The organism is Aquabacter cavernae (assembly GCF_003993795.1).
Classification (GTDB): Bacteria; Pseudomonadota; Alphaproteobacteria; order Rhizobiales; family Xanthobacteraceae; genus Aquabacter; species Aquabacter cavernae.
Window position 1 is genome coordinate 1 of the sequence record NZ_RWKV01000008.1, and the last position, 56,985, is coordinate 56,985.

47 protein-coding genes, 1 rRNA gene and 1 riboswitch (1 of these 49 only partly in view) are annotated in these 56,985 nt (G+C 67.5%); of the genes, 31 read left to right on the top strand and 17 right to left on the bottom strand.

What is annotated here, in order from left to right; translation table 11 throughout:
• The 11 genes from rrf to EJJ38_RS04905 form a co-directional block, all read left to right on the top strand.
• Positions 1-94 (top strand): 5S ribosomal RNA (rrf, locus tag EJJ38_RS04855); the annotation flags it as partial.
• 361 nt (positions 95-455) lie between these two features.
• A complete protein-coding gene (locus tag EJJ38_RS04860; protein WP_245454198.1) occupies positions 456-2,003 on the top strand; it encodes a sigma 54-interacting transcriptional regulator in 1,548 nt (515 codons plus the stop codon).
• Between the two features lie 179 nt (positions 2,004-2,182).
• Positions 2,183-2,749 (top strand): OsmC family protein, encoded by a 567-nt coding sequence (locus EJJ38_RS04865; RefSeq protein WP_127089008.1) that lies wholly within the window; start codon positions 2,183-2,185, stop codon positions 2,747-2,749.
• Between the two features lie 285 nt (positions 2,750-3,034).
• The gene (locus EJJ38_RS04870) at positions 3,035-4,192 is read left to right on the top strand and encodes an acyl-CoA dehydrogenase family protein (protein WP_127089009.1); all 1,158 of its coding nucleotides are present in this window, start codon (positions 3,035-3,037) and stop codon (positions 4,190-4,192) included.
• Positions 4,189-5,541 (top strand): FAD-dependent oxidoreductase, encoded by a 1,353-nt coding sequence (locus EJJ38_RS04875; RefSeq protein WP_127089010.1) that lies wholly within the window; start codon positions 4,189-4,191, stop codon positions 5,539-5,541. The genes EJJ38_RS04870 and EJJ38_RS04875 overlap by 4 nt, the downstream gene beginning before the upstream one ends.
• A 42-nt stretch (positions 5,542-5,583) precedes the next feature.
• Complete coding sequence (locus EJJ38_RS04880; RefSeq protein ID WP_245454115.1) at positions 5,584-6,447, top strand: MBL fold metallo-hydrolase; 864 nt, start codon at positions 5,584-5,586, stop codon at positions 6,445-6,447.
• 343 nt (positions 6,448-6,790) lie between these two features.
• Complete coding sequence (locus EJJ38_RS04885; RefSeq protein WP_164738413.1) at positions 6,791-7,783, top strand: Bug family tripartite tricarboxylate transporter substrate binding protein; 993 nt, start codon at positions 6,791-6,793, stop codon at positions 7,781-7,783.
• 140 nt (positions 7,784-7,923) lie between these two features.
• Positions 7,924-8,640, top strand: coding sequence for an MgtC/SapB family protein (locus tag EJJ38_RS04890; RefSeq protein ID WP_127089013.1), 717 nt, complete (start codon positions 7,924-7,926; stop codon positions 8,638-8,640).
• Between the two features lie 6 nt (positions 8,641-8,646).
• Positions 8,647-9,933 (top strand): HdeD family acid-resistance protein, encoded by a 1,287-nt coding sequence (locus EJJ38_RS04895; protein WP_127089014.1) that lies wholly within the window; start codon positions 8,647-8,649, stop codon positions 9,931-9,933.
• Between the two features lie 172 nt (positions 9,934-10,105).
• Positions 10,106-10,999 (top strand): acetyl-CoA carboxylase, carboxyltransferase subunit beta, encoded by an 894-nt coding sequence (accD, locus tag EJJ38_RS04900; protein ID WP_127089015.1) that lies wholly within the window; start codon positions 10,106-10,108, stop codon positions 10,997-10,999.
• Positions 11,000-11,026: 27 nt separating this feature from the next.
• Positions 11,027-12,352: a bifunctional folylpolyglutamate synthase/dihydrofolate synthase gene (locus EJJ38_RS04905; protein ID WP_127089016.1), complete on the top strand. Its 1,326-nt coding sequence runs from the start codon at positions 11,027-11,029 to the stop codon at positions 12,350-12,352.
• A gap of 25 nt (positions 12,353-12,377) precedes the next feature.
• Here the strand turns inward: EJJ38_RS04905 and rpoN are convergent, their stop codons facing one another.
• The 5 genes from rpoN to EJJ38_RS04930 all read right to left on the bottom strand — a co-directional run bounded on the left by rpoN (position 12,378) and on the right by EJJ38_RS04930 (position 17,309).
• Positions 12,378-13,916 (bottom strand): RNA polymerase factor sigma-54, encoded by a 1,539-nt coding sequence (gene rpoN / locus EJJ38_RS04910; RefSeq protein ID WP_127089017.1) that lies wholly within the window; start codon positions 13,914-13,916, stop codon positions 12,378-12,380.
• Positions 13,917-13,953: 37 nt separating this feature from the next.
• Positions 13,954-14,838 (bottom strand): LPS export ABC transporter ATP-binding protein, encoded by an 885-nt coding sequence (gene lptB, locus EJJ38_RS04915; RefSeq protein WP_127089018.1) that lies wholly within the window; start codon positions 14,836-14,838, stop codon positions 13,954-13,956.
• Positions 14,839-15,203: 365 nt separating this feature from the next.
• Positions 15,204-15,785: an LptA/OstA family protein gene (locus EJJ38_RS04920; RefSeq protein ID WP_127089019.1), complete on the bottom strand. Its 582-nt coding sequence runs from the start codon at positions 15,783-15,785 to the stop codon at positions 15,204-15,206.
• Positions 15,782-16,552 (bottom strand): hypothetical protein, encoded by a 771-nt coding sequence (locus EJJ38_RS04925; RefSeq protein WP_127089020.1) that lies wholly within the window; start codon positions 16,550-16,552, stop codon positions 15,782-15,784. The genes EJJ38_RS04920 and EJJ38_RS04925 overlap by 4 nt, the downstream gene beginning before the upstream one ends.
• A 136-nt stretch (positions 16,553-16,688) precedes the next feature.
• Positions 16,689-17,309, bottom strand: a complete 621-nt coding sequence (locus tag EJJ38_RS04930; protein WP_127089021.1) for a ribonuclease D — start codon at positions 17,307-17,309, stop codon at positions 16,689-16,691.
• A gap of 201 nt (positions 17,310-17,510) precedes the next feature.
• Here EJJ38_RS04930 and EJJ38_RS04935 point away from each other — a divergent pair, with 201 nt between their 5' ends.
• Positions 17,511-17,981, top strand: coding sequence for a CVNH domain-containing protein (locus tag EJJ38_RS04935; RefSeq protein WP_164738414.1), 471 nt, complete (start codon positions 17,511-17,513; stop codon positions 17,979-17,981).
• Between the two features lie 78 nt (positions 17,982-18,059).
• Here EJJ38_RS04935 and ilvD read toward each other — a convergent pair whose 3' ends face one another.
• Positions 18,060-19,913 (bottom strand): dihydroxy-acid dehydratase, encoded by a 1,854-nt coding sequence (ilvD, locus tag EJJ38_RS04940; protein ID WP_127090268.1) that lies wholly within the window; start codon positions 19,911-19,913, stop codon positions 18,060-18,062.
• A gap of 223 nt (positions 19,914-20,136) precedes the next feature.
• Here ilvD and EJJ38_RS04945 point away from each other — a divergent pair, with 223 nt between their 5' ends.
• From EJJ38_RS04945 to EJJ38_RS04970, 6 genes are all read left to right on the top strand, one after another.
• Positions 20,137-20,592, top strand: coding sequence for a MarR family winged helix-turn-helix transcriptional regulator (locus EJJ38_RS04945; protein WP_127089023.1), 456 nt, complete (start codon positions 20,137-20,139; stop codon positions 20,590-20,592).
• A gap of 26 nt (positions 20,593-20,618) precedes the next feature.
• On the top strand, positions 20,619-21,029 hold the full coding sequence (locus EJJ38_RS04950) for a DUF1398 domain-containing protein (RefSeq protein ID WP_127089024.1): 411 nt from the start codon (positions 20,619-20,621) through the stop codon (positions 21,027-21,029).
• A 163-nt stretch (positions 21,030-21,192) separates the two neighbouring features.
• Positions 21,193-22,122 (top strand): ring-cleaving dioxygenase, encoded by a 930-nt coding sequence (locus EJJ38_RS04955; protein WP_127089025.1) that lies wholly within the window; start codon positions 21,193-21,195, stop codon positions 22,120-22,122.
• A 25-nt stretch (positions 22,123-22,147) separates the two neighbouring features.
• Positions 22,148-22,783 carry an alpha/beta hydrolase gene (locus EJJ38_RS04960; RefSeq protein ID WP_127089026.1) on the top strand — a complete coding sequence of 212 codons (636 nt, stop codon included), beginning with the start codon at positions 22,148-22,150 and terminating at the stop codon, positions 22,781-22,783.
• A 142-nt stretch (positions 22,784-22,925) separates the two neighbouring features.
• On the top strand, positions 22,926-23,348 hold the full coding sequence (locus EJJ38_RS04965; protein ID WP_127089027.1) for an OsmC family protein: 423 nt from the start codon (positions 22,926-22,928) through the stop codon (positions 23,346-23,348).
• A gap of 155 nt (positions 23,349-23,503) precedes the next feature.
• Positions 23,504-24,724 (top strand): multidrug effflux MFS transporter, encoded by a 1,221-nt coding sequence (locus tag EJJ38_RS04970; protein WP_127089028.1) that lies wholly within the window; start codon positions 23,504-23,506, stop codon positions 24,722-24,724.
• 2 nt (positions 24,725-24,726) lie between these two features.
• Here EJJ38_RS04970 and EJJ38_RS04975 read toward each other — a convergent pair whose 3' ends face one another.
• Positions 24,727-25,851, bottom strand: coding sequence for a zinc-binding metallopeptidase family protein (locus EJJ38_RS04975; protein WP_127089029.1), 1,125 nt, complete (start codon positions 25,849-25,851; stop codon positions 24,727-24,729).
• Positions 25,852-25,942: 91 nt separating this feature from the next.
• Positions 25,943-26,413 carry a redoxin domain-containing protein gene (locus EJJ38_RS04980; protein ID WP_127089030.1) on the bottom strand — a complete coding sequence of 157 codons (471 nt, stop codon included), beginning with the start codon at positions 26,411-26,413 and terminating at the stop codon, positions 25,943-25,945.
• 136 nt (positions 26,414-26,549) lie between these two features.
• Here EJJ38_RS04980 and EJJ38_RS04985 point away from each other — a divergent pair, with 136 nt between their 5' ends.
• On the top strand, positions 26,550-30,035 hold the full coding sequence (locus EJJ38_RS04985; protein WP_127089031.1) for a YhdP family protein: 3,486 nt from the start codon (positions 26,550-26,552) through the stop codon (positions 30,033-30,035).
• Between the two features lie 65 nt (positions 30,036-30,100).
• On the opposite strand, the gene tyrS is transcribed toward EJJ38_RS04985, so the two are convergent.
• Positions 30,101-31,405, bottom strand: a complete 1,305-nt coding sequence (tyrS, locus tag EJJ38_RS04990) for a tyrosine--tRNA ligase (protein ID WP_127089032.1) — start codon at positions 31,403-31,405, stop codon at positions 30,101-30,103.
• A gap of 34 nt (positions 31,406-31,439) precedes the next feature.
• On the opposite strand from tyrS, the gene EJJ38_RS04995 reads away from it, so the two are divergent.
• From EJJ38_RS04995 to EJJ38_RS05005, 3 genes are all read left to right on the top strand, one after another.
• Positions 31,440-32,390, top strand: a complete 951-nt coding sequence (locus tag EJJ38_RS04995) for a glycosyltransferase (protein WP_127089033.1) — start codon at positions 31,440-31,442, stop codon at positions 32,388-32,390.
• Positions 32,391-32,396: 6 nt separating this feature from the next.
• Positions 32,397-33,506 carry an anhydro-N-acetylmuramic acid kinase gene (locus tag EJJ38_RS05000; protein ID WP_127089034.1) on the top strand — a complete coding sequence of 370 codons (1,110 nt, stop codon included), beginning with the start codon at positions 32,397-32,399 and terminating at the stop codon, positions 33,504-33,506.
• Between the two features lie 87 nt (positions 33,507-33,593).
• Entirely contained in the window at positions 33,594-35,240 is a 1,647-nt protein-coding gene (locus EJJ38_RS05005) for an APC family permease (RefSeq protein WP_245454116.1), read from the top strand.
• A gap of 173 nt (positions 35,241-35,413) precedes the next feature.
• Here the strand turns inward: EJJ38_RS05005 and EJJ38_RS05010 are convergent, their stop codons facing one another.
• A complete protein-coding gene (locus EJJ38_RS05010; RefSeq protein WP_127089035.1) occupies positions 35,414-36,076 on the bottom strand; it encodes an alpha/beta hydrolase in 663 nt (220 codons plus the stop codon).
• A 315-nt stretch (positions 36,077-36,391) separates the two neighbouring features.
• Here EJJ38_RS05010 and EJJ38_RS05015 point away from each other — a divergent pair, with 315 nt between their 5' ends.
• The 6 genes from EJJ38_RS05015 (at position 36,392) to EJJ38_RS05040 (ending at position 43,126) form a co-directional block, all read left to right on the top strand.
• Positions 36,392-37,573 carry a cysteine desulfurase family protein gene (locus tag EJJ38_RS05015; protein ID WP_127089036.1) on the top strand — a complete coding sequence of 394 codons (1,182 nt, stop codon included), beginning with the start codon at positions 36,392-36,394 and terminating at the stop codon, positions 37,571-37,573.
• A 126-nt stretch (positions 37,574-37,699) separates the two neighbouring features.
• Complete coding sequence (gene sufB, locus EJJ38_RS05020) at positions 37,700-39,172, top strand: Fe-S cluster assembly protein SufB (protein ID WP_127089037.1); 1,473 nt, start codon at positions 37,700-37,702, stop codon at positions 39,170-39,172.
• A gap of 84 nt (positions 39,173-39,256) precedes the next feature.
• Positions 39,257-40,012, top strand: a complete 756-nt coding sequence (sufC, locus tag EJJ38_RS05025) for a Fe-S cluster assembly ATPase SufC (RefSeq protein WP_127089038.1) — start codon at positions 39,257-39,259, stop codon at positions 40,010-40,012.
• 10 nt (positions 40,013-40,022) lie between these two features.
• The gene (gene sufD / locus EJJ38_RS05030) at positions 40,023-41,357 is read left to right on the top strand and encodes a Fe-S cluster assembly protein SufD (RefSeq protein ID WP_127089039.1); all 1,335 of its coding nucleotides are present in this window, start codon (positions 40,023-40,025) and stop codon (positions 41,355-41,357) included.
• Positions 41,358-41,498: 141 nt separating this feature from the next.
• Positions 41,499-42,758, top strand: coding sequence for a cysteine desulfurase (locus EJJ38_RS05035; protein WP_245454117.1), 1,260 nt, complete (start codon positions 41,499-41,501; stop codon positions 42,756-42,758).
• On the top strand, positions 42,755-43,126 hold the full coding sequence (locus tag EJJ38_RS05040; protein WP_127089040.1) for an SUF system Fe-S cluster assembly protein: 372 nt from the start codon (positions 42,755-42,757) through the stop codon (positions 43,124-43,126). The genes EJJ38_RS05035 and EJJ38_RS05040 overlap by 4 nt, the downstream gene beginning before the upstream one ends.
• A gap of 99 nt (positions 43,127-43,225) precedes the next feature.
• On the opposite strand, the gene EJJ38_RS05045 is transcribed toward EJJ38_RS05040, so the two are convergent.
• Positions 43,226-43,891: a thiamine phosphate synthase gene (locus EJJ38_RS05045; protein WP_205666106.1), complete on the bottom strand. Its 666-nt coding sequence runs from the start codon at positions 43,889-43,891 to the stop codon at positions 43,226-43,228.
• A 222-nt stretch (positions 43,892-44,113) separates the two neighbouring features.
• Here EJJ38_RS05045 and EJJ38_RS05050 point away from each other — a divergent pair, with 222 nt between their 5' ends.
• Positions 44,114-45,286 carry a TDT family transporter gene (locus EJJ38_RS05050; RefSeq protein ID WP_245454118.1) on the top strand — a complete coding sequence of 391 codons (1,173 nt, stop codon included), beginning with the start codon at positions 44,114-44,116 and terminating at the stop codon, positions 45,284-45,286.
• A 39-nt stretch (positions 45,287-45,325) separates the two neighbouring features.
• Here EJJ38_RS05050 and thiG read toward each other — a convergent pair whose 3' ends face one another.
• The 3 genes from thiG to thiO form a co-directional block, all read right to left on the bottom strand.
• Complete coding sequence (gene thiG / locus EJJ38_RS05055) at positions 45,326-46,105, bottom strand: thiazole synthase (protein WP_127089043.1); 780 nt, start codon at positions 46,103-46,105, stop codon at positions 45,326-45,328.
• A gap of 31 nt (positions 46,106-46,136) precedes the next feature.
• The gene (gene thiS / locus EJJ38_RS05060) at positions 46,137-46,358 is read right to left on the bottom strand and encodes a sulfur carrier protein ThiS (RefSeq protein WP_127089044.1); all 222 of its coding nucleotides are present in this window, start codon (positions 46,356-46,358) and stop codon (positions 46,137-46,139) included.
• Positions 46,359-46,362: 4 nt separating this feature from the next.
• Positions 46,363-47,550 (bottom strand): glycine oxidase ThiO, encoded by a 1,188-nt coding sequence (gene thiO, locus EJJ38_RS05065; RefSeq protein ID WP_127089045.1) that lies wholly within the window; start codon positions 47,548-47,550, stop codon positions 46,363-46,365.
• Positions 47,541-47,638, bottom strand: a riboswitch (TPP riboswitch). (Overlaps the previous gene by 10 nt.)
• Before the next feature lie 91 nt (positions 47,639-47,729).
• Between thiO and EJJ38_RS05070 the strand changes: the two genes are divergently transcribed.
• Complete coding sequence (locus EJJ38_RS05070) at positions 47,730-48,173, top strand: NUDIX domain-containing protein (protein WP_127089046.1); 444 nt, start codon at positions 47,730-47,732, stop codon at positions 48,171-48,173.
• A 29-nt stretch (positions 48,174-48,202) separates the two neighbouring features.
• On the opposite strand, the gene EJJ38_RS05075 is transcribed toward EJJ38_RS05070, so the two are convergent.
• The 3 genes from EJJ38_RS05075 to EJJ38_RS05085 form a co-directional block, all read right to left on the bottom strand.
• Positions 48,203-50,320: a hypothetical protein gene (locus EJJ38_RS05075; RefSeq protein WP_127089047.1), complete on the bottom strand. Its 2,118-nt coding sequence runs from the start codon at positions 50,318-50,320 to the stop codon at positions 48,203-48,205.
• Between the two features lie 46 nt (positions 50,321-50,366).
• Positions 50,367-50,780 (bottom strand): hypothetical protein, encoded by a 414-nt coding sequence (locus EJJ38_RS05080; protein WP_127089048.1) that lies wholly within the window; start codon positions 50,778-50,780, stop codon positions 50,367-50,369.
• A gap of 205 nt (positions 50,781-50,985) precedes the next feature.
• Positions 50,986-51,864 carry a helix-turn-helix domain-containing protein gene (locus EJJ38_RS05085; protein WP_127089049.1) on the bottom strand — a complete coding sequence of 293 codons (879 nt, stop codon included), beginning with the start codon at positions 51,862-51,864 and terminating at the stop codon, positions 50,986-50,988.
• Between the two features lie 136 nt (positions 51,865-52,000).
• Between EJJ38_RS05085 and EJJ38_RS05090 the strand changes: the two genes are divergently transcribed.
• Positions 52,001-56,985: the 5' portion of an autotransporter outer membrane beta-barrel domain-containing protein gene (locus tag EJJ38_RS05090; RefSeq protein WP_245454119.1), read on the top strand. Its footprint extends 4,072 nt past the window's final position; only the first 4,985 of its 9,057 coding nucleotides appear in the window; it begins with the start codon at positions 52,001-52,003; its stop codon lies beyond the right edge, outside the window.

The following is a 56,985-nucleotide window of genomic DNA, read 5'->3' on the forward strand; positions in this document are numbered from 1 at the left end:
CCTGAACCCGATCCCATCCCGAACTCGGCCGTTAAACTCCACTGCGCCAATGGTACTTCGTCTCAAGACGCGGGAGAGTAGGTCGCTGCCAGGCCTGCAAAGGACATGACGTAAGGGATTGCCCTCATCACGAGACACACAACACAAAACCCCCATCGCAGAAATGCAGTGGGGGTTTTGTGCGTTCTGGAGGGTGGAAACGGGGGCGGGGCGGCCGGCACGCGAGCGAACAAACGCGACGGCCGGGCGGCCCATGCGGTATGACTGTTCCATCGGCGCGGAGGCGGTGGGACATGGGCGGGAGCGAAACCAGGGACGGCGCCGAAGCCCCCTCGGGAGGTTCGGGCCAAGCCGTTCCGGAGCAAGAGGTCTCGGCACAAGAGAGTTCGGGGCAGGGGGCTTTCGGTCCCGGCGAGCCGTTGCGCGCCACGAGCGGATTCTGGCGCACGCAGGAAATGTTCCTCATCCAGGAAGTCACCCGTCTCATCGGCAAGGGGCTGGAGATGGAAGGCGTGCTGCGCGAGATGCTGCATCTCCTGTCCGAACTGCTGGGCCTCAATCGCGGTCGCATCGTCCTGAAGGATCCCGATGGCGACGGATATCGCATCGCCTATGCCTATGGTCTCACCCGCGCGGAGATGGATCGCGGGCGGTATGCGCCGGGGGAGGGGATCACCGGGCGGGTGATCGAGGACGGGCACCTGGTCATCGTCCAGGATATCGACAAGGAGCCGCTCTTCCTCGGGCGGGCCGTGGAGCGTACGCGCCTGCCGCCGGGCGTGGTGGCTTTTCTGGTCCTGCCCATCCGTGTCGGCCACCGCACCGTGGGCGCGCTCGCCTGTCATCGCATCCGGCACCGCGAGCGGCCGCTGGCGGATGATCTTGCCATGCTGCGCATCATGGTCACCATGATCGGCCAGCTCCTGACGCTGAATGAGCGGGTGGGCGAGAAGACGCGGGCGTTGGAAGCGCGCAACGAAATGCTGGCGCGGGCCCTGAGCGCGGACCGGGTGCGCTATGGCATCATCGGCTCTTCGCCCGCACTGCTGAAGGCCATCGCCCAGATCGAGCAGGTGTCGGCAGCCCAGGCCAGCGTCCTGCTGCTGGGGGAATCGGGCAGCGGCAAGGAATTGTTCGCCCGCGCTTTGCATCTGGCCGGCCCGCGCCGGAACAAGCCCTTCATCAAGGTCAATTGCGCGGCCATCCCCGAAAGCCTGTTCGAGTCGGAGCTGTTCGGCCATGAGCGCGGTGCCTTTACCGGCGCGGTCGCGTCCCGGCCCGGCTGGTTCGAGCAAGCCCACCAGGGCACCATCTTCCTGGACGAGGTGGGGGAACTCCCCGCGCCGCTCCAGGCCAAGCTGTTGCGCGTGCTGCAGGAAAGCGTGGTGGTGCGGCTTGGCGGCACGCGCGAGATCAAGGTGGATACCCGCCTCGTCGCCGCCACCAACCGGGACCTGGGCGCCGACGTGGCGCGCGGTGTGTTCCGGGAGGACCTGTTCTACCGGCTGAACGTCATTCCCATCCACTTGCCCGCTTTGTCGGAGCGGCGCGAGGATATTCCCGACCTCGTCATGCATGTCCTGGCCCGGACCAACCAGGAGAATGCGCGCAACGTGAACCTGACGGACGCCGCCGTGCGCCATCTGGCGGGTCTGCCCTGGCCGGGCAATGTGCGCCAGCTTTCCAATTTCATCGAGCGCCTCGTCCTGCTGGCGCCGAAGCCCGTGCTGGGCGTGGCGGACGTGGCCGCGGCGCTGGCGGAGCTTGGAGGCAGGGAGCTTGGAGGCAGGGAGATCGCGCCAGCGTCCATGCCGCGCGCCGCCTCCGATCCCGCCTATCGGCCCTATCTGCGCGCCAATTCCCACCGGGCGCAGGATCTGGCGGAGGCTCTCGCACGGGCCGGCGGCAACAAGTCCCGCGCCGCGCAGATTCTCGGTCTCACCGAGCGGCAGTTCGCCTATCGCTGGCGCAAGATCGAGATGGATGAGACGGGCGAGATCTAGACCCTGAAAGCCATTATCGACAATGTCGACATTGTTGGCAAAGGCGCTGGGCGCCATCTTCTCCTTCCCATGAAAACCTAAGGATTCTCAGGGGTTCAGCGCGCCCGCGCGGTTTGGCACAGGGCTTGCGAAACGGGGTGTGAGGGCGCTCGCCGCCCAACTCACCGAGGAAAGCCCCGATGACCGCACCTGTCGAGACCGCACCTGTCGCAGAAACCACCGTGACCACCTATCTGCGCCCCATCGACCGGGACGGCCTGATGGCGTTCGCCGAGAAGGGCCGCAACAATCCCGGCTCCCGTGGCACCAACGTGGTGAAGACCGTCTGCGAAGGCCAGTATCGCACCCTCTCTTATGTGGGCGACCACACCCCGGTGGTGGTGGACGAGCCCCTGCATCTGTTCGGCGAGAACACCGCCCCCGCGCCGGGTGAGATCGTCCTGGCCGCGCTGGGCGGCTGCCTCGCCGTGGGCATCACGGCGGTCGCCACCTTCAAGCAGGTGCGCCTGTCTCGTCTTGAGCTGCGCCTTGAGGGCGATATCGGCAATCCCGCCGCCTGGGGTGCCGGCGGCGCGCAGAAGAAGCCCGAGGATATGGGCTTCCAGGCCATCCGCGTGTTCGTGACCATCGAAGGCGACGCCACCCGCGCGGAGCTGGATGAGATCGTCCAGCAGGCCAATTACTTCTCGCCGGTGGCCAACACCATGCGCAATCCCATCCCCTTCCAGATCGCGCTCGCCGATTGAGCCTGGAGTGCTGACCGACATTCAGGTCGATGGATGGGTTCGAGGCTCTCAATACCCGTCATGCCCGGGCTTGTCCCGGGCATCCACGGCCAACCGTTGAGTGCCACCCGGCGGAGCCCCGTGGATGGCCGGGACAAGCCCGGCCATGACGATGCTCTCTCAAAAGAGCCGTCCAGGCCGCCTGAATGTCGATCCACCCTTTGGCCCGTGAGCCCCGCTCGCGGGCCTCCCTCCGCAGAAGTTGAAGACGCGCTGCCCGCCCGCCGATCCGAAGGAGAGAGTGCCATGGTCCAGACCGCCGCCCTCAGGGCAGATGCCCCGCCGCCGGCCATAGCGGATGCCGCGATCCTGGCGGCGACCGCGCGCGTCGCGGATGGGCCTTTGGCCGCCGCCGCCGCGCGCATCGACCATGGCGAATATCCCTTGCCGCTCATGGCGGAACTGGGCGCGGCGGGCGCGCTCGGCGCCCATCTCGATCGCAATGGCGGGCGCTTCGGCCTCGCCATCTCCACCATGGAGCGCGCGAGCCGCGCCTGCGGCGCCACGGGCTTTCTCATGTGGGCCCATGATGTGTGCGGGCTCTATATGGAGCAGTCCGGCAATCCCGCCCTCATGGGCGCCATGCTGGAGGACCATGCGGCCGGGCGCACCTTCGGCGGCACGGCGCTGTCCAATCCCATGAAGGCGTTTTCGGGCATCGAGCCGCTGCTGTTCCGGGCGCGCAAGGTGGCGGGCGGCTATGTGGTGCGGGGCAATCTGCCCTGGGTCAGCCATATCGGCCGGGGCCAATATTGCGGGGCCATCGCCGGCGTGGAAGGGGCGGATGGCGCGGTCTCGCACGAGATCATGTTCCTCCTGCGCTGTGATGACCGGGCGGACCTGCGCACCTGTCCCACTTTCTCCGGTATGGAAGGCACCAGCACCTTCGGCATCCGGCTGGACGATTATTTCGTGCCCGAGGCGGACCTCATCGCCGATCCGGCCCGGCCCTTCATCGGCCGCATCAAGGCGGCCTTCATCCTGCTGCAGACCGGCATGGCGCTGGGCGTATCGGCGGGCGCCATCGCCTCCATGCGCGAGGTGGAAGGTCCGCTCGGCCATGTGAACCAGTTTCTCGACGACCAGCCGGACGCGCTGGAGGAGGAACTGGACGAGATGCGCACCGCCATCCTCGCCTTGGCGCAGACGCCCTATGAGACCGCGAAGGATTATCTGCTGAACGTGCTGGACGCCCGCGCCCAGGGCGCGGAATTCGCGCTGCGCACCACCCAGGCGGCGCTGCTGCACCAGGGCGCGCGAGGTTATCTCGCCTCCGCCGGTCCCCAGCGGCGCATCCGCGAGGCCCATTTCGTGGCCATCGTCACCCCCGCCATCAAGCATCTGCGCTGGGAAATGGCGCGGCTCTCCCGCGAGGTTCAGCCCGCTGCGGGAGGCGCGGCATGACCGCCATTTCCGAAACCGCCGCCTTCCCCGAACCCACGGACGGCCTCGGCCCCTGGCGCCAATATCTCTGCCGGGCCTGCGGCCTCATCTATGACGAAGGGGAGGGCGACCCGGATGGCGGCCTGCCGCCGGGCACGCGCTTCGCGGAGATTCCGGAGGATTGGGAATGCCCGGTCTGCGGTGTCACCAAGGCGGATTTCGAGCCCTATGCCGGTCCCCGCCGCCTGGAGATGGCGGCGCCCACGCCCGTCTCCTCCCGTCCGCGCCATGCGGGCATCGTCATCGTGGGGGCGGGCATTGCCGGCTGGAGCGTCGCGGAAGCCGTGCGCGCGCTGGATGCCGCCGTTCCCGTCACCCTCGTCACATCCTGCCGGGGCGATGCCTATCACAAGCCCGAATTGTCGGTGGCGCTGAGCCGGGGGCTCACGCCGGAGCGGCTGGTGCGCGAGACCGGCGCGCAGAAGGCGGCGCGCCTCGGCGTGCGCCTGATGGCCGAGACCTTCGCCATGGGGCTCGATGCGAAGCGGCGGCGCCTGCGCACCACGCGCGGCACTGTGCCTTATACCGGCCTCGTCCTCGCCCAGGGCGCGATGCCCGTTCTGCCGGGTGTGCTGAAGCCGGACCTGTGCTGGCGCATCAATTCGCTCACAGTCTGGAGCGCCCTCAATGCGGCCTTGGCCCCGGAAAGCCGGGTGGCCATCGTCGGCGCGGGCATGGTGGGCTGCGAGCTGGCCGATGACCTCGCCCGCGCGGGGCATCATGTGACATTGCTGGACAAGGCGCCGCTGCCTTTGGCCGGGCTTCTGCCGGAGGTGGCCGCTCGCCGCCTCGAAGCTGCCCTGTCGGGTGCGGGCGTGCGGTTCCTTGGCGGGGTGGGCGTCACGGGCCTCGCGCGGAGCGGGGAGAGGCTGCGCCTTTCCACCGATGCGGGGGATTTCGACGCCGACCATGTGGTTTCGGCCATCGGCCTTGCCACGGACCTGCGCTTGGCCCGCGCGGCGGGGCTGGCCTGCGACCGGGGCATCGTGGCTGATACGCAGACGCTGCGCACCAGCGCGCCGGACATTTATGCGCTGGGCGATTGCGTCAGCCTCGACGGCGCGCCCTGCCGCTTCATCGAGCCGGTGGCGGGGCAGGCGAAGGCCATCGCCCATGCGCTCCTCGGCGCGGCGCCCGCGCCCTACGCGCATCGCGCGCCGGTGATCCGCCTGAAGACGCGCTGCCTGCCTGTCCTCATCGAGGGGGCGGTTCGGCCGGGCGGGGAATGGCGTATCATCCGCGAGGATGGGGAGGCGCTGGTCATGGAGCAGTGGCTGGACGGCGCGCCCGCCGCCCGGCTGGCGGCATGATAAGCGCAGGGTTGGGAAATGCTGGGTGAGGAGGCAAGCCTGATGGAAGCGCCCGACGTCACGTCCTTCTTCGATCCCGATACCAACACCTTCTCATATGTGGTGCGCGATCCCGCGAGCCGGGTGTGCGCCGTCATCGACAGTGTGCTGGATCTCGATTACGCGGCCGGCGCCTTCTCCTATGCGGCCGCCGATCGCCTCATCGCCCATGTGCAGGCCCACGGCCTGGAGGTGGAGTGGCTGCTGGAAACCCATGTGCATGCCGACCATCTGTCGGCCGCGCCGTATCTCCAGCAGAAGCTGGGCGGGCGCATCGCCATCGGTTCGGGCGTGCGCATTGTCCAGGAGACCTTCGGCAAGGTGTTCAATGAGGGCACCCAGTTCCGCCGGGACGGCTCGCAATTCGACCGCCTGTTCGAGGATGGGGATCTGTTCGCCATTGGCGGCCTTGAGGTGCGCGTGCTGCACACGCCGGGCCATACGCCCGCCTGCCTCACCTATCTCATCGGCGATGCGGCCTTCGTGGGCGACACCCTCTTCATGCCGGACGGCGGCACCGCGCGGGCGGACTTTCCCGGCGGCGATGCCCGCCAGCTCTATCGGTCCATCAGGCGCATCCTGGATCTGCCGCCGCAGACGCGGCTGTTCATGTGCCACGACTACGGGCCGAACGGGCGGGAGATCCACAACGAGACCACGGTGGCCGAGCAGCGCGCCCACAACATCCATGTGCGCGACGGCATGGACGAGGACGCCTTCGTGGAGATGCGCACCCGGCGCGACGCCTCCCTCGCCATGCCCCGCCTCATCCTGCCCTCGCTCCAGGTGAACATGAAGGCCGGCGCCCTGCCGGAGCCGGACGCGGAAGGCCGCCGCTTCCTGAAGGTTCCCCTGACGGGGCTTTAGGGCGGATCGGCCACCGCAAAGCCAATGATTGTAACGCTTCTCCAGCTGTCATGCCCGGGCTTGTCCCGGGTATCCACGGCTTTCCCCAAGTCTACCGCCGGCATGTTTTGGTCAACACGTCTCCTCCCTGCCGAAACTCTGCCCTCGGCGGAGCCCCGTGGATGGCCGGGACACGCCCGGCCATGACGTGGATGATTGGGGTTTAGGGGTGGGAATAGTGATCGGCTCCAGGCTCGGCGCTTCTTGACGGGCGGGGCTTGCCAGAGGCTGCGCATGGGTCGATAGGCATGTCGCTTCACATGGCGGACCCCGCATGGGGCCGCTGAACGATATGGGAGGGACCATGAAGCGCCTCATCCGCGCGCTGCTGCGCGCGCCAATCCTCGCTCTCGGCTTCGTCCTTGCTTTGCCCCTGGCCTTGCCCGCCGCCGCGCAGGACTGGCCCATGCGCCATGCGGTCAAGATCGTGGTGCCCTTCGGGCCGGGCTCGACGCCCGACTTCATCGCCCGCCTGATGGCGGATCATTTCCAGAAGACCTTCGGGCAGGCCTTCGTCATCGAGAACAAGGCCGGTGCGGGCGGCAATCGCGGGACGGACGCGGTCGCCAAGGCCGAGCCGGACGGCTACACGATCGGCGTCTCCATCGGCGGCCCGCTGGGCATCAATGCCCTTCTGTTCGGCAATTTGCCTTACGACCCTGCGAAGGACTTCGCCTATGTGAGCCTCCTGGTGACCCAGCCGAGTGCGCTGGCGGTGAACACCGTGCTGGAGGTGAATACGGTGGCCGAGCTGATCGCGCTGCTGAAGAAGAATCCCGGCAAGTATAATTACGCCTCCATCGGCAACGGCTCGCTCTCCCAGCTGGCCATGGAGGCGATCCGGCTCGCCAGCGGCACCGAGATCACCCACATTCCCTACCAGTCCTCCCCCGCGGCGGTGACGGCGCTGATCCAGAACGACGCGCAGATGGCCTGCCTGCCCGCCATTTCCATCACGCCGCTGGTGGGCACCAAGCCGGTGAAGATCCTGGCGGTCTCCACCGCCAAGCGCACCCCCTTCCTGCCGGACGTGCCCACCCTGAAGGAGCAGGGCATCGACGTGGAGGCGGAAGCCTGGAACGGCCTCATCGCCCCCGCCGGCACCCCCGAGCCCATCGTGGCGAAGCTGCGGGCGGCGGTGGCCGATGCGCTCTCCCAGCCGGGCGTGCGCGAGAAGCTGGCGGCCCAGCTCATGGAGCCCATTCCGGGTGACGCGGCCCAGTTCCGTGCCCGCATCGACGCCGACCTCGCCCGCTGGGCGCCGGTCATCCGCGAGGCGAAAATTCAGGTGAACTGACCGGTATCACGTCAGAACTTCACCGCATGCTCGGGTAACACGGAGCCCAATTCTGCCTGTTCCGGCCCGGCGGCCTTGAACCGCCGGGTCCCAGCCGTTACCGAGAGAAGCGACGAGACAGCCGGAGGCCGGACAAAGCCATGCAGTTCATCGAGAGCTTTGATCTGACCTCTTTCATCGACAGCTTCGTGAGCCTCGCCGTCGCCTTCGTCCTCGGCACGGCCATCGGCGCCGAGCGTCAGCTGCGCCAGCGCAGCGCGGGACTGCGCACCGTGGTCCTGGTGTGCGTGGGCGCCTCCGCCTTCGTGGATATCGGCATGCGCCTGTGGGAGCATGAGGGCGCGGTGCGCATCATCTCCTATGTGGTGTCGGGCATCGGCTTCCTGGGCGCCGGCGTCATCATGAAGGAGGGCGCCAATGTGCGCGGCCTCAACACGGCCGCCACCCTCTGGTCCTCCGCGGCCGTTGGCGCGTGCGCGGGCGTGGACCGCGTGGCGGAAGCCGCCATGATCGCCTTCTTCATCCTCGCGGTGAATACGCTGTTGAGGCCATTGGTGAATTTCATCAACCGCATCCCCCTCGACGACGGTCTCGCGGAGGCGGAATACCAGGTGCGCGTCGGGGTCGAGGACGATTATGTGGACGCCGCCCGCGACGCGCTGACAAGCAAGCTCAAGGCCGCGAAGTACCCGGTGGGCAGGGTCACCGTCATGGAGCGCCCGGATGAATTGTCCGAGGTGGTGGCGACCTTGGTGAGCAGCACGGCCAAGGGGCAGGATCTCGACCGGGTGGCGCAAGAATTGCGTCGGCTGCCCGGTGTACGCCATGCTCAATGGTCAGCGAGCACAAGTTTCTGAGGCAGAATGGTTCAGCTTCTTCTTCTTCTTCTGGGCGGCAACCTTATTCGCCGCCGCTGGTGGGTTATCGGCTGCGCAGGCTTCGTGTGGATGGTGATCGGCGCCCTGTTCTTCGCCGATGCCTTCATCGAGGAAATCCGCATCCCCGTTGCCTATTTCGCGGCCCCATTGATCATTGACGGGGTCATATCGCTGGCCACCATCTTCCTCTCCCGGCGCTCGCGCATGCTGCGGGCGGTGAAGGGGGGGGTCTTTCTGGCGGTGGCGACGCTGCTCATCGTCGTGCCCCATCACAGCGCCTTCGCGGTGGCCATGCTGGTGGGCACGTTCCTGAGCCTGGACGGCTTCTGGCGCGCCGGAAGTGCCGTGGTTGTTCGCTTTCCCGGCTGGCCGCCCTCCTTCGCGAAGGGCGTCTTCGAACTGCTGATGGGCCTGTGGTCGCTCTCGCCCTGGCCCAGCAATTACCGCGCGGAAGTGGGCTCCGACGTGGGCCTCCTGCTCATGGTGTCGGCCGCCGGGCTCCTGGGGCTCGCCATGCGGCTGCGCTATATGCCGGCTGATACGACCCTCTCCTCCATCCTCTCCACGGGCTGGCCGCAAATGCCCACCACGGCGGAGCTGATGGAGGGGCCGGAAGAGGCGATGGAGCCCTCGCACGCACGGCGCGAGACGGCCATGGTCCATGTGTGGACGCCCACCGGCGCCATCCCGCGCCTGCATCACGGCATCGAGCGCTATATCGCCGCCACCGATGCGGAAGGGCATATCTCCACCGGCCATTCCGCCCTGGAACTGCCGCCCGGCCTCTATATCAGCCACTATCCGGCGCAGGAGATCGAGCAGTCCGCCACCGACTTCGCCCGCCTGCTGCGCGCGACGCCGGACAATGACGTGGCGGGCGTGTTCCAGCCCAATTATGCCGAGGAAAGCGCGGACTGGTGCCCCTCCAGCTACCAGGTTCCCATTCACGGCATCGACGCCGCCGCTTTGCGCGCCTTCTGGGGCGAGTACCGGCGCGATACCACCTACAACCTCACCAACCGCAATTGCTCCAGCGCCGTGGTGAAGGCGCTGGATGCGGGCCTGGAAGGGGTGTTCGCCCCTGTGGTCTCCACCGGCTTCGTGATGGGCCTCATCCTGAGCCCGGAATTCTGGGCGGCGGGCATGTTGCGGCACCGGGCCACCACCATGGCCTGGACCCCGGGCCTGGTGCTGGACTATGTGCGCGCGCTCTCCAGTGTGCTTGAACGGCTGCCCAAGCCGGCCGCGACCAAGGTTCCCGGGCAGGGCTGAGGATGCGGTGCGGGCGGCCGGGGCCTTGCCGCCGCCGCATTTGCGCCGCAGCGAAGAGGCTTCCGTCGCGGCGCGCCTGCCGCTACATAGGGGGCGCTGCCCTACCGGGAGCGGAGGACGTGCCTCCCGCCCCGCAGGGCCGAGGTCGCCGCCGACCTTCAGGAGTTGCCCGTTGAACTGGATCTCCAACGTTGTCCGCCCGAAAATCCGTGACTTCCTCGCCCGCCGCGAGGTGCCGGAGAATTTGTGGGTGAAGTGCCCGGAAACCGGGCAGATGGTCTTCCACAAGGACCTGGAGGCCAATCTCTTCGTTATTCCGGGCTCGGGCTATCACATGCGCATGGGCGCGGCGGCGCGCCTGAAGGCGACGTTCGACGATGCCGCCTATGAAGAGGTGAGCCTTCCCGACGTCGCCACCGACCCGCTGAAGTTCCGCGACGAGCGCCGCTATGCCGACCGCCTGAAGGATGCCCGCGCCAAGACCGGCATGCAGGACGCGGTGAAGGTGGGCACGGGCCTGTTGGAGGGCCTGCCCGTCACCATCGCCGTGCAGGACTTCTCCTTCATGGGCGGCTCCCTGGGGATGGCCGCGGGCGAGGCGGTGGTGACCGGCCTCCAGACCGCCGCCGCCAAGGGCACGCCCTTCATCATCTTCGCCGCCTCGGGCGGCGCGCGCATGCAGGAGGGCATCCTGTCCCTCATGCAGATGCCGCGCACCACCGTGGCCATCCAGGAACTGCGCGAGGCGCGCAAGCCCTATATCGTGGTGCTCACCAACCCCACCACCGGCGGCGTCACCGCCTCCTATGCCATGCTCGGCGACGTGCAGATCTCCGAGCCGGGCGCGCTCATCGGCTTTGCCGGGCCGCGGGTCATCGAGCAGACCATCCGCGAGAAGCTGCCTGACGGCTTCCAGCGCGCCGAATATCTGCGCGAGCACGGCATGATCGACATGGTGGTCCACCGCCACCAGATGCGCGAGACGCTGGGCCGCCTCTGCCGCATGCTGGTGAAGGCGCCCGCCGTGCCGCCCAAGGCGCGCCTGCCGCGCCCGGCGACGGCGTGACCGCCCGCTTGCACCCCTAGGGCCCCCATGGCCACATCATCTCCGACAGCCGGGCCGGACGCCATTCTGGACCGGCTTTCGGCGCTTCACCCCAAGCGCATCGACCTGTCGCTGGACCGGGTGCACCGCCTTCTGGCGGCGCTCGGCCATCCCGAAGCGCGCCTGCCGCCCGTGATTCATGTGGCGGGCACCAACGGGAAGGGCTCCACCATCGCCTTCCTGCGCGCCATGCTGGAGGCGGCGGGGCTGCGGGTGCATGTCTATACCTCGCCCCACCTGGTGCGCTTCAACGAGCGGGTGCGCCTTGCGGGGCGCCTCGCGGACGACGATGCCCTCATGGCGGCGCTGGAGCGGGCCTCGGCCGCCAATGACGGCGCGCCCATCACGCTGTTCGAGATCACCACCGCCGCCGCCTTCCTGCTGTTCGCCGAGACGCCCGCGGACGTGCTGCTGCTGGAAGTGGGGCTGGGCGGGCGGCTCGATGCCACCAATGTGGTGGAGGCGCCCGCCGCCAGCGTCATCACCCCCGTTTCCATCGACCATGTGGACTTTCTCGGGTCCACGCTGGCCGCGATTGCGGGCGAGAAGGCGGGCATCATCAAGCGGTTCGCCCCCGTGGTGGTGGCCGAGCAACCTCCCCAGGCCCTGGCGGTGATCGAGCGGGCGGCTGCGCGCGCCCGCGCGCCGCTGTTTGCCTGCGGCCAGCATTGGCATGTGCATGAGGAGGCCGGGCGGCTGGTCTATTCAGACGAGGACGGGCTGCTGGACCTGCCGCGGCCGCGCCTCGTGGGCGCGCACCAGATCGGCAATGCCGGGCTGGCGGTGGCGACGCTGCGCGCCGCCCGCCGCTTCCGCGTGCCCGCGCCCGCGCTGGAGGCGGGCATAAGGGGCGCCGAATGGCCCGCCCGCATGCAGCGCCTGCCGTCCGGGGCCCTGGTGGCCCGCGCGCCGGAGGGCGCCGAAGTGTGGCTCGACGGGGGGCACAATTCCGGGGGAGGGGCCGTGGTGGCCGCTGCGCTCGCCGAGCTGGAGGAGCGCTATGCGCGCCCGCTGGTTCTCGTGGCGGGCATGCTGGGCACCAAGGATGCCTCCGGCTTCCTCTCCCATTTCGTGGGCCTCGCCCGCGAGGTGATCGCCGTTCCTGTGCCCGGAAGCGAAACCGGCATGCCGCCGGAGGCGCTTGCCGCCGCCGCCGGAGCGCTGGGCCTGTCGGCGTCCGTCGCGCGCGATGTGGGTGCGGCTCTGGACGGCCTGACCGCCTATCCCCTGGACCCGCCGCCGCGCGTGCTCATCTGCGGCTCGCTCTATCTGGCGGGTGCGGTTCTGGCGGAAAACGGAACGCCGCCGGCCTGAAAGCGGGTTTTTGGGGGCAGGCGTCTCAGGCCCCGGCCGATTCCGCCCGCAAGGCCTGCTTCTCGCGCCGCCGCTGGACCGAGGAGGCGATGTTCATGCTCTCCCGGTACTTCGCGACCGTGCGCCGGGCGATGTCGATGCCATCGACTTTCAACTTCTGCACCAGCGTATCGTCCGACAGGATGTCGTCCGGAATTTCCGCGTCGATCAACAGCTTGATGCGGTGGCGCACCGCTTCCGCGGAATGGGCCTCGCCCCCGCCCGATGCCGCGATGGCGGAGGAGAAGAAGAACTTCATCTCCAGCACCCCGCGCGGGGTGGAGATGTATTTGTTGGAGGTCACCCGCGAGACCGTGGATTCGTGCATACCGATGGCGTCCGCCACGGTGCGCAGGTTCAGGGGCCGCAAATGGCGGACACCGTGATCGAGGAAGCCTTCCTGCTGGCGCACGATCTCGCTGGCCACTTTCAGGATGGTGCGGGCGCGCTGGTCCAAAGAGCGGGTGAGCCAGCTCGCGCTTTGCAGGCAATCGGCCAGGAAGCTCTTGTCGGAGCTTGAGCGGGCGGTGCGCGCCACCGTCGCGTGATAGGTCTGGTTCACCAGAACGCGGGGCAGCGTGTCGGAATTCAGCTCCACCAGCCATCCGCCCTCGGGCGCGGGACGCACGAACACGTCGGGCACCAGCGGGTGCACCACGCCGGAGCCGAAGACGAGGCCGGGCTTGGGGTCCAGCCGCCGGATCTCGCCGATCATGTCCGCAAGGTCTTCCGCGTCCACGCCGCAGACCCGCCGCAGCGCGTTGCGGTCGTGGCGCGCCAGCAGGTCGAGATTGGCAAGCAGCGCCTGCATGGCGGGATCGCAGCGGTCCTTCTCGCGCAGCTGGATGGCGAGGCACTCGGCCAGCGTGCGCGCCCCGACCCCGGAGGGCTCGAAGGTCTGGATCAGCCGCAGCACGCTCTCCACCTCGGCCAGTTCCACCTGGAGCAGGTCCGCCACCTGGGCGATATCGCCCGAGAAGTAGCCAGTCTCGTCGATGAGGCCGATGAGATTGAGGCCGATGATGCGCCGGGCGGGATCGGTCTCGGCCACCGACAGCTGGGCTTCCAGATGGTCGGCCAGCGTGGTCTGGGTGGCGAGGAAGGCTTCGGGGTTATAGTCCTCGCCCCGCTCGCCGCCGCCGCTCCAGTCGGAGAGGGTGCCCGAGCCCGAGGACGGGCCTGAACCGCGATCCACGGGGGCATCGTCCGGGAAGACATTGCCGAGGTCGGTATCGAGGCGGGCTTCCATGGAGGCGCGGCTCTGGTCCTCGCCCGCCTCCATCCAGTCGCCCGGGCGGGCTTCCTCGGTGACCGGAGCGGGCGGTTCCTCGCGTGCCGCGCCGGGGATTTCGATGTCCGGCTCCTCGCTCACCCGCTCCAGCAGCGGGTTGCGCTCAAGCTCGGCCTCCACATAGGCAGCCAACTCCAGGTTGGAGAATTGCAGCAGCTTGATGGCTTGCATCAGCTGCGGCGTCATCACCAAGGACTGGGTCTGGCGGAACTCCATGCGGGGGCCGAGGGCCATCAGCCGGTCTCCCCCATGTCAGTGGCGGGTGCGTGCCTCATAGGCGGAATTCCTCGCCCAGATAGAGGCGGCGCACGTCGGCGTTGTTCACCACCGAGTCCCGGTCGCCTTCCATGAGCACCGAGCCGGTATGGATGATGTAGGCGCGGTCGATGAGGCCCAGCGTCTCGCGCACATTGTGGTCGGTGATCAGCACGCCGATGCCACGGGTGGTCAGGTGGCGCACCAGCGCCTGGATGTCGCCCACCGCGATGGGATCGATGCCCGCGAACGGCTCGTCCAGCAGCATGAAGGAGGGGCGGCTCGCCAAGGCGCGGGCGATTTCCACGCGCCGCCGCTCGCCGCCCGAGAGCGCGATGGAGGGCGACTTGCGCACATGGGTGATCTTGAACTCCTCCAGCAGCGCGTCCACCTCCTCGCGCCGCTTCTTGCGGCTGCGCTCGGTGACTTCCAGCACGGCGAGGATGTTGTCCTCCACGGAGAGGCCACGGAAGATGGAGGCTTCCTGGGGCAGGTAGCCGATGCCCAGGCGCGCGCGCTGGTACATGGGCATGGGGGTCACGTCGTGCCCCTCCAGCATGATCCGCCCGGCATCCGCCTTCACGAGGCCGGTGATCATGTAGAAGACCGTGGTCTTGCCCGCGCCGTTCGGCCCCAGCAGGCCGACGGCCTCGCCGCGCCGCACGTTCACGCTCACGCCGCGCACCACCTGGCGCCCGCCATAGCTCTTCTTGAGGTCATAGGCGGCGAGCGCCACTTCCTCCTGCACCGCGTGGGGCACGCCATAGCCGAGATCGGCACCGGCCTCGTCCTCGAACAGGACTTCCTCCTCGGGCGCGCCATCCCATGCGGGCGCGTCGCTCTCCCCGGAGGAGGCCGCGCGGGGCCGGGAACGGGAACCGAATAGGCCAAGGACGTTCAATGCAACGCCTCCAGTCGCGCGAAGAGGGGAGGCGCGATGCCGCGCGCCTGTCCCTGTCCGCGATTGGGTCTGGAGCCTGGTCCGCCGGGCGAATCCCCCCGCCGGGGAACCAGTGGCTCATTCCGGGACAGAGAACGCTTTACCGACCCGCGTGCAGTGCAATAAAGTCGGGGCGTGCTCCGAAGGCTGGCACCGTGCCGGATTTTCCAGCACAGCATCAGCCTCAATCGCAGTCAGTTTTTCCTGACTGCGCGATCTTTGCAACATGCAAAATTCGGGCCGAGTGAAAAAGATTCTCGGCGCGGCGATCCGCCTCGCCCCTTTTGCCCTCTGCGATGGATCTTAAGCCTTGCCGCGGCAGCGGTTTAGCGGCGCGCCGGGGGTGTGCCTTCCGGCGGCTTCACGCTGCCGGGGACGATCAGGCTTTCCACGCGCCCGCCCTCGATGCGGGAGACGCCCGTGATGAGATCCACGGTGAGCTTCTGGCCGCGCACCACGTTCGGCCCCTGGGTGAGCACCACGGGCTTGCCGGTCATGGTGACCGTGTTGGTCTTCATCTCGAAGATGCCGACATCGCCTGTGGCGGTCTGTTCCTTGGTCTGGACCACGACGCCGCCCTTGGCTTCCAGGCGCTTGATGGAGCTGGTGCTCTGGGGCTGGTTGTCCATGGGCGCCGCATTGCCCTCATAGAAGACCACCAGTTCCGGGCTGCGCATGGTGGTGTCGCCCTGCACCACCACCACATTGCCCGCGAACACCGCCACCTTGTCCTTGTCGCGCACTTCCAGCGTGTTGGAATTGATGCGCACCGGCTGGTCACGGTTGGCGGCGAAGCCCTGGAGGGCGTTGGGCACGTTGCCTGCCTGCTGGGCGAGGGCCGGGCCCGCCAAAGCGGCGACCAGCAGCGGGAGCGCCAGCGCGAGGGCGGCGGGCTTCGTCGTCTTCATCGTTTCGCTCCGGTGGGCTTGGCGGGCGCGGGTGCGGGCGTTGCGGCAGGCGTGGCGGGCTGGCCGGCCGGCGGGGTGGCGTTCTGCCGGTCGGGCAGGTCGGTCATGCGGAAGTCGAGCTGCACATGGCCCTCGAAGAAGGCCCGGTTGCCGCGATCGGTCACGGTCATACGGTCGGCCACCAGCTTTCCGTCCTTATAGGTGAGGATGACGGGGTTCTGCGTGATGAGCGAGCCCGCCTTGGTGTCCACCTCGGCATCCTTCAGGCGGCCCGCATAGCCCGAGCCGCTGCCCAGATCCACGCCGTTGCGCAGCCAGATGATCTGGCGCTTGGTGTCCACAGACCCTTCCGGCGACTTCACGGTGGCCCAGTTCTTGTTGGCCAGCTCCATGCGCGCATCCACGTCCGTCAGGTCCAGCACGTCGGGATTGGTGAGGTCCTGGGAGGCGGTGGAGGCGTTCACGCGATAGGCGCGCCCATCATCGGTGAAGCCGGAGAGCTTGGGCACTTCCATGGTGAGCCGGGTGCCGGAGAGGTGCAGCGCCCCCACCTCGAACGGCAGTTCCATCACCGCCGTGAGCTGGCGGGCGATGGGCAGGGCGATGAGCACCACCAGTCCGACGATCAGCGCCACGGGCAGGGCCCGCTTCACGAAACGCACGAACCGGCTGTGCCGGTGCGCGCGGGCGAAATCCGGGGTGCCGCGCCGGGCGAAGGTCGAAGCGGTATGCCGGGCGTCGGAGCCCGGCAGGGCGGTCTGCGTCATGAATTCCCTTTGCGCGCGGCGTCAGGATGGGCCGGAACGGGCCTGGAACGCAACTCGACGGCAGGTTTCATGCCACCGGGCTCCGGCCAGGGACCGGTAACTGGCGCGCCCGCCCGGCGCCGCGTGGTTCATGGTCTCACGAATGCGCGAAGATATCTTCCTCCGGCCAGCCCTTGAGATCGAGCGCGGCGCGGGTCGGCAGGAACGCGAAGCAGGCCTCGGCCATTTCGGTGCGGCCCTCCCGCTCCAGCATGGCCTCCAGCTTGTCTTTGCAGGCGTGCAGATAGAGCACGTCTGAGGCAGCATAATGGAGCTGCGCGTCGGACAGCTCCTCGGCGGCCCAGTCGGAACTCTGCTGCTGCTTGGAGAGGTCCACGCCCAGCAGTTCGCGCACCAGGTCCTTCAAACCGTGGCGGTCCGTATAGGTGCGGGTCAGCCGGGAAGCGATCTTGGTGCAGAAGACCGGGCTGGTGGTGACGCCGAACGTGTGGGCCAGCACCGCAATGTCGAAGCGGCCGAAATGGAACAGCTTCACCACATTGGGGTCGGCCAGCATGCGCACCAGATTGGGCGCGCTGGCAGCGGAGGCGCCGCGCGGGATCTGCACGAGGTCCGCGCTGCCGTCGCCGTTGGAGAGCTGGACGAGGCAGAGCCGGTCGCGGTGCGGGTTGAGCCCCAGCGTCTCGGTGTCGATGGCCACCACGGGGGCGGCGACGAAATCGGCGGGCAAGTCGCCGCGATGCACGCGGATGGTCATGGAGGCTTCCGCTTGAAATGGGTCGGGTCCGGCTTTTACCGAAGGGGCGGCGGCCTGTCGATGCCCGCGCGTTGCCGTGTCTTTCTGCCGTAACGCGCCTGCGTCATGTCGATTGCCGCAGATGGAGCGTGCGCCTGTTGCCCGGCGGGGGCGGCAAGGCCATTCTGGCGCCGTTGCGTATTCGGACGGGGGATTTTCGTCATGTCATTGCGTTTTGGGTTTGGTTTCCTCGCGCTCGTCGGGCTTTGCCTCGGCCTGTTCGCCGCGCCGGCTTCCGCCGAGACAGCGCCCACGGGCAGCTACATGCAGAGCTGCCAGAACATCCAGATGACGGCCGGCTGGCTGAAGGCCAGTTGCCGGGACAATAGCGGCCGCTGGGTGGACTCCACCACCGTGCCGAGCTGGTGCTCCACCGGCGAGATCGTCAACGACAATGGCCGGCTCACCTGCCGGCCGCGCTCGGGGCCGCCGGCCGGAACCACCGGCTATTCCGGCGAGCGGATTCCGTCTGGCACCTATATGGGCACCTGCCGCAACATCTCGGTGTTCGCCGGCTGGCTGAAGGCGTCCTGCCAGGACCGCAACGGGCGCTGGACAGATTCCACCATCTCGCCCGGCTGGTGCGTCGGCCGCGACATTTCCAACCAGGACGGGCGCCTGAGCTGCCACTGAGGCACGATTGACGGCCTGAAACGAAAACGGGCGCCGCTGGTCAGCGGCGCCCGTTCCACATTCAGATGGCTGTGGCGCTCAGCGCCGCAGGCTGTTCACGTCGCGCACCGCGCCGCGCGAGGCGGAGGTGGTGAGGGCGGCATAGGCCTGGAGGGCCTGGGAGACCACGCGCTTGCGGTTCTCCGGCTTCCAGGCGGCATCGCCCTTGGCCTCCATGGCAGCACGGCGGCGCGCCATCTCTTCGTCGGAAACGATGAAGTTGATGGAGCGGTTGGGGATGTCGATCTCGATGGTGTCGCCTTCCTCAACGAGGCCGATGGCCCCACCCTCGGCGGCTTCCGGCGAGCAATGGCCGATGGAGAGGCCCGAGGAGCCGCCTGAGAAGCGCCCGTCCGTCACCAGCGCGCACGCCTTTCCGAGGCCCTTCGACTTCAGATAGGAGGTCGGATAGAGCATTTCCTGCATGCCGGGGCCGCCGCGCGGACCCTCATAGCGGATCAGCACGATATCGCCGGGCACGATCTTGCCGGTGGAGAGGATGGCCTCCACCGCCGCGTCCTGGCTCTCGAACACCCGCGCGCGACCGGTGAAGGTGAGGATGGAGGCATCCACGCCCGCCGTCTTCACGATGCAGCCGTCCTCGGCGATGTTGCCGAACAGCACCGCGAGACCGCCGTCCTTGGAATAAGCGTGCTCCACGCTGCGGATCACGCCCTTTTCGCGGTCGGTGTCCAGGTCGTCCCAGCGGCGCGACTGGCTGAAGGCCACCTGGGTGGGAACGCCACCGGGCGCGGCGCGGAAGAAGGTCTGCACCGTGTCGCTCTTGGTGCGCATCACGTCCCAGCGGTCCAGCGCCTCGGCCATGGTGGCCGAATGGACGGTGGGCTGGTCGGTGTGGATGTGGCCGCCCCGGTCCAGTTCGCCCAGGATGGCCATGATGCCGCCCGCGCGGTGGACATCCTCCATGTGGATGTTGGCCACAGCGGGCGCCACCTTGCAGAGCACCGGCACCTGGCGGGAGAGCCGGTCGATGTCCGCCATGGTGAAGGGCACTTCGCCCTCATTGGCGGCGGCCAGCAGGTGCAGCACCGTGTTGGTGGAGCCGCCCATGGAGATGTCCAGCGTCATGGCGTTCTCGAACGCCTTGAAGGTGGCGATGGAGCGCGGCAGCACGCGCGCGTCGTCCTGCTCGTAATAGCGGCGGGCGAGGTCCACCACGAGGTGGCCCGCTTCCACGAACAGGCGCTCGCGATCGGCATGGGTGGCCAGAACCGAGCCGTTGCCGGGCAAAGCGAGGCCGAGCGCCTCGGTGAGGCAATTCATGGAATTGGCGGTGAACATGCCCGAGCAGGAGCCGCAGGTGGGGCACGCGGAGCGCTCCATCACCTTCACGTCCTCGTCGGAGACGCGATCGTCAGCCGCCGCGATCATGGCGTCGATCAGGTCCACCTTCTTCTCGCCGGTGGAAAGCAAGACCTTGCCCGCCTCCATGGGCCCGCCCGAGACGAAGACGGCCGGGATGTTGAGGCGCATGGCGGCCATCAGCATGCCGGGGGTGATCTTGTCGCAATTGGAGATGCAGACCATGGCGTCCGCGCAATGGGCGTTCACCATATACTCGACGCTGTCCGCGATGATCTCGCGGGAGGGCAGCGAATAGAGCATGCCGTCATGGCCCATGGCGATGCCGTCATCCACCGCGATGGTGTTGAACTCTTTGGCGACGCCGCCCGCCTTCTCGATCTCGCGGGCCACGAGCTGGCCGAGATCCTTCAGGTGCACATGGCCGGGCACGAACTGGGTGAAGGAATTGACGACCGCGATGATGGGCTTGCCGAAATCGGCGTCCTTCATGCCGGTGGCGCGCCAGAGCCCCCGCGCGCCCGCCATATTGCGGCCGTGGGTGGAGGTGCGCGAACGGTACTGGGGCATGTCCTCTTGCCTTTTGTTGTGCAGGCCGGAGGCCTTACGCAATTTCATTGTCGCAGCCTTCTTAGAGCGAATTCAGGCAAAGCGAAATCACTTCGCCGCAGGGGCAGGGCGGCCGCCCATGCGTGGGAAGCATTCCGGCGGCATGACAGGGAGGGAAGGAGTAGTGGTTGACTAGGAAATCAAAATCAGTAGTTTCCTTGTCAACTAATGAGGCTTTCCGCTCATGATGCCCGAGCCGTCCGATCTTGATGCGCATCTCGGTTTCTGGCTGCGCACGGTCTCCAACCATGTCTCCCACGCCTTCGCGGGAAAGCTCGCGACGCGGGGCGTGACGGTGGCCGAATGGGTGGTGCTGCGTCGCCTCTATGGCCGCGAGCCCGCGCCGCCGAGCGTGTTGGCGGACGAGATCGGCATGACGCGCGGCGCCATCACCAAGCTCGCCGACCGCCTGATCGCCAAGGCTCTCGTGACCCGCGCCGCGGACCCGCGCGATGGTCGCGCCCAGACCCTTGCGCTGACCGGAACTGGCCGCGCCCTCGTGCCCGAGCTGGCGGCGCTGGCGGATCGCAATGACGCGGAAGTCTTCGGCCACCTGTCCGCGATGGAGCGGGACAGCCTGCTGGCGATGTTGAAGCGGCTCGTGGAGCGCGGGCGCATCACGACCATGCCGCTGGAATGACCTGCCCTCTATCCCGGAGATCGAACATGGAAGATCCCAAGACCTCTTTGACCTCCATTGCCAAGGCGTGCCTGGACGGCGCGGAGGCGGGGAGCATGACCTTTCCGGATATCGTCCGGACCTTGATGGCGGCGGGCTTCGAGAGCTACGCCATCGATTTCCGCCGTGCCCGTGCGCTCTATTACACGGCAGAGGGGGATTGGCTGGAGCTTCAGATCCATCAGGTGGACGGCCCGGTGGCCGCCGTCTTCGATGTGCCACGCATCCGGGACGCCATCCGGCAAGCCCAGCAGCTTGCACCCGGCTACAGCTACAAGGGCTTCTGCCGGACCGTGGTGGACGCCGGATGCTGCGGCTACGTGGTGTCGTTCCTGGGGCGCCGCGCGGTGTACGCGGGCCGCACCGGCGAAACCCATGTGGAGCATTTTCCGGACTAGCGTGGCGGTGGTCCGGGCGAAGGGTGGCCTGCTGTGCCGCTCCGGAAACGGCATGGTGCAGGCGCCTTTTTACCTTGCATGAATGCAATGTTGTTTGCCTGGATGAATTGAGTTCATTGCCTTACATCAAGGGCCAGACAACGATCCCTCTTGGGAGGCTTTCATGACCCGCAACGGCATCCACCACGTCACCGCCATCTCCGGCCCGGCCCGGCGCAACCTTGCCTTCCATGAGGGCGTGCTCGGTCTGAGCCTCGTGAAGAAGACGGTGAATTTCGACGATCCCGGCACCTACCACTTCTATTATGGCGATGCGGCCGGTTCCCCCGGTACCATCCTCACCTTCTTCCCCTGGGAGCATGTGGCGCCCGGCCGGCTCGGGGTGGGCGAGACGCAGGAGACCGCGTTCCGCGTGCCGCTCGGCTCCATCGGCTATTGGACCCATCGCTTCGTGGAGGCGGGGGTGAAGCACGGGACGCCGATCCAGACCTTCGGCGAAACCGTGCTGCCCTTCACCGACCCCGACGGCATGCACCTCGCCCTCGTGGGCGTGGCGGGTGCCGAGGCCGAGCCCGGCCACGGTGTCGGCACCATCCCGGCGGAGCACGCCATCCGGGGCTTCCACGGTGTGACGCTGCTCGTGAAGGAGGCGGCGCCCACGGGCGCCATCCTGACCGACGTGTTCGGCTTTGCGCAGACCGCGCAGGACGGCGTCCTGACCCGCTATTCCACGGGCACCGCCATGGGCGGGATCGTGACCCTGCGGGCGGCGGGCGATTTCCTGCGGGGCCGCCAGGGCGGGGGTAGCGTGCACCATGTGGCCTTCCGCGCCGCCGATGACGCGGCGGAGGCGGCCATGGTGCAGCGTCTCGCGGAGAACCATTCCATCCGCACCACGGAGCAGAAGGACCGCAACTATTTCCGCTCGGTCTATTTCCGCGAGCCGGGCGGAGTGCTGTTCGAGATCGCCACCGACATTCCGGGCTTCGCCGTGGACGAGCCCGCCGATGCCCTCGGCCGCGTGCTGAAGCTGCCCGCCTTCCTGGAGGGCCGCCGCACCGAGATCGAGGGCATCCTCCCGGCGCTCAGCTGAGCGCCGGACACGAAGGAGACGAGCCATGACACTCACCAAGGATGTGGGCTTCGTGCATCGCTACGAGCCCGCCACGCAGGAGGGGCACACGCCCCTGCTGCTCCTGCATGGGACCGGCGGCGACGAGAACGACCTGCTGCCGCTGGGCCGCATGCTCTCGCCCGGCGCCGCTCTGCTCTCGCCGCGCGGCCGGGTGCTGGAGCACGGCATGCCGCGCTTCTTCCGCCGCCTGTCGGAAGGCGTATTCGACCATGACGATGTGCGCCGCGAGGCGGACGCGCTGGCCGATTTCGTGATGGCCGCCCGCGAGGGCTGCGGCATGCCCGCGCCCATCGCGGTGGGCTTCTCCAACGGCGCCAATATCGCGGCGGCCGTGCTTTACCGTCGTCCGGAGGCGCTGGCGGGCGCGGTGCTCATGCGCGCCATGGTCCCGCTGGAGGAGGCGCCCGCGCATCCGCTCGGCGGGAAGCCGGTTCTCATCCTCTCCGGCAATGCCGACACGCTCATGGGCCAGGACAATCCCGCCCGCCTCGCCGCCGTCCTTTCGGCGGCGGGCGCGGAGGTGGAGCACCGCATCCTGCGGGCGGGCCACGGCCTGACCCAGACGGACGTGTCCATCGCCGCGGCCTGGCTTGCGGGAACTCGGCTTGCGGGAAAATAAGCCCGCAAGCCTGTCGCACAGGGGTGGCGGACCTGAAATAGTCTGGCGGGGTTGACCCCGGTGCCGGTGGCGGCACCGGGGCGGCCAACCTGCGCAGGCCCGGCGCCGCGCGGCTTTCTTCACCGAGGATAAGGAACACGCCATGTCCACTTACGGCTCCGCGGTCTGGTCCGGCGGCATCAAGGACGGCAAGGGCGCCATCTCCACCAAGAGCGGCGCGCTCGACGCCTATCCCTACGGCTTCGCCAGCCGCTTCGAGGGCAAGCCGGGCACCAACCCGGAAGAACTCATCGGCGCGGCCCATGCGGGCTGCTTCACCATGGCGCTCTCGCTGATCCTGGGCGAGGCGGGCCTCACCGCCGAGCACATGGAGACCAAGGCCGACGTCACCCTCGTGAAGCAGCCGGACGGCTTCGCCATCACGGCTGTGGCCCTCACGCTGCGCGCCACCATTCCCGGTGCGGATGACGCCACCTTCCAGGACCTTGCCGCCAAGGCCAAGGCGGGCTGCCCCGTCTCCAAGCTCCTGAAGGCGGACATCACCCTCGACGCCGCGCTGGTCTGATTACGCGGTGGCCCGGTCCCGGCCGGGCCGCCCAAACCTCTTCACGCACCGCCGGGCGGTCTCTCCCATCGCGGGCCGGCCATCCGGTCGGTGCTGTTTCGCCCCGGAATGGCTTGTGCCATGGTGCCGTCACAGACGGTGGGTGCGGGGGCTTCATGGTGGCGATGACGGATGCGCAGGCTGTTCCTGCGCCGCGCGGGCTTGTCCCGCTTCTGCTCACCATCGTTCCGTTCAGCCAGATCCCGCTCGACGCCTATACGCCCGCCTTGCCGGAGATGGTGCGTTCTCTCCAGGCGGACCCGGCAGCGGTGCAGAACACGGTCACCGCCTACATGCTGGGCATGAGCCTCGCGCTGGTGCCGGTGGGGCTCATCACGGACGCGGTGGGGCGGCGGCTCACGCTGTTTTCCGGCATGGCGCTGCTGGTGGCCATGAGCGTCGCCTGCGCGCTGGTGAGCGACGTGAACCTGTTGCTGGCGCTGCGTTTCCTCCAGGGCATGGGCGGCTGCACCTGTCTTGTCGTGTCCTATGTGATCGCGGCGGACTGCTTCCGGGGGGCGAAGCTCACCTCCGTCTCCGGCCTGCTGGGCGCCGCCTGGGGGCTGGCGCCGGTGCTGGCCCCGGCGGTGGGCGGCCTCCTGGCGGATCTCGTCTCCTGGCGCGTCATCTTCCTGCTGATCGGCGCCCTGGCGGCTGTGGTGGCCATCGTCGCCTTCCTGCTGCTGCCGGAGACCCTGCCGCCGGAGCGGCGCGCGCCCATCGACCTGCGCGCGGCAGGCGGGGTCATCGCCATGGCGCTGCGCAACCGCCTGTTCCTCTGCTTCACGCTCATCTTCGGCGCCATGGCCAGCGCGCAGCTCGTCTTCGGCGTGGTGGCCCCGTTCCTCTACCAGGAGGGGCTGGGCTTCTCGCCCAGCGGCTACGGGCTCATGGCGCTGGCGCTGGGGGGCGTGAACCTGGCGGGCGAGCTGGGCTGTTCCCACTTCGCCGGCAAGACCAGCCCGCAGCGGCTCGGCTGGACCTCTTACGTCCTGTTCGCCCTGGGGGCGGTGGTGCTGGCGGTGTCGGGCGCCGTCTCCGGCGTCGGCTTCCTGTCCATCACGGTGGGCAGCGCGCTGGTGCTGCTGGGCTGCGGCGTGCTCTGCCCCATGATGTACGGCATGGCGCTCGGCCTGTTCGAGCGCAATCTGGGCCTGCTGGGCGGCCTCATCAGCGCCATCTGCTATCTGTGCGTCTCCGGCGCCATGGTGGTGGCGGCGGTGTTGCCGGAAAACAGTCAGGCGCCCATGGGCGCCCTCTATGTGGTGCTGGGCATCATTGCCGGCCTGCTGCTGGCCATCGCGCTCCCGAAGGCGACCGCGTTGGCCCATTCCTGAGGTCAGGCGGCCTGCATGACGGGGCCGCACATGGTCTGCCAGCGCATGTCCCGCTCCGCCTGCTGCTCCGCGCCCGCGTGGATGAGCGAATGGATGAAGTCGAGCTTCTCCATCACCGGCTGGGAGAGGACGAAGGGATAGAGGTCGCGCTGGCCCATGGAGCGGTTCACGCTGTTGAGCGCCACGGTGAGCGGCACCCAGGCATCGATGAGTTCCTGCGCGCTGTGCGCGTTATAGGGATCGAAATCCACGGAGACGGCGAGGTCCGCTGCCTCCTTCAGGCGCGGGCGCGTGCGGATGCCGAAGGCGGCGGCGGTCTCCAGCGCATCGGTGATGTGGAAATAATGCGCCCAGGTCTCCGCGAAATCCTCCCAGGGATGGGCGGTGGCATAGGTGGAGATGAAGGCGTCCTGCCAGTCGATGGGCGCGCCTTCGGCATAGTGGCGCTGAAGCGCCTGCCCGTAATCCTGCCGCTCGTCGCCGAACACGGCCCGGCACCGCTCCAGGGTCTGCGGGTCCGAGGCCACCATGGTGTCCCAGAAATAATGCCCCAGCTCGTGCCGGAAATGGCCGATGAGGGTGCGGTAGGGCTCGTTCATGGAGGTGCGGCGGCGCTCGCGCTCGGCATCGTCCGCTTCCGAGATGTTCAGCGTGATGAGGCCGTTGTCGTGGCCGGTCATCACCGCCCCTCCACCCTGAGGGGCCTGGCTGTCGGCGAGGAAATCGAAGGCGAGGCCGTGCTCGGGATTCTCCAGCCGGTCCTGGACCGGCAGGCGCCAGCGCAGGATGGAATAGAAGACGTAGCGCTTTGCCACCTCGATGCGCCGCCAGAGGTCGAGATTTTGCGGGGCGGTGAGGTCCGGCACGGTCCGGTTGAACCGGCAGGCCGGGCAGAAGGCGTTGCCGCCTTCCGGCACCAGCCAGTTGCACACGTCATGCTCGGCATTGCTGCAGAACAGGAAATGCTGCTCGGGCCGCGCGATGCTGCGAAAGGCGGGACCATCCGGCTGCAGCGCGACCATCCGGTTTTCCGCCGGCAGATAGCCGAGGTGTGCGCCGCAGGCGAGGCAAGCCGCATTCTCGAAATGCACGGGATTGCCGCAGGACTGGCACTCGAAAAGCCTCATGGGGTTCCCCACCAAAAAAGAGTGACGCTCTAACGGTGGAGCGCCCACAAAGTTCCCGGAATGCGAGAGGCCCTGCGGTGCGCCGCGCGAATCAGAGCGCCTTTGCCGCCTCCAGAACCTCTTCCGCATGGCCGGTGACCTTCACCTTCGGCCAGGTCCGGGCCACTTTTCCGGTGCCGTCGATGAGCAGGGTGGCGCGCTCTATCCCCATATATTTTCGCCCGTACATGCTCTTCTCGCCCCACACGCCATAGGCTTCCAGCATGGCCTTGGTCTCGTCGGAGGCGAGGGGAAAGTCGAGGTCGTATTTGGCCTTGAACTTGTCTTGCGCCCGCACCGGGTCGGCCGAAACGCCGAGGATCGCCGTATTGGCGGCCTCGAATTCCCCGCGCAGTGCGTTGAAGGCCATGGCTTCCTTGGTGCAGCCGGGCGTGTCCGCCTTCGGATAGAAGTAGAGAACCAGCTTCCGGCCCGCATAGTCCTTCAACGACACTGTGCCGCCGCCATCGCGCGGCAGGGAGAAGTCCGGGGCCTGCGCACCTTCGGAGGGAAAAACCGGCATCTGCCTTCCTTTCGACGTGACTGCGTCATACCGGCTGGGCTGAATGCCCTTGCCTGACAGCGGGGATGGTACATTCTGCACCGCTCAAAAAACCCGGCGCGGGGGCGCCTCGGCGGGGCCAGAGGATCGGGTGAGGATGAAGGACGATACGGCGCCGTTCAAGCGGACTGGCCGCCATCTGAGGCCAGGCCATCCCCAGGGGATCGTCGGCGCGCTGGTGCCGCGCGGCCGTTTCGCGCGCGTGCTCATGTGGATCCTCGTGTCCCTGGTGGCCATTGGCGGCCTCGGGGCGCTTGGGCTCTATTTCATGATCGCCACGGGGGTCGTCACCGCCAACCTCGCCACCCCCTATATCGAGCGTGCCATCGAGGAGCGCCTGGGCGGCAAGTATGACGTGATCATCGGCTCCACCACGGTGGAGACCATGAACCACGGGGCCACCGTGGTGGTGGTGCACGACATCCGCGTGGAAGGACCGGAGGGCGAGTTGATCGCCGCCGCCCCCAGCGCCGAGGTGGAGCTGGACGGCAGCCTGCTCACGCTCTCCCCCAAGGCCCGGCGCGTGGATCTCGTGGGCGCCGACATGACGGTGAAGATCGCCGCCTCCGGCGTGGTGGCGGTGGCAGCGGGGCAGGGCGCCCGGCCGCTCATCTCCTCACCCCCGCCGCCGCCTTTGACCCCGCCGCCCGCCACAGGCGCCTCCGGAACCACGCCGGCCGGGACAGCGGCCGCCGTGAACACCGACCCTCTGACGCTGCGCGCCGTCGCCGCCCTCATGAACGACCTGGAGCGGGGCGGCTTCGATGGCGGGACGCTGGAAGATGTGGGCCTGAAGGACGGCACCCTGCGGGTGGAGAATGAAAGCTCCGGCAAGACCTATGTCTTCCAGCACATCTCCGTGCGGGTCTCCCGCCCCCCGACCGGCGGTGCAGTGCTTGATTTCGCCGTCCAGGGGCCGAGCGGAACGGCCACCCTCATCGCCACCATCGGCCCGGAACGCCAGCGCGAGCGCACCCTGAAGATGGAGGTGCGGGATGTGGCGACCAAGGATCTCGTCAGCGCCTTCACCCAGGACTGGAAGCGCTTCTACATGGACCTGCCGCTGGCAGCGGAGCTGAATGCGCGCATGAATGTGGACGGGCATGTGCTCGCCGCCTCCGCCAACATCAATTTCGGCGCCGGCCAGATCGGCAATGGCGAAGATCCGCTGGAGCGCTTCACCCTCGATTATCTGCGCGTGGGCCTCACCCTCGATCCGGCGCGCCGGGTCTTCGTCATCAATCCCCTGGAGGCGGTGAAGAACCAGAACCGGATCGCGCTGCAGGGCGAGATCGCGGTTCCCGAGCGCTTCGGGCAGGACTGGACCTACCAGATCCGCCAGCAGCAGGTGGTGCTGGCCGGGCCGGAAATGCCGGATCCGGCCCTGGTGGTGGAGCAGGTCTCTCTCCTCGGCCGCTACAATCCCGCCTCCAAGCAACTGACCTTCGAGAAGGGGCAGCTGTTCAGCGCCGCGGGCTCGCTGGCTTTTTCGGGGCTCGTGGACTTCGGCATTCCCTTGCCCGCCATCCGCCTCGACGCCACGGGCTCGCGCATGCCGGCCTCCACCGTGCGGCGGTTCTGGCCGGTTTCCGTCGCGCCTCCGGCCCGGGACTATGTGATCCAGAATGTCACCGCCGGCACCGTTGATGCCGTGCGCATCAACGTGAACATGCCCCTGGAGCTGATCGGCCAGAAAGAGGTCCCGCTGCCCGACGACGCGGTGCATCTGGAACTGTCGGGCTCGGGTTTCCAGATCGTGGCCATGAAGGGACTGCCGCCGTTGCGGGATGCGCGCATCTCCGTGGTGGTGACGGGCCGCAGCGTGCGGGCCGACATGCCCGAGAGCATCGTCGTCACGCCCCAGAACCGCCGCCTCGCTTTGACGGACGGCACCTTCCTCATGGCGGACTATTTCCCCCGCGAGCCGCGCGCGCAGATCCAAGTGAAGATCAACGGCCCGGCCGATGCGGGCATCGAGATCCTCGGCATGGAGGCCCTGAAGGGGCCGACCGGCACCGCCTACGATCCCTCGACCACGCGCGGCAAGCTTTCCGCTTTGGTCCAGATCAACATTCATTTCCGCAAGGTTCAGGACCCCAAGGATACCGACTATTCGGTGGAAGCGACGCTGACGGACTTCGGCGTGGATGCGGTTTTCGCCAATCATCGCCTGGAAGGTGCGACGGTGGCGGTGTTCGCCACGCCCGCCGGAATCCTGCTGCGCGGCGACGGGCGCATTGCCGGCGCGCCCATGAATTTCGAGTATGAGAAGAAGAAGGACGTGGCCGACGCCAATGTGCGCGTCAACGCCACCCTCGACGATGCCTCGCGGGCCAAGCTCGGGGTGCAATTGCCGGCGGTGACCGGGCCTGTCCTCGTGCGCCTCGTGGGCACCACGGACAATGTGGTGACCAAGGCGAATATCGAGCTGGACCTGACCGGCGCGCGCATCAACGATCTCGTGCCGGGCCTCGCCAAGCCGGCGGGCAAGCCGCTCAAGGCGCGCTTTGCCTCCACCGATGCAGGCAAGACGGTGCGCATCAACGACCTTGTCCTGGAAGGGTCGGGCACCCTCATCAAGGGCTGGGTCGAGGTGGCCGATTCCGGCGACGTGCTGGGCGCCAATTTCCCCACCTTCCAGCTGAGCGACGGCGATCGGGCGAGCCTGACCGCCAACCGGGCAGGCGACGTGCTGAAGGTGAAGATCACCGGCGAGGTGGTGGACGCGCGTGGCATCATGAAGGGCCTCGTCGGTACGGGTGGCACCGCCGCCCCGAAGAACGCGCCCAAGGCGCGCAACCAGGACGTGGACGTGGACGCAAGCGTCGGCGCGCTCACCGGCAACAATGGCGAGGTGCTGCGCCAGTTCGAGCTGTCCGTGGCCCGTCGCGGCACGGATATCCGCAATTTCGCCCTGGTGGCGCGGGCGGGCCAGAACGGCAATGTGGTGGGCGACATGCGCCCCTTCGCCAACCGCAACCAGCTTGTGGTGAGCGCTTCCGACGCGGGCGCCCTGCTGCGCTTCCTCGACGTCTACGCGAAGATCGACGGGGGCGACATGTGGGTGAACATCGACCCTCCGCGCGAGGGTGCGCCTCAGGAAGGCTCCGTCAACCTGCGCGACTTCGTGGTGCGCGGCGAGCCGGGCCTCGACATCCTCGCTTCGGCCGCCCGCGATTCCAGCGGCCGCTCGGAGCCGGGCACCGCCGCCTTCCAGAAGGCACAGGCGAAGTTCACCCGCACCACCGGCGCCGTGACCATCCGCGACGGCGCCATCTATGGCCCGGTGGCGGGCGCGACTGTGGACGGCACCATCGATTTCGCCAATGAGCGCATCGCCATGCGCGGCACCTATGTGCCGGCCTATGGGCTGAACAACCTGTTCTCCAAGCTGCCCATCATCGGCATGCTGCTGGGCGGTGGGCCCAATGAGGGCCTGCTGGGCGTGACCTTCGAGATTGTCGGCCCGCTCTCCGGTCCGCGCCTCACGGTCAATCCGCTTTCGGCGGTGGCGCCGGGCTTCCTGCGCAAGATGTTCGAGTTCCGCGACACCTCCGTCGCGCCCCCGCCACCCCGCCAGTAATGCAGACGGCCCCGGTCATGGACCGGGGCCGTTCAATCGTCTCAGCCTGTGCGGACGCCGTCGCCTCAGGAGGCGGGGCGCAGCAGGACGTGCTTCTTCTTGCCCAGGGACAGCTTGATGACGCCTTCCGCCGTGAGGTCGGCGGAGGTCAGCACCGCCTTCTCGTCGGTCACGGTTGCATCATTCACTTTCAGGCCGCCGCCCTTGATCTGGCGGCGCGCCTCGCTGGTGGAGGCCACGAGGCCCGCCAGGACGAAGGCATTCGCCGCGCCAAGGCCCTCGGCAAGCTGCGCGCCGGGAACCTCCACGGAGGGCAGGTCCATGGCCAGGGCGCCATCCTCGAAGGTCTGGCGGGCGGTGGCCTTGGCGGCCTCCGCCGCCTCGCGTCCATGCAGCAGGGCGGTGGCCTCGGTGGCGAGCACCTCCTTGGCGAGGTTGATCTCCTGGCCTTCCAGGGCGCCGAGGCGGGCGATCTCGTCCAGCGGCAGCTCGGTGAAGAGCTTCAGGAAGCGCACCACGTCCTTGTCGTCCGCATTGCGCCAGAACTGCCAGTATTCGTAAGGGGCGAGAAGCTCGGCATCGAGCCACATGGCGCCGCCCGCCGTCTTGCCCATCTTGGCGCCGGAGGCGGTGGTGAGCAGGGGGGTGGTCAGGGCGAACAGGTCCAGGCCGTGCATGCGCCGGCCCAGTTCCATGCCGTTGACGATATTGCCCCACTGGTCGGAGCCGCCCATCTGGAGCACGCAGCCGTGGCGCTTGGCCAGTTCCACGAAGTCGTAGGCCTGGAGGATCATGTAGTTGAATTCGAGGAAGGTGAGCGGCTGCTCGCGCTCCAGCCGCAGCTTCACCGAATCGAAGGTGAGCATGCGGTTGATGGTGAAGTGCGGCCCCACCTCCCGCAGCAGCGGGATGTATTTCAGCTCGTCCAGCCAGTCCGCGTTGTTGGCCATCAGGGCGTTAATCTTTTCTCCCTTGTGCAAAGAGCGCGCAAATCCACTCTTTGGGAGATCGATTCCTCCATCGAAATCAAGGAAGCGGGCGAACACCTTGCGGATGGAGGCGATGTTGTCGTTGATCTGCTGGTCGGTCAGCATCTTGCGCGCCTCGTCCTTCCCGGACGGGTCGCCGATCTTCGTGGTGCCGCCGCCCATGAGCGCGACGGCCTGATGCCCGTTCCGCTGAAGGGTGCGCAGCATCATGATGGAGAGCAGATGGCCCGCATGAAGGCTGGATGCGGTGGCGTCGAAGCCGATATAAGCGGTGATCGACCCTTCGAACGCCTTCTTGTCGAGGCCCTCAAGGTCTGAGCATTGATGGATGTAGCCGCGCTCGTCGAGCGTGCGCAGAAGGTCGGAACGAAAAGAACTCATATCGGGCTCGGATGCCTAATCGTGGGGAAGGCGCTTGCTGACTAAGCCATTCGAGGATGCCCCGCCACGTTTATGTGCGTGGAGCATCGCGGTGTTCGCCCGCAACGAGCGCCAGACCCTTATTTCCTGTCTGAAGCACATCGCGCTCGCGGTGAACGGGCGGGATGCGCATGTGAACGTGATTCTCAACGGCTCCACGGACGGTTCGGCACAGGCCCTCAAGGCCGCCGCACCGGAGATCGCAGTGCCGTTCAGCGTTCACGAAATTCATTACCCCGACAAGTCCAATGCCATCAACCAGGTGGTGCACCGGCTGAGGGCGCAGGCGGAGATCTGCTTCTTCGTGGACGCCTACGCCATGATCACCCCCAACTCCCTGGTGGATCTGGCGCAGGCGCTGGCGGACAACCCCCGCGCGCTGGCCGCCGCCGCCGTGCCCAGCATCGGGCGCAGCGCCGAGGCCATGCGGGCGGAGATGATGGTCAATCCCGGCCTCCACGGCTCGCTGTTCGCGCTGCGCGGGGACTTCGTGGCGCGCATGGCGGAAACGGGCTTCCGCCTGCCGGTGGGCCTCTATCGCGGCGATGGTCTCATCGGCTCGGCCGTGATGCATAATCTCGATGCGCTGGGCGTTCCCTGGACCAAGGATTTCATCGCGGTGGCGCCCTCGGCCACCTGGGCGTTCCGCCCCCTCTCGCCCTGGAACAGCGCCGACCGGCAACGCCAGTGGAACCGGCTGCTGCGCCAGGGGCGCGGGGAGCTGGAGGACATGGCCATCAAGCGCATCATCTATGAGGGCAATTACGCGGCGCTTCCGGAATTCGCCAGCGCCCTGGTGCGCTATCTGGTGAAGGAGGATCGTCCCCAGCTGATGGCCAGTCTCAAGCGCCGTCCGCTCGGCGTGCTCGCCGTCCGCGATGCGTTCCGGGCCAACGATCCAGGCCCGGAGGACATCGTGCCCCGGCTCGCCTTCTCCCGGTCCTAGCCGCCCATGCGTGCCTTGGGGCTCATGAGCGGCACGTCCATGGACGGCATCGACGCCGCGCTCATCGACACGGACGGGGAGAGCGTGGACTGGCTCGGCCCGAGCCTGACGCTGCCCTATGACGGCCCGACGCGGCGCCTCCTGGCCCAGGCCATGGAGGATGCGCGCGGCCTCAATTCCCGCGACGGCCGCCCCGGCGCGTTGGCCGAAGCCGAGCGGGTCATCACCAAGCGCCATGCCGAAGCGGTGCTGCGCCTCTTGGACAGCCAGCGGCTCACCCCAGCGGACCTGGACGTGATCGGCTTTCACGGCCAGACCGTGTTCCACGCGCCCCGCGCGGGCCTCACCGTGCAGATCGGCCTCGGCGCGGAGCTGGCGCGCACGCTGCGAGCGCGGGTGGTGGCGGATTTTCGTGCCGCGGATGTGGCGGCGGGCGGGGAGGGGGCGCCGCTGGTTCCGGTGTTCCACCAGGCGCTGGCCCGGCGGCTGGACTTGCCCCGCCCCCTGGCCGTGCTCAATGTGGGAGGGGTGTCCAATGTGACGGTGATCGGGGCGGGCGACCCCGTCGCCTGCGATACCGGACCGGGCAATGCCCTGATCGACGATTTCGTCGCGGCCCGGACAGGTGCCCCCTGCGACTTCGACGGGCGGCTCGCCGCTTCCGGCCGCGTTGACCGGGCCGCCGTGGCGGCAATCCTCGCGCATCCTTTCTTCGCCGCGCCACCGCCGAAATCCCTGGATCGCAACGCCTTCCGGGATCATGTGCGGGCTGTGGCGGGGCTCGACGGCTATTCGGACGCAGACGGCGCGGCGACGCTCACTTGGCTGACCGCCGCCTCCGTCGCCGCCATCGTTCCACATCTAACGGAGCCGCCCGCCACCTGGGTGGTGGCCGGGGGAGGGGCACGCAATCCCACGCTGATGGCGGCTTTGGAGGCGTGTCTGGCACGGCCCGTTCTCCCAGCGGATGCGCTGGGATGGTCGGGGGACGGGCTGGAGGCGCATGCCTTCGGCTTTTTGGCGGTGCGCGCGTTGCGTGCGCTGCCGCTTACCTTTCCCACCACCACCGGCGTTCCATCGCCGCTGACGGGGGGCGAGGTGTTCGACGCAAGATAGGCAGAGGCAGGCACAAGCTGCCTGGCCTCGGGGATCGGCGCGGGGCCGATTCTGGGGTACAAGCCGCGCAAGCTGCGGGGGGAAAACATGCACGGCAAGATGCAGCGCGATATCGGCCTCGTGGGCCTGACATTCGTCGCGGTCAGCGGGATCATCGGCTCGGGATGGCTGTTCGCGCCACTCCTGGCGGTCCAGCATGCGGGGCCTGCGGCGCTGGTGGCCTGGCTCATCGGCGGCATCGCCATGCTGCTCCTGGCGCTCACCTTCGCGGAAATCTCGGCCATGCTGCCGGTGCCGGGCGGCGTGGCCCGGGTGCCCATGTTCAGCCACGGCAACCTCGTCTGCACCATGATGGGCTGGAGCGGCTGGGTGGGCTACACCACCCAGGCCCCCATCGAGGTGGAGGCCATGCTGCGCTATCTGGGGCCGCACGCCACCTGGCTCTACAGCGGTGGCGTGCCCGGCAACGATCTTTCGGTGGCCGGCATCTCCGCCTCCATGGCCTTCCTGGCCCTGTTCGTGGTGATCAACGCCTTCGGCGTGAAATTCTTCGCTTATGTGAACAGCACCATTACCTGGGCCAAGATCGGCATTCCGGCCGTTCTTATCGTGACGCTGCTGATCTCGCGCTTTGAAGTGGGCAATTTCACCGACCATGGCGGGTTCGCGCCCATGGGCTGGACCGGCATCATGAGCGCGGTGTCCTCGGGCGGCGTGATCTTCTCCTATATCGGCTTCCGCCACGCGGTGGACATGGCGGGCGAGGTGCGCAATCCCGGCTTCAACGTTCCCACCGCTCTGATCCTGTCGGTCGTCATCTGCTTCTTCATCTATGGCGGCCTCCAGCTGGCCTTCATCGGCGCGATGGAGCCGTCCGCCATCGCCGGGGGCTGGGGGCAGGTGCGGCTCTCCAGCGATTTCGGGCCACTCGGAGCGGTGGCGAGCGCGCTTGGCCTCATGTGGCTGGTGAGCATGCTGAATGTGGGCGCGGTGCTCGGCCCCATGGGCGGTGCTCTGGTGGCCACGGGCTCGTGCGCGCGCATCAGCTTCGCCCTGTCGGAGAACGGCCTGTTCCCGAAGATCATCGCCACCCTCTCGCGCACGGGCGTGCCGCTGGTGGCGCTGCTCATGAATCTGGCGGTGGCGGTGCTGGCCTTCGTGCTGTTGCGGTTCGAGGACCTGGTGAAGCTGAACGAGTCGGCCATCATGCTTTCGTTCGTGGTCGGCCCCATCGGCGTGGTGGCGCTGCGCCATCTTCTGCCCACGGCCCGGCGCCCGGTGACGCTCCCTGGGGTGCGGCTCATCGCCTGCGCCGCCTTCGTCATCACCACGCTCATCATCCATTGGTCCGGCTGGGCGACGGTGTGGCGCCTCGGCATCTGCCTGCTGGTGGGGGGAGTCCTGTTCGTCACCTATGCCCGCACGCGCATCAAGGGCACGGCGGACCTGAAGGAAGCCTCCTGGCTCGTTCCCTATCTGGGTGGGCTGGGGCTCATATCGGCGCTGGGGAGCTTCGGCGGGGCGGGGGTGCTCACGGACGGGCTGGATACGGCGCTGCTCGTGGTTCTCTGTGTGGGCGTGTTCTTCTATGCGGTGCGCTGCCGTCTCTCGCCGGACAAGTTCCGTTCCTATGTGGCGGACGAAAAGGTGCTGGAGCACGAGATCGGCGAACATGCCGTGGCGCGGGTCGAGGAGGCGTTGCGCCATCCCACGAAGCGCCCGCCGGTCCACTGATACCAAAGGTCTGTGAGCGCGGCTCACGGACCTTTGGTGAAGCCCGCGCGGCGCTTGAGCGAAACCCACTCGGTACCGGTCAAAGACCGGGGCCGTTGGTATGAATGGACAAAAGAAAAGGCCGGAGGGGTGCCCCTCCGGCCTTTATTCTGTCAGCAGCCTCGCCCGCAGGCTCAGGCGGCGCTGTCCTTGCGCGTGCCGGGCAGGCGCTTGTCGAGATAGGTGCCGACCACGCCCATGAGGTCGTCGGTCTTGCCGTCGAAGAAGTGGTTGGCACCGGGCACGATCTGCTGCTCGATGACGATGCCCTTCTGGGTCTTCAGCTTCTCCACCAGGGTCGCCACGGCAGTGGTGGGCACCACCGCGTCCTTGTCGCCATGGACGAACAGGCCCGAGGACGGGCAGGGCGCGAGGAAGGAGAAGTCATAGAGGTTCGCGGGCGCGGCCACGGAGATGAAGCCTTCCACCTCCGGGCGGCGCATCAGAAGCTGCATGCCGATCCAGGCGCCGAAGGAGAAGCCGGCGATCCAGCAGGCGCGGGCATCGGGATTGACCGACTGAGCCCAGTCCAGCGCGGCGGCCGCGTCCGACAATTCGCCGGTGCCGTGATCGAACGAGCCTTGGCTGCGTCCCACGCCCCGGAAGTTGAAGCGGAGCACGGAGAAGCCGCGGTTCACGAACTGGTAATAGAGATTGTATGCCACCGGATTGTTCATCGTTCCGCCGAACTGCGGATGGGGATGAAGAATGATGGCGATGGGGGAATTGCGAGTCTTGGCGGGTTGATAACGGCCTTCAAGCCGTCCCTTCTCGCCAGTGAAGATCACTTCGGGCATGGCACCTGCGGAACCGGTTGGGCGGATCGGCGCAAACCGCAGGCAAAACCTCACGTCAGACCAAAGGTCAGACCGGAGGTCACAGCACCCGCTAGGACGTCCACCCGCTGACGTCTTGACTTGGCCGGAGGGTCCGCCTATCTATTTAGAATAATTCTAATTTCCCCCGTCGGTCGCGAGTTTTGGATCGTCGCAACCAGAGGGTGGACCGGGTGAAGTCTGACGTATGACCGAGATCGGGCGCAATTGCAAGCATGGTGGACGGGGCGGCTTCCGGGTCGCCGCCGCGACCTGCCGCGCCGTGAGGGATGCGTCATGAGTGAAGCCCGGCGTGCCTATCTCGACCATAATGCCACTTCGCCCCTTCGGGCCGAGGCGCGCGCGGCCATGCTCGAACTGCTGGATGCGCCAGGCAATCCTTCGTCCGTTCATGCGGATGGGCGCGCTGCGCGCGCTCGTGTGGAGCGCGCGCGGGAGCAGGTGGCGGCCCTGTGCGGCGCGCCTCGGGCGGGCGTTGTGTTCACCTCCGGGGCGACGGAGGCCAACGCACTTGTCCTGCATCCCCAGTTGGAGGTCGCCGGGCGTCCGGTCTCGTGCGACGTGCTTCTCACGAATGGTGCCGAGCATCTCTCTGTCCTGCGCGGCCACCGCTTCGCGCCGGAGCAGGTTGAGGTGCTGCCCGTGGACGGGCAGGGCTATCTCGATCTCAATGCCCTGGAAGCGTCGCTTGTCCGCCACGGCGCGGCGGGGCGACGGGCGCTGGTTTCCCTCATGGCGGCCAATAATGAGACCGGGATTCTCCAGCCGGTGATCGAAGTCGCGAATCTGGCGGCGGCGCACGGAGCCGTGATTCATTGCGATGCGGTGCAGGCCGCCGGCCGTGTGGCTCTCGACGCGGAGGCGCTGCCTGTGGATTTCCTGACCCTGTCCGCCCATAAGGTGGGCGGGCCGCAGGGGGCGGGCGCCCTGGTGGCGCGCCATGCGGACAGCCGCGTGCGCGCACCGCTCATTCCCGGCGGCGGGCAGGAGCGCGGGCGGCGGGGGGGCACCGAGAATGTGGCGGCCATTGCCGGTTTCGGCGCCGCCGCAGCTGCTGCCGCTACGGGACGGGAAGAGGAAGCGATACGCCTCTCGGGCTTGCGCGATCGCCTCGAAAAGGGGATTGTGCGCTTCATCCAGGATGCGCGGATCGTAGGAGAAGGCGCTCAGCGCCTGCCGAACACGTCGTGCGTGATTTTCGCCGGTCTGAAGGCAGAAACCCTGGTGATCGCGCTCGATCTTGCCCATGTATCCGTCAGTGCGGGGTCCGCCTGCTCTTCGGGCAAGGTGGGGGCGTCCCATGTGCTCACCGCCATGGGGATGGAGCCGGATGCCGCGGGAGCGGCGATCCGGTTCTCGCTGGGCTGGTCGAGCACGGCTGATGATGTGGACCTGGCACTCGCCTCCCTGGAGCGCGTGGTGCCGCATGTACGCAGCCGCGCGGCGCGCGCGGCATAAGAATGGCCGCCTTGGGCGGTCAGTGCCGAAGCCTGCTCCATCCGGGGCGTAGCCTGCGGCGCGAGTTTTGAGTTGGACGAACTTGACCCGCGGGCCTTGACCCCGCGCGGGAGAGGAGACGAGAAGATGCCTGCAGTTCAGGAGACGGTCGATCTTGCACGGTCGATTGATGTCGATCAGTACAAATACGGCTTCGTCACCGATATCGAGAGCGAGAAGGCCCCCAAGGGCCTCGACGAGAGCACCGTCCGCTACATCTCGGCCCAGAAGAACGAGCCGGACTGGATGCTCCAGTGGCGCCTGGACGCCTTCCGGCGCTGGCAGACCATGGAGGAGCCCACCTGGGCCCGGGTCAGCTATCCCAAGATCGACTTCCAGGACTATTATTATTACGCGGCCCCCAAGCAGAAGGTGGCGCCCAAGTCCTTGGACGAGATCGATCCCGAGATTCTCGCCACTTACGAGAAGCTGGGCATCCCGCTGCGCGAGCGCGAGGCGTTGCTCGGCATCCAGCCGTCTTCGCGCGTGGCGGTGGACGCGGTGTTCGACAGCGTGTCTGTGGCCACGACCTTCAAGGCGGAGCTGGCCAAGGCCGGCGTGATCTTCTGCTCCATCTCCGAGGCCATCCGCGAGCATTCCGATCTGGTGCGCCAGTATCTGGGCTCCGTGGTGCCGGTGTCGGACAATTTCTACGCGACGCTGAACACCGCTGTCTTCTCGGACGGCTCCTTCGTGTACATCCCCAAGGGCGTGCGCTGCCCCATGGAGCTGAGCACCTATTTCCGCATCAATGAGCGCAATACCGGCCAGTTCGAGCGCACCCTCATCATCGCGGACGAGGGCGCCTATGTGAGCTATCTGGAAGGCTGCACCGCGCCCCAGCGCGACGAGAACCAGCTTCATGCCGCCGTGGTGGAACTGGTGGCGCTGAAGGATGCCGAGATCAAGTATTCCACCGTCCAGAACTGGTATCCCGGCGACAAGGACGGCAAGGGCGGCATCTATAATTTCGTCACCAAGCGCGGCGACTGCCGGGGCGACAATTCCAAGATCTCCTGGACCCAGGTGGAGACGGGATCCGCCATCACCTGGAAGTATCCCAGCTGCATCCTGCGTGGCGACAACAGCCAGGGCGAGTTCTATTCCATCGCCATTTCCAACGGCTACCAGCAGGTGGATTCGGGCACCAAGATGATCCATCTCGGCAAGAACACGTCGAGCCGGATCATCTCCAAGGGCATCGCCGCCGGGCGTTCGGAGAACACCTATCGCGGCCAGGTGACCGCCCATCGCCGGGCGACCAACGCGCGCAATTTCACCAATTGCGATTCGCTGCTCATCGGCGACAAATGCGGCGCGCATACCGTCCCCTATATCGAGGCGAAGACCGCCTCGGCCGTCTTCGAGCACGAGGCCACCACCTCGAAGATCTCCGAGGACCAGATGTTCTACTGCCTCCAGCGGGGGCTCTCCTCCGAGGAAGCGGTGGCGCTCATCGTCAACGGCTTCGTGAAGGACGTGCTCCAGCAACTCCCCATGGAGTTCGCCGTGGAGGCGCAGAAGCTCATCTCCGTGAGCCTCGAAGGCTCGGTGGGCTGACGCTCCTCACCATTCGCATATTGCGCGCTCGCGCCCCGGACCGCCGGGCGAGCCGAGCGCCACAGCACAGAACGGACAAGACCCATGGCTCTGCTCGAAATCAAGAACCTGCATGCGCAGATCGAAGACAACCAGATCCTGCGCGGACTCAATCTCGTCGTGAATCCCGGCGAAGTGCACGCCATCATGGGGCCGAACGGCTCCGGCAAGTCCACCCTCTCCTATGTCCTTGCGGGCAAGGAGGATTATGAGGTGACGGACGGCGAGGCGCTGCTGGACGGCCAGGACCTGCTGGAGATGGACCCGGACGCGCGCGCGGCGGCGGGCCTGTTCCTCGCCTTCCAGTATCCCATCGAGATCCCCGGCGTCGCCACCATGACCTTCCTGCGCAGCGCCCTGAACGCGCAGCGCAAGGCGCGCGGCGAGGACGAGCTGTCCACGCCCGATTTCCTGCGCCTCGTGAAGGAGCATGCGGGCCGCCTCGGCATCTCCCAGGAGATGCTCCGGCGCGGGGTGAATGTGGGCTTCTCCGGCGGCGAGAAGAAGCGCAACGAAATCCTCCAGATGACCCTGCTTCAGCCGAAGCTCTGCATCCTGGACGAGACCGATTCCGGCCTCGATATCGACGCGCTGAAGATCGTCTCCGAGGGCGTGAACGCCCTGCGCTCGCCCGAGCGCGGCATGGTGGTCATCACCCATTACCAGCGCCTGCTGGACCATATCGTGCCGGACGTGGTGCATGTGATGCACAAGGGCCGCATCGTGCGCACGGGCGGCAAGGAACTGGCGCTGGAGCTGGAAGCCTCGGGCTATGCCGGCTACGGCCAGGACGCGGCGTGAGGACGGACCGATGAACGTCCAGAACCAGATCCCGCGCACCGGCGCCGAGCAGGCTCTGCTCGCCCTTCTCGACCAGAGGAGCGGGGCGGATGACGCCGCGCTCGCCGGCCGCATGGGCGAACTGCGCCGCGCCGCCCGCGATGCCTTCGCCGCCAACGGTCTTCCCCACCGCCGGGTGGAGGAGTGGAAATATACCGACCTGCGCGCCATCCTGCGCAGCTCTGCCCCGCTCGCCGCGCCGCTGGATGCGGCTGCGGAGGCCGAAGGCCAGTTCCGCGCCGTGACCTTCCCCGGCGCGCGCCGCATCCTGTTCGTGAACGGGCAGCTTTCCCGCGCCCATTCCGACCTCGCGGGCCTGGAGCCGGGGCTCACCGTGGTGCCGCTGGCGAGCGCGCTCGCGGGCGGCCAGGGCGCGGTGGAGAAGCTCGGGACGCTCGCGCCCCAGCGCTATGACGGCGTTCTGGCCCTCAATACGGCGCTGGCCGAAGAGGGACTGGTGATCCGCGTGGAGGCGGGAGCGCAGATCACGCGCCCGCTGCATGTGGCCCATGTCTTCACCCTGGACGCACCGGCCGCCACTTTCACCCGGCGCCTGCTGGACGTGGGTGCGGATGCGCGCTTCACCCTGGTGGAGAGCTTCCAGGGCCGCGACGGCGTCGCCTATCAGGTGAATGATGCGCTGGAGCTGTTCGTGGCCGACGGCGCCCATCTGGACCATGTGCGCATTCAGGAAGACAGCGCCGAAGCCCTGCATTTCGCGAGCCTGATGGCCGAGACCGGCCACAAGACGCAGTTTCACAGCTTCGCTTTGACCACCGGCGCGCTCGCCTCGCGGGTGAGCCTCTATGGCCGCTTCGCGGGCACCCATGCCCATGTGGGCCTGCGCGGCGCCACCCTGGTGAAGGGGCGCCAGCATGCGGACATGACGCTGCTGCTGGACCATGCGGTGGCCCATTGCGAGAGCCGCGAGCTGTTCAAGACCGTGCTGGCTGATGAGGCGCGCGGCGTCTTCCAGGGCAAGATCGTGGTTCGCCCCGACGCCCAGAAGACCGACGGGCGCATGATGAGCCGGGCGCTGCTGCTGGGCGAGACGGCGGAGATGGACAACAAGCCTGAGCTTGAGATCTTCGCCGACGACGTGCAGTGCGGCCACGGTGCCACGGCCGGTGAACTGGACGCGGACCTGCTCTTCTACCTCAAGGCTCGCGGCATTCCCGCCAAGGAGGCCGAGGGCCTGCTGATCCAGGCCTTCGTGGGCGAAGCCATCGAGTTCGTGGAAGAGGACGGCCTGCGCGAGGCCATTATCGCCCGCGCCGAAGCGTGGCTGAAGGCCCGCGCGATCTGATAGTGAGAATGGACCGTTGTGGCCGGGCGTGTCCCGGCCACAACGGCTCTTCGTCAGACGGGCAATTGAAGGATAGGCGTGGATGCCCCGGACACGTCCGGGCATGACGGTTGCCCTGTTCGGTGAATGCACGAGCCCAGGATGCGCGAGCACATGACCCATTACGACTCATCCGCTGCCGACATCCCCTTCGATCTGGATGCCGTGCGCGCCGATTTCCCGGCCCTGTCGCTGGAAGTGAACGGCCATCCGCTCAGCTATCTGGACAATGCCGCCTCCGCCCAGAAGCCCCGCCAGGTGCTGGACCGGATGCGCACCGCCTATGAGCGGGAATATTCCAACGTCCATCGCGGCCTGCATTATCTCGCCAATGCCGCGACCGAAGGCTTCGAGCAGGCCCGCGAGACGGTGCGCGCGTTCCTGAACGCTGCCTCTGTGGACGAGATCATCTTCACCCGCTCCGGTACGGGCGGCATCAATCTTGTGGCCAATTCGCTGGGTCAGTCCATCGGCGAGGGCGACGAGATCGTGCTCTCCATCATGGAGCACCATTCCAACATCGTGCCCTGGCATTTCCTGCGCGAGCGCAAGGGCGCGGTGATCAAGTGGGCACCCATCCATGAGGACGGGTCGTTCGACCTCGACGGCTTCAAGGCCCTGCTCTCACCGCGCACCAAGGTGGTGGCCATCACCCACATGTCCAACGTGCTGGGCACGGTGACGCCGGTGAAGGAGATCGCGGCGGCGGCCCATGCGGTGGGCGCCAAGGTGGTGGTGGACGGCTGCCAGGGCGCGGTCCACATGCCCGTGGACGTGCGCGACCTGGATGTGGATTTCTATGCCGTCACCGGCCACAAGCTCTACGGCCCCACGGGCATCGGCGTGCTCTACGGCAAGCGCGACCTTCTGGCCGTGATGCCCCCCTATGAGGGCGGCGGCGAGATGATCCGCGAGGTGAGCGAGGATCGCGTCACCTATGCGGCCCCGCCCCACCGCTTCGAGGCTGGCACCCCCGCCATCGTGGAGGCCATCGGCCTCGGCGCGGCCCTGGACTATATGACGGGCATCGGCCGCGATCGCATCGTGGCGCAGGAACATGCCATCTCGGCCTATGCGCATGAGCGGCTGGGCGCCATGAACAGCCTGCGCATCATCGGCTCGGCGGCGGGGAAGGGGGCCATCCTCTCCTTCGAGATGAAGGGCGCCCATCCCCATGATGTTGCGACCGTGCTGGACCGTTATGGCGTGGCGGTTCGGGCGGGCACCCATTGCGCCCAGCCCCTTCTCGCCCGATATGGAGTGACGGCGACCTGTCGCGCATCATTCGCATTCTATAATAGCCGTGCCGACGTGGATCGCCTTGCACAGGCGCTGCTGAAGGCGCAGGATTTGTTCGCATGACCCAGACTGAACTTGAAACTCCGAATGCCCCGGCGATCGTTTCCCAGATCCCGGAAGCGGAACTGAACCGGCTGACCGACGACATCGTCGGTGCTCTGAAGACCGTCTATGACCCGGAAATCCCCGTGGACATTTACGAGCTGGGTCTCATCTACAAGGTGGACATTGCGGACGACCGTGCGGTGGCGGTGGAAATGACGCTGACCACCCCTAATTGCCCGGCGGCGGCTGAACTGCCCGGTATGGTGGAGAATGCGGTCGCATCCGTCGCCGGCGTCGGCGCCGTGAGCGTGGACATCACCTTCGACCCGCCCTGGGACCAGGGTCGCATGTCCGAAGAAGCGCGGGCCACCCTCAATCTGTGGTGAACGGCGGGGCCTGACCGCTGATCCAGCGACCTGCGAAGGCTGGCGATGCGCCGCCTTCGTGTGCCTTGACGGTCTTTCCCGAATGATGAGGCACGCGCCTCAATGACGTGGAGCTTTTCCCCGCCGGGCCGCTGGTCCTCGGTCGCCCACAAGACCCCACGCCGCGACCAATGCCTCTGCCTCCGCGCGCGGATCCGGCGCGCGCATGATTCCGCCCATCACGGCGACGCCCGCAACGCCCGCCCGGCGGCAGGGGGCGATGGTGGCGCGATCGATTCCACCGAGGGCCAGGAGCGGCACCCGGCAGGCACCGACGAGCGCCGCAAGCCCGGCTTCCCCAAGGGCAGGTCCATAGCCGGGCTTGGAGGCCGTCTCGAAGGCCGGGCCGGCCACCACATAATCCACCAAGGCGGGATCCACTGCCGCCGCCTCCGCCAGCGTGTGGACGGACTGGCCGATGAGCGCCTTCGCGCCCAGCAGCGCGCGGGCCGACCCTGCGTCCGTGCCCGCTGCCAGATGCACCCCGTCCGCTTCGGCAGCCAGGGCCAGGGCCGGCGTGCCGTGCAGCAGCACACGCGCCTGAAAGCGGGTGGCCTGCGCCTTCATCTGGGCGACCAGGGCCATCTGCTCGGCCTCCGAAAGATCCTTCTCGCGCACGCTGAGCCAGCGCAGTCCCCCGGCGAAAGCCGATGCCGCCACTTCCGCCAGTGGCGCACGCGCCTGCGTGCGGTCGGTAATGAGGAGCACAGGCGGGGCGGGGAGCATGGGCAGATCTCGCGGTGGCGGAGGGCGACGTGATAGCGGGTTTCGAAGCAGCTCAGTCTTTCACGGAAATGCCCGGCCCTTCCATCGCCGGCTTCCCCAGCCTCTGGGCGTGCAAGAACCAGGGCAAGAGGCTCTGCGGTGTCGCCTTTCGACTTGAAGAACGATAGCTTACCCGCGTCAGCGGGCCGGGGGCCGGCGGCGCTCTCCGGGGGAATGAATATCTTGGCCGACACCGTCTCGTCCGCGCCGCGCAGCGGCCCCGCGCCCGCCGGGGACTTCAAGGAAATGATCCGCCAGTTCACGCCCAACTGGTTCGGCGCCACCATGGGCACCGGCGTGCTGGCGCTGGCGCTCAATCAGTTTCCCATCGAGATCCCGGTATTGCACGTTATCGGGCGCCTGCTGTGGATGATGAACATCGTGCTCTTCATCCTGTTCTCCTGCATGTATGCCGCCCGCTGGATCTTCTTCTTCGACGGGGCGAAGCGCATCTTCCAGCATCCCGTCGTATCCATGTTCTTCGGCACCATTCCCATGGGCCTCGCCACCATCATCAACGGCTTCATCGCCTTCGGCATCCCGCTTTGGGGCGAGCCGGCGCTGCAGATCGCCCATGTGCTGTGGTGGCTGGACGTGGCCATGGCGGTGGCCTGCGGCCTGCTCATCCCCTTCCTCATGTTCACCCAGCAGGATCACAGCCTGGAGAAGATGACGGCGGTCTGGCTGCTGCCCATCGTGGCGGCCGAGGTGGCGGCGGCGAGCGGTGCGCTTCTGGTGACCCATCTCGGGCCGGAGGAGGGCTATGGCGTGCACATCATCAGCTATGCCCTGTGGGCCTTCTCGGTGCCGCTGGCCATGAGCATCCTGGTGATTCTGCTGATGCGCCTCATCCTCTACAAGCTGCCCAACCGCGACATGGCGGCCTCCGGCTGGCTGGCGCTCGGCCCCATCGGCACGGGCTCGCTCGGCCTGCTGCTGCTGGGCGGGAACGCGCCCGCCATCTTCGGCAGCCATGGCCTCGCAAGCGTGGGCGATGCGGGACTCGGCATCGGCATCATCGGCGGCGTCATCCTGTGGGGCTATGGCCTCTGGTGGCTGATGCTGGCGGTGCTCAAGACGGTGCGCTACGCCCGCGAGGGCATGCCCTTTAATATCGGCTGGTGGGCCTTCACCTTCCCGCTGGGCGTCTATTCGCTGGCGACGCTGACGCTGGGACGCATGACGGGCTTCGGCCTGTTCACGGTGCTGGGCGGCATCTTCGTGGTTTGCCTCGCCGCCTTCTGGTGCGTGGTCATGACCCGCACGCTGCATGGCGCCTGGCGCGGCTATCTCTTCTTCGCGCCCTGCCTGGTCTCGGGCATCGCGCCCATCGAAACGGGCGCGAAGAAGATCTGATACCTGTCGGCCCCGGCTTTCGGCCGGGGCCGTGGGGACTCAGCTTCCCACGAGGCCGAATTCGGGGCTCGACGCCTCCGCATGGAGCTTCTTGGGAATGCGTCCTGCCAGCCGGGCCAGACGCCCGCCTTCCACCGCATGGCGGAAAGACGCGGCCATGCGCACCGGGTCATGGGCCTTGGAGACGGCGGTGTTGAGCAGCACCGCGGAACAGCCCAATTCCATGGCGAGCGCCGCGTCCGACGCCGTGCCGATGCCCGCATCCAGCACCACCGGCACCGGCGAACGGGCGCAGATCAGCTCGATCATGTGCGGATTGGCGATGCCGAGGCCGGTGCCGATCATGGAACCCAGCGGCATGACCGTGGCCGCGCCGAGGTCGGCGAGCTTCTGGCAGGTGACCGGGTCGTCATTGCAATAGGGCAGTACCACAAAGCCGAGCCGCACCAGTTCCTCGGTGGCCTTCAGCAACTCCTCCACATTGGGATAGAGCAGCTCCCGGTCGCCGATCACCTCCAGCTTCACCCAGTCCGTTTCCAGCGCCTCGCGTGCCAGCTCGGCGGTGAGGATGGCGTCCTTGGCGGTCTGGCAGCCGGCGGTGTTGGGCAGGATATGCACCCGCCCGGTCAGCAGGTCCGTGAGGCTTTCCTCATAGCTTTCCAGGCTGATGCGCCGGATGGAGGCCGTGGCCATCTGCGCGCCGGAAGCCTCCAGCGCATCCAGGAAGACCTGCTGGCTGGGATAGCCGGCTGTGCCGAGGAACAGGCGGGATTCAAAGCTGCGTCCGGCGATGACGAGCGGATCGAAAGTCTTGGACATGGGATTGGTCTCGAATTCTTGTGTGGCGGTCTCAGCCGCCTTGCCGGGCCTGGATGATCTCGATGCTGTCACCGGCGCGCAGCGCATGCTCCGCCCAGCGGGTGCGGGGCACCACGGCCCCGTTCACCGCCACGGCGATCCCCCGGCGGGCCGGGTCCACGCCCTTGGCGTCCAGCAACTCCGCCACATTGGCGGCGGCGAGGTCTTCCGGGGCGCCGTTGACGCGCAGGGAGAGCGGAAGCGGGGTGGTCATCGAATTACTCCGCCGCCGCCCGAGGCTGGAACCGCTCCGCACCGAAGGCGGCCGCCAGCGGATGGCTTTCCCCGGACAGGATCAGGTCCACGATGGCCTTTGTGGTCACGGGCAGGAGCAGGATGCCGTTGCGGTGGTGGCCGGTGGCATAGATCAGCCCGTCCACCTCGCTCGGCCCCAGGATGGGCGCGTCGTCGCGGCTGCCGGGCCGGAAGCCGACCCACTGTTCCAGGATGGGCAACTCCTCGATGGTGGGCACGGCCCGCCACGCATGGGTGAGCAGCGCGAGCTGCCCGCCGGCGGTGAGGGTCTCGTCGAAGCCCTTCTCCTCCACCGTGGCGCCGAGGATGAGTCGCCCATCGGCACGCGGCACGAGATAGATGCCCGGCCCCCACACCACATGGCGCAGCAGGGGGGCGGCCGGATCCATCTGGAGCGCCAGCATCTGGCCCTTGATGGGGCGCACCGGCAGCGGCCGGGCAGGGGTGATGTCCACGCTGCGGGACCAGGCGCCCGCAGCGAGCACCACCACATCCGCCTCGTGCAGTTCGCCCATCACCTCCACGCCCCGCGCCTTTCCGGCATGGGTGACGACACGGGCGACCGGCGCATCCGCATGGACACGCACCCCGGCCTTCGCGCAGGCGGCGAGCAGGGCGGTGGTGACCGCGCGATTGTCCGCCTGATGGTCCTGCGGGCACCACAGGGCGCCGGAAATCCGGTCCGCCAGATGCGGCTCCCGGCGCCGGGCTTCGGCCGCGTTCAGCCACTCCACCGGCAGGTCGAGTTTCTTCTGGAAGGCGTGCTGGTGGCGCAGCTTGCCCGCATCGTCTGCGGTCAGCGCCACCACCAGCGTGCCGGTTTCCTTATAGCCGACATCGAGGCCGGAGGCCGCTTCGAGCGCATCGGCGAAGGCGGGCCAGAGGCGCTGGCTCTCCCGGTTGAGGTCCAGCAGGGTTTCTTCGCCGGGCTCGGCCTCGGCGCAGGCCGCGAGCATGCCGGCGGCCGCGTGGCTGGCGCCGCGTCCGGGCGTTCCGGCGTCGAAGATCTCCACCGCGCAACCCGCCTGAGCCAGCTGCCAGCCGATGGCGAGCCCGATGACGCCGCCGCCGGCAATGGCCACACGCGGCGTGGTGACGCCGGGGGCGGAGTGGGAAGAAGACATGAATGGGGACGACAAGCTCTCGCTCATCGGCACCTCCCTACGCTGGTATGATCCAGACAGGTTCGATGGGTATGATCTCAGCCGCGCATGACGCGCGGCACCCCAGGCCGTCAAGTCATTATCGGTCCTCCATGGTGAGACGGCAAGGAAAACCCGTTTGCGCGCCGCGCGGCTGACAGGCGCACCGCAGGCGCTATAAATCAGGAATGCGTTTCGTCCGCCCGCTCCTGCGCCGCATCACCCATGGGATCACGCTCGGCGTGCGGGTGATCGCCATCGATGCTGAAAATCGCGTGCTCCTGGTGCGCCACGGCTATACGCCGGGCTGGCATTTTCCCGGCGGCGGCGTGGATGTGGGCGAGACGACCGAGGCCGCCGCCCGTCGCGAACTGAAGGAAGAGACCAATGTGGAGGCCACCGGCCCGCTACGGCTGACCGGCCTCTATTTCAATTCGCGCTTCGGCAACCGGGACCATGTGGCCTGCTACCGGGCAAGCACCTTCACCTGTGGGCCTGTGCCCGCGCCGGGCTTCGAGATTGCCGAGATCGGCTTCTTTCCCCTATCCGCTTTGCCGCAAGGCCTCTCCGCAGGGTCGGCGCGGCGGCTGGCGGAACTGGCGGGGAAGGCGGAGCCTTCGGCTGTGTGGTGAGGGGGCTCGCGCCGCGCGTCCTTTGCTGCTCACTGGCCGGGCTGGACCGGTTTTTCCGTGACCCAGAAGGGGCGCCCCAGCGCAGTCCACTCTCCCGCTCCGGCGCCATCGTCCTCGACCGTCAATCGTGCCGTCTTGCCGGACAACCATGCCGCAGGCACCGACAAGTAATACCAGTGGTAGGGCTCCAGAAAGCGCGGTTCCAGGGCGGCAAGCAGTTCGGACCTGTCGCCTGCATTCCCGACGAGGCGGATCGTTTGCGATTTCGTATTGCTGGCCGACATGACCGGGACGACCAATTGTGCACCGGGCTGCGCTGACCAAGCAATGTCGAGTATGATCTTGCCGGTGCCGGCGTCGGTGGGAGGGCGGGTCGTGAAACCGTCCGCATGCAGATTGGAGGACGGCGCCGCACGAGGAGCGGCATCGCCGGAGAAGGTCGCCGCGAAGGTCGCCGGAATCGCAGGGCCTGGGACGGACCTTTCGCTGGAGACCTCGAACATCCGGCCTGCGTTCATCCGTTGTGCCAGGCGGCAATGAACCTGCCCATCCTGGCTGACATATTCGAACCAGCCGTTGAACGCCTGCCCCTCCGGCCAGCGCATCAGCACGCGGAACATGTTGTAGGGTTGGCCTTTATAGTGGCCGTACGAAAGGGCCCAACCGATCCTGTCGCCTTGGCTGTTTCGCGCCACCACCCAGCCACCCCTGCCGAACGTCTCCCATGGCAGCGTCCCGGCTCCCAGGATCGCGGTGGGTTCGGTCCTGTAGAGCGTGTTCACCACGCCCGCCGGGCAGGTCGTTTCGCCTTTAACGTCCGGCGGGGTGAATTGTGCGCGTCCTTGTTCGCTGAAGGGGCCGAGATGTGCCTCCCTCATGCCTTTCAGAATGCCGAGGAACTGCTGCTTGAACGGGTAGATGACATGGTTCAGCTCAGCATCGATCACGCTGGACTGCGCCGAGGTCGCGAACTGGTTCAGTATTTGATGCTTGTCCTCTATGAAGGAAGGCGCATACGAGGTGGCGAGCAAGCCATAAGCCAGTGGAATACCGCCGACCATGCTCAGCACACGGCCGCCAGGCAGTTGCCGGGCGACGATGATGAGAGCGGCAAGCACTGTCACCAAAGACCCGGTGGCGTATCGCGAAACCAGAAAATAATGGCTCGTGTCACCCCCGCCCCTGCCTAGGCCGACCGCGATCGCGGTGGCAAAGGAATAGGCCCCGAGGCCGAGCATCGCGCAGGAGATGTTGTCGAGAGGTTCACGCCGCACCCACACCTTCCAGAGTGCGAAGGCCGAAAAGCCCCCAATGATCAAGAATGCCCCGCAGCCGACGGCCATCGCACCCGATACGCCGAACTCGCGGAAGGCGGAGCCGGCATAGGCCGTGGCAAACCAGAATGTGCGAGCGGAAAGCGCGACTGCACCGAGGCCTAGCTGCTGTGAGGTGCCCGTGAACGGCATGAAGTAAAATGCCGTACCGGCGGCGCCCGCCACGAAAACCAGCAACGCCCGCGGCAGGTCGCGTTTGAAGAGCAAGAGGAGGGCGGCAGCCGCGATAAAGGCCAGGGTGCCGCTGCCCATGCTGTAAATGCTCGACAGCGCGAGGGCGAAGCTCGCAAGCGCGAGGAGAACGGGCTGCCGGATGAAAGCGGCCGCGAGCATAAGGGCGATGCCGCTCAGATACAGCATCGGGAACTGCAACTGCGTCGGCCAGGACGTGTTCTCGATGGAACTCGGGGCAAGCATGGCGGCGGCGCACAGCAGGCCGACCGCAAGTCGGGCCGCCAGGCCCCGGCCCTGCGCCCAGAGCCAGCCGAGCCAGAATCCGGTTGCCGACAGCGCCGCCAGATTGAGCGCTTTCAGCAACGAGAGTCGGCCCTCGACCAGGTAGATGTCGGCCAGCATGCCGAGTTTGACCCAGCCCACCCGATGCTCATTATGCTTCTTATGGATGGCTTCGAGATAGGCCATCAGGCTGCCGTCCTGCCGCGCCTGCAGGGCCGAATCCATATAGGCCCAGCCATCAGCATAGAGGATCGGATCGAGCGACCCGACTGCGATGTAAAGCGAAAGGGAGAATACAGCGAGAGCCAACACAAGGGCCATGCCGCCGAACGGTAGTCTCGCAAGCACGCTACGCACCTTCCAGGCTCTCCACGCGATCTAAGTTTCGGCTTGCATAGGTATTCTATGCCGGAAAAGCAACTTCAGTGCAGGACGGCTTCAGTACAGGAAGGCCAATGGCGAGTGGTGTATCCGGCGCGTAGGCGATCTTCACCGAAGCGCTGTCGGCCTCTGCGGGCGCCCTCAGCTTTGCGATCTCGATGGCGAGCGCCTCGAGTTCGCTTAACGCCGTCTCGGGCATTTTCAGTAGCGCTAACGCAGCCTCTTCCGTCTCGATCTCCACGCGGACGCTCTCGGCGACCGCCAGCTTCCGTTCCATCTCCGCCAGCCGCTCGACGGCGTCGCGCGCATGCACCGCGGTATTCAGGCGCGCCAGGAGCGCGCGGGCTTCCCGTTCTTCCGTTTCCGCGGCCTCGATTTCCGCATGTGTCCGCGCCGCCGCCGCCGCGGCGGCATCGCGGTTCGCGAGCGCTTCCATGCGTCGGCGCTCGGCGTCACTTAGGCTGTGGCCCCATAAATTTGCGTCCTCGTGGCGGCGCATCTCTTAAGCTCCGTAGGGCAGGAGCTTGAATCACGACAGCCACGAGGACGCAAATTTATGGGGTCACAGCCTAACCGAATGCGAGGGTGAGGGCTGCTCAGTCTGCCACGGATCGTGCGCCTGCGCCGATTAAGCGCTGTGCCTACTGCTGCCCGTGTCGCAAGGCCGAAAGGAAGGTCAGGAAAATGACGGCATAGAAGCGCATCAGAACCGGCATCAAAGCCGGCCCAGCCCGGTATCCGCCCCGGCCCGGTTCACCGCATACGAGATCTTGCGCTTCCGCCAATTGCAGGACATTGGCGACGTGCGCGCGGGATACGGAGAACTGGCGCGCCAGCTGGGTGATAGATGCTGGTCCGCCATGGGCGACGAAGGACACCAGCGTGACGAGGCCCACATCCCGTTCCGCAATGCTTCGCAGTTCCGGGGCCGCCTCGAAGACACGGACGCCCTGCCTGAAGCATTCGGCCATCACATGCGTGCAGGGGCCGAAGAGGACATCATCCGGCAAAGCGATCGCCGCCGCAGCAGCCGGCGCGTCAACATGAGCAATGGCGGAGAACATTCCGTTCCAGCGCTCTCGATGAACCTGCAGCAGCGTCGCGCTCGGCATCAGACGCCGTTCGTTGCCGGGGGAGTGAGGGGCAGCCGTGAGTAGATGCTTGAAACGCAGGGCGGCGAGGAAGGCTGTGGCGCGCCCTGCACTGCACACATCGAGATCCACGACTTCGCGGCGCAGCCGCGCTCCGGTCATGCCCTTGCCGCCACTCTCATTGAAATGCAGATCCAGAATGAGCAGCACCGCCAGAAGCCGACCGCGATCATTCAGCAGCCGGTTGCGAAGCCAGTTGCTGTCGTAAAGGCGAACGGCGTTATCGGCTGCCGCACGAATGGCCGCCGGAAATCCGGGCGCCAGCATGAGATCGTCAATCGCTTTCGCGCCGAACACCCTGACGATCGCTTCGGGGAAGGACGCGGCAGGCGCCAATGTCGTGCTTAAGGTCGAGGTCACCCCCTGCATGTGCAATCCGACGATTCCAATCTGTGGCGTTGCGTATAGCACGGTGGGGCGCCAGCCTAGCCGGGAGATATTTCATTACCGACGTTGAGGAATGCGGGAAGATCCGGTGTTCCTCGGCTCCGACCGAGGCGCAGGTATGGTTCGTCCGACGTTGTTCTCGCGGAAGCGCCCGACGGTCTCCGGCACGCTTCGGCTGTCGCTGCCGGTCCTCATGTCGTCGGTCGCCGTTTGTGCATTGACCGACCCCGCCGCCGCCCAGACCCCCGCCCCGACCGCGCCGTCGATCGGCCCGATCATGTACAACTTTTCACCTTCACCTCCCGCCAGCAATGGCTTCAGCGGCCAGAACGCCCCGGTGAGTTGCGCCTACACGCCCTATGAAGGCACCCCCGGCAGTCCGTCCACCGCTGCCGGCGTGAACTTCCCGTATAGCCTGAGCTCCGGTGGCCCCTTCGACGCGACGCTGGTCGTCGCGGTCGTCACCGGCGGAGAGGGCGGCGCAGGGGGAAGCGGCGGCAGTTGCTATGGAGGTAGCCCCGGCGGCCCCGGCGGGATTGGGGACGCAGTCAGCATCGGGATCGATACGCCCGCGGGCAGCTACACTTTCAACTATTCCGGCATCGTCATGGTCTCCCAGGGCGGCCAGGGCGGCGATGGCGGCTCGACCTCGTCGTTGAGCTTTAAAGGCGGCGCCGGCGGCGATGGTGGCAATGGCGGCCCGGTTACCGTCACGATCACCAACAACGTCACCCTGGCGACGGTGCTCCCCGATGCTTACGGCATCTGGGCGCAGAGCGTGGGCGGGCAGGGCGGCAATGGCGGCAACGAGAACAGTTCCATCAGCAGCGGCAATGGCGGAACGGCGGGGGCCGGCGGAACCGGCGGCACTGTAACAATCACCAGTTCCGCGAATGTGTCCTCGCAACAGGCGACCGCCATCTTTGCCCAGAGCATTGGTGGCAACGGCGGTGGCGGGGGTTCGACCGCTGGATGGTTCGGTGGAGTGAGCGGCGGCGGCGGCTATGGCGGCGACAGCGGGAATGTCGCGGTCACGCTCAATGGCCTGCCAAACCCTGACTGGTCAAACACTGCCGCGTCAAACGTCTCTCCTTATCTCGCGGACAGCATCACCGTCAGCACGGGCGGCAACGGGTCCTATGGCATCTACGCCCAGTCGGTTGGCGGGGGCGGGGGAAATGCGGGCGTCGCGGCCGGGCTCACCGCGCTGGGCGGGTCCGGTGGTCCGGCCAGCTATGGCGGGACTGTGTCCGTGGTAAGTTATGCCCAAATCTCAACCTCTGGCGCTTCCTCTCCAGGCATCTTCGCCCAATCGGTCGGCGGAGCGGGTGGCGCGGGCGGCATGGCGTTCGGCGGCGCCCCCGTGGCGATCGGCGGTTCTGGCGGCGAGGGCGGCGACGGCGACGGCGTAACGGTCGCGAATTACGGAACCATATGCACGGGCGGCAGCTGCAGCGGCGCCAGTCCACCTTCGGACAGCGCCGGCGGTGCCTTCGGCATTCTCGCCCAGTCCATCGGCGGCGGCGGCGGCGCGGGCGGGTTCGGCCTGTCGGCATCCGCCTCTCTGGTCGCGGGCACCGCCTTTACCGTTGGTGGCACTGGCGGCTCTGGCGGTGACGGTGCCACCGTGTCCATCGTGAATACGGGCAGCATTACCACGCAAGAAATCAACTCCACCGCCATCCTGGCTCAATCCATCGGCGGTGGCGGCGGAACGGGTGGGGGTGCGGTGGCGATATCGCTGAGCCTGACGGCTGGCGCTTCGATCTCCCACGGCGGTTCGGGCGGCTCGGGCGGTGGCGCCGATGCGGTGACCGTGAACTGCACGAGCGGGGATGCCGGCGCAAACTACGGCGCCGCCTGCACCAACAGCGGAGCCCTGATGCTGGAGTGGTTCAGCCCCGGCACCATAAGCACCAACGGGACCGGCTCGGCGGGTATTGTTGCCCAGTCCATCGGTGGCGGCGGCGGGCATGGCGGCTATTCGGTCTCGCTGTCCGGCACGGAAGCCGCGGCCTTCTCCCTGGCGGTGGGGGGATCCGGCGGCACTGGCGGCAATGGCGGCAACGTCTTCGCGGGTACCGGCGGGGTCGGCATCGTCACGTCCGGCTCGGATTCGCCCGGCGTCGTGGCGCAGTCGATCGGCGGAGGCGGCGGCAATGCCGGGGCCAGCATCGCCGGCAGCATTTCGGAGGGCGCATCCGTCGCCCTGGCGCTTGGGACCACGGGCGGCTCCGGTGGCTATGGCTCTACGGCCGCAGCGGTCAACCAGGGCAGCACCATCACCACGACGGGGGATCGCTCGCCGGGCCTGCTCGCTCAATCCATCGGTGGCGGCGGCGGCAATGGCGGCGCAGCCATTTCGGCGGGCGCCAGCCAGGTGGCAGCAGTAAACCTCGCGCTCGGTGGTACGGGTGGCGACGGCGGCTCCGGCGGCTGGGCCTATGCGTATAACGATACGAATTCCGGTCCCGCCGGCCCCACCGACATCACCACGAGCGGCTACCAGTCCAGCGCCATCGCCGTCCAATCCATCGGCGGCGGTGGCGGCAATGGCGGCTACACGACATCGCTCACCCTCTCGCTGGGGCCGGGTCTCGGCGCCAGCATCGGCGGGCTGGGCGGAAGCGGCAACTATTCCAACACCGTCTTCATCGAAAACGCGGGAGGCGCGCTCACCGCGTCCGGCGGTGGCGCGGCGATCATCCTCGGCCAGTCCATCGGTGGCGGCGGCGGCAATGGCGGCTTTGCCGCCAGCGGCAATGCCAGCCTCGGGGGCGCGGCCACCCTGGCCGTGGGCGGCAGCGGCGGCGCCGGTTCATCCGCGAACACGGTTTCAATAACCAATTACGGTGCCCTCGTGTCACCCGGCACGGTGTCGGGAAGCAAGAGTGGCGCTGCCATTTATGGCAATGCGCCCGGTATCCTTGGCCAGTCCATCGGCGGCGGCGGCGGTTCAGGCGGATTTGCGGTGGGCGGCTCGGTCTCGGGACAGGGCACCGCCAGCCTGGAAGTCGGCGGCTCCGGCGGCTCCGGCGGGGCGGGCGCCGCGGTCACCATCGACAACTATAATAGCATCACGCTGTTCGGTCCGCTGTCAGGCGGGATCGTCGCACAATCCCTCGGTGGCGCGGGCGGCACCGGCGGCTTCGCGGTGGCCGAGGGCCTGTCATCAGGCGTCGGTGCCACGACGACCATCGGCGGCGGCGCGGGCAGTGGCGGCACGAGCGGCGCGGTGACCATCAACCAGGTGAACGGTGCCATCACCACCAGCGGCGATCAGTCTCCCGCCATCATCGCCCAGTCCATCGGCGGGTCGGGTGGCAGCGGCGGCTGGGATATCGCCGCGTCGCTGGCCAGTGGAGGAGCGGCGAGTGTGGGCCTCGGCGGCAGTGGCGGTTTTGGCGGCTTTGGCGGTCAGGTGACGGTCTCCGTGGATGGAGCCTTGTCCACCTATGGCCTGATTTCGCCGGGCATTCTGGCGCAGTCCATCGGCGGCTCCGGTGGCAGCGGCGGCTTCAGTGCCGGCGCGGCGGTCTCCGTGATCTTCGCGGCGGATATGAGCCTCGCCGGCAATGGCGGGACGGGTGGCGGCTCGGGGAGCGTGGCGGTCACCTCCAGTGCGCAAATCACCACCAATTTCGACCAGTCGATCGGCATCCTTGCCCAGTCGATCGGCGGCAATGGCGGCACCGGCGGCTTCGCCATCGGCGGGTCGGGCTCCACCGGGGGTGGCGATGCCAAGCTGTCGGTGGGGGGCTCGGCAACGCCCGGCGGCAGTGGCGGATCGGGCCAGGCGGCCGGGTCGGTCACCGTCACCGCGGCCGACATCATCACCAGTGGTTATCTCTCGGCGGGCATTCTCGCCCAATCCATCGGCGGCGCCGGCGGCAATGGCGGGTCCAGCCGCGCCTTCAGCACCTCCGGCGTCAGCGACAGCACGGACGGCGCGGCGGCCAGCGTCGCCCTCGGCGGCAGCGGCGCCGCGGGCGGAAATGGCAGCTCTGTCAGCGTCACCCAGATCGGCACGATCTGGACCGGCTATAGCGGCGGCGTCAGCGACCAGTCGCCCGGCATCCTCGCGCAATCCATCGGCGGCTCGGGAGGCAATGGCGGCTCTGCGGATGCAAATGCCGCCTCGACCACAGCTTCAGTCGCCCTCGCCATCGGCGGGAGCGGCGCTGAGGGCGGGAACGGCGGCGGCGTAACCGTCTTGAGCAACCCGGCCGGTGGTGGAGGCATCACCACGACAGGCATGCACGCCTCCGCCATCGTCGCCCAATCCATTGGCGCGGGCGGCGGCAATGGCGGCTGGACGCAGGCCACCGGGTCCAGCAACGACTATGCGGCCGGAATTGCCATTGGCGGATTCGGTCTGGGCGGGGGCGGCGCCTGGGCGGTCAGCGTCACCAGCGGCGGCGCGCTGACGACCTCTGGCGCGCTGTCTTACGGCATCCTGGCCCAGTCCATCGGCGGGGGCGGCGGCAATGGCGGGGCGGCATCCAGCACCACCAGCGCCGGCCAGGGAGAGGAACTGCAAGGCGGCGTCACCTCCGTCGCCGGTGCCGGCGCGGGCCAGACCGCGAGCACTGTCAGCTCTGCCGTGTCCGGCACCTCCGGCTCCGGCCCGCAAAACGGCAGCAGCAATGCCGCAAACGGGATCGCGGCGGCCCTCACCATTGGTGGCTTTGCCGGACAGGGCGGCGCCGGGTGGAGCGTAAACGTTCAGAGCAACTCGTCCATCGCGACGACTGGAGACCAGTCCACGGGCATCTTCGCCCAGTCGGTGGGTGGCGGCGGCGGCAGCGGCGGATCGAGCAGCACCAATGCCAGCGGCAGTTCCTATGCGGCCTCCTTCAGCCTCGGCGGCGGCGGCAATTCCGGGGGCGCGGGTGGCGATGTCTCGGTGGGAGCCAACAACTCCATCCAGACCACCGGCCTCCAGGCGGCGGGCATCTTTGCCCAGTCGGTGGGCGGCGGCGGCGGCTTCGGCGGATCATCCTCAAGCACCGCCTCCAGCGGCGGGCAGGCTGCGCTCGGCATGAGCATTGGCGGCAGCGGTGGCACTGGCGGAGCCGGCGGTACCGTCACCGTCATCTTGAT

Excerpts from the sequence above, each read along its gene's own strand:
- EJJ38_RS04860 (WP_245454198.1), top strand. The coding sequence starts at position 456 with ATGTTCCTCATCCAGGAAGTCACCCGTCTCATCGGCAAGGGGCTGGAG.
- EJJ38_RS04865 (WP_127089008.1), top strand. The coding sequence starts at position 2,183 with ATGACCGCACCTGTCGAGACCGCACCTGTCGCAGAAACCACCGTGACC.
- EJJ38_RS04870 (WP_127089009.1), top strand. The coding sequence starts at position 3,035 with ATGGTCCAGACCGCCGCCCTCAGGGCAGATGCCCCGCCGCCGGCCATA.
- EJJ38_RS04875 (WP_127089010.1), top strand. The coding sequence starts at position 4,189 with ATGACCGCCATTTCCGAAACCGCCGCCTTCCCCGAACCCACGGACGGC.
- EJJ38_RS04880 (WP_245454115.1), top strand. The coding sequence starts at position 5,584 with ATGGAAGCGCCCGACGTCACGTCCTTCTTCGATCCCGATACCAACACC.
- EJJ38_RS04885 (WP_164738413.1), top strand. The coding sequence starts at position 6,791 with ATGAAGCGCCTCATCCGCGCGCTGCTGCGCGCGCCAATCCTCGCTCTC.
- EJJ38_RS04890 (WP_127089013.1), top strand. The coding sequence starts at position 7,924 with ATGCAGTTCATCGAGAGCTTTGATCTGACCTCTTTCATCGACAGCTTC.
- EJJ38_RS04895 (WP_127089014.1), top strand. The coding sequence starts at position 8,647 with ATGGTTCAGCTTCTTCTTCTTCTTCTGGGCGGCAACCTTATTCGCCGC.
- EJJ38_RS04905 (WP_127089016.1), top strand. The coding sequence starts at position 11,027 with ATGGCCACATCATCTCCGACAGCCGGGCCGGACGCCATTCTGGACCGG.
- rpoN (WP_127089017.1), bottom strand. The coding sequence starts at position 13,916 with ATGGCCCTCGGCCCCCGCATGGAGTTCCGCCAGACCCAGTCCTTGGTG.
- EJJ38_RS04920 (WP_127089019.1), bottom strand. The coding sequence starts at position 15,785 with ATGAAGACGACGAAGCCCGCCGCCCTCGCGCTGGCGCTCCCGCTGCTG.
- EJJ38_RS04925 (WP_127089020.1), bottom strand. The coding sequence starts at position 16,552 with ATGACGCAGACCGCCCTGCCGGGCTCCGACGCCCGGCATACCGCTTCG.
- EJJ38_RS04930 (WP_127089021.1), bottom strand. The coding sequence starts at position 17,309 with ATGACCATCCGCGTGCATCGCGGCGACTTGCCCGCCGATTTCGTCGCC.
- EJJ38_RS04935 (WP_164738414.1), top strand. The coding sequence starts at position 17,511 with ATGTCATTGCGTTTTGGGTTTGGTTTCCTCGCGCTCGTCGGGCTTTGC.
- ilvD (WP_127090268.1), bottom strand. The coding sequence starts at position 19,913 with ATGCCCCAGTACCGTTCGCGCACCTCCACCCACGGCCGCAATATGGCG.
- EJJ38_RS04945 (WP_127089023.1), top strand. The coding sequence starts at position 20,137 with ATGATGCCCGAGCCGTCCGATCTTGATGCGCATCTCGGTTTCTGGCTG.
- EJJ38_RS04950 (WP_127089024.1), top strand. The coding sequence starts at position 20,619 with ATGGAAGATCCCAAGACCTCTTTGACCTCCATTGCCAAGGCGTGCCTG.
- EJJ38_RS04955 (WP_127089025.1), top strand. The coding sequence starts at position 21,193 with ATGACCCGCAACGGCATCCACCACGTCACCGCCATCTCCGGCCCGGCC.
- EJJ38_RS04960 (WP_127089026.1), top strand. The coding sequence starts at position 22,148 with ATGACACTCACCAAGGATGTGGGCTTCGTGCATCGCTACGAGCCCGCC.
- EJJ38_RS04965 (WP_127089027.1), top strand. The coding sequence starts at position 22,926 with ATGTCCACTTACGGCTCCGCGGTCTGGTCCGGCGGCATCAAGGACGGC.
- EJJ38_RS04970 (WP_127089028.1), top strand. The coding sequence starts at position 23,504 with ATGGTGGCGATGACGGATGCGCAGGCTGTTCCTGCGCCGCGCGGGCTT.
- EJJ38_RS04975 (WP_127089029.1), bottom strand. The coding sequence starts at position 25,851 with ATGAGGCTTTTCGAGTGCCAGTCCTGCGGCAATCCCGTGCATTTCGAG.
- EJJ38_RS04980 (WP_127089030.1), bottom strand. The coding sequence starts at position 26,413 with ATGCCGGTTTTTCCCTCCGAAGGTGCGCAGGCCCCGGACTTCTCCCTG.
- EJJ38_RS04985 (WP_127089031.1), top strand. The coding sequence starts at position 26,550 with ATGAAGGACGATACGGCGCCGTTCAAGCGGACTGGCCGCCATCTGAGG.
- tyrS (WP_127089032.1), bottom strand. The coding sequence starts at position 31,405 with ATGAGTTCTTTTCGTTCCGACCTTCTGCGCACGCTCGACGAGCGCGGC.
- EJJ38_RS05000 (WP_127089034.1), top strand. The coding sequence starts at position 32,397 with ATGCGTGCCTTGGGGCTCATGAGCGGCACGTCCATGGACGGCATCGAC.
- EJJ38_RS05005 (WP_245454116.1), top strand. The coding sequence starts at position 33,594 with ATGCACGGCAAGATGCAGCGCGATATCGGCCTCGTGGGCCTGACATTC.
- EJJ38_RS05010 (WP_127089035.1), bottom strand. The coding sequence starts at position 36,076 with ATGCCCGAAGTGATCTTCACTGGCGAGAAGGGACGGCTTGAAGGCCGT.
- EJJ38_RS05015 (WP_127089036.1), top strand. The coding sequence starts at position 36,392 with ATGAGTGAAGCCCGGCGTGCCTATCTCGACCATAATGCCACTTCGCCC.
- sufB (WP_127089037.1), top strand. The coding sequence starts at position 37,700 with ATGCCTGCAGTTCAGGAGACGGTCGATCTTGCACGGTCGATTGATGTC.
- sufC (WP_127089038.1), top strand. The coding sequence starts at position 39,257 with ATGGCTCTGCTCGAAATCAAGAACCTGCATGCGCAGATCGAAGACAAC.
- sufD (WP_127089039.1), top strand. The coding sequence starts at position 40,023 with ATGAACGTCCAGAACCAGATCCCGCGCACCGGCGCCGAGCAGGCTCTG.
- EJJ38_RS05035 (WP_245454117.1), top strand. The coding sequence starts at position 41,499 with ATGCGCGAGCACATGACCCATTACGACTCATCCGCTGCCGACATCCCC.
- EJJ38_RS05040 (WP_127089040.1), top strand. The coding sequence starts at position 42,755 with ATGACCCAGACTGAACTTGAAACTCCGAATGCCCCGGCGATCGTTTCC.
- EJJ38_RS05045 (WP_205666106.1), bottom strand. The coding sequence starts at position 43,891 with ATGCTCCCCGCCCCGCCTGTGCTCCTCATTACCGACCGCACGCAGGCG.
- thiG (WP_127089043.1), bottom strand. The coding sequence starts at position 46,105 with ATGTCCAAGACTTTCGATCCGCTCGTCATCGCCGGACGCAGCTTTGAA.
- thiS (WP_127089044.1), bottom strand. The coding sequence starts at position 46,358 with ATGACCACCCCGCTTCCGCTCTCCCTGCGCGTCAACGGCGCCCCGGAA.
- thiO (WP_127089045.1), bottom strand. The coding sequence starts at position 47,550 with ATGAGCGAGAGCTTGTCGTCCCCATTCATGTCTTCTTCCCACTCCGCC.
- EJJ38_RS05070 (WP_127089046.1), top strand. The coding sequence starts at position 47,730 with ATGCGTTTCGTCCGCCCGCTCCTGCGCCGCATCACCCATGGGATCACG.
- EJJ38_RS05080 (WP_127089048.1), bottom strand. The coding sequence starts at position 50,780 with ATGGAAGCGCTCGCGAACCGCGATGCCGCCGCGGCGGCGGCGGCGCGG.
- EJJ38_RS05085 (WP_127089049.1), bottom strand. The coding sequence starts at position 51,864 with ATGCAGGGGGTGACCTCGACCTTAAGCACGACATTGGCGCCTGCCGCG.